We start from the raw sequence: 56,199 nt of genomic DNA on the forward strand, positions 1-56,199 counted from the left end.
GCCAACGCCGCCAATCTAGCGAATTTCATCAAATACCTCCGAAGTGGAGCCGGAACCGGCCCGATGCCTGCGCCTGCACTTGCAGGTGCCATGGGACCGTGAGGGGCCGGCGGATTCTACGGAATGCGCGGTGCCGCCGTCACCCTTGGCGATCGCGCAAAGCCTTGGCGAGTTCAGCGCAAGTTTAGTGGCTTGCGCCATGGGGTGGAGACGACGGCGTGAGCGCAGGTAAGCAGCCGGGACTCTTGATTCGGGACTCGGAGCTGGGGACGGCGGGCAAGGAACGGGCTGGCACCTCGGCGACAAGTCGGCCCGAAAGGCACGACGCCGGGAGGCCTTGCGCGCCGGGCTTGACACATGGTCGCGAAGCCCGAGCCTTCACCTGCCTCGCGCCCTCGCGCCCTCGCGCCCTCGCGCACCGACCCCTGGCACGTTCCTTGTTTCTCCCCTGCTGCCCGAACAGGGTCAGACCCACAGGAGCAGACCACCATGGGCGTTTTTTCCCGCCTTTCCGACATCATCAATGCCAACCTGAACTCCTTGCTGGACAAGGCCGAGGATCCCGAGAAGATCGTCCGCCTGATGATCCAGGAGATGGAGGACACGCTGGTCGAGGTGCGTTCCGCCGCCGCCAAGGTGATCGCCGAGCGCAAGGAGCGCGAGCGTCAGCTGGGCGTGCTCGAGCAGGAGCAACTCGATTGGGAGTACAAGGCCGAGCTGGCGCTGAGCAAGGACCGCGAGGACCTGGCCAAGGCGGCGTTGATCGAGCGGCAGAAGGCGTTCGACATGTGCGACCAGCTGAACGCCGAGATTTCGGTGCTGGACGATGCGCTCCGCGCCTCGGAAGAGGATATCGCGAAGTTGCAGACCAAGCTGCGCGACGCCCGCGCCCGCCAGAACGCGATCATGACCCGGCTGGAAAGCGCCAACAACCGCGTCAAGCTGCGCGAAATGACCCACGGGTCAAAGGTCAATGACGCGTTCAGCCGCTTCGACCTGCTCGAACGTCGCGTCGATTTCGCCGAGGGCCGCGCCGACGCGCTGAGCCTGGGCGCGCCGAAGAAGACACTGGAGGAAGAGATCGCCGAACTCCAGTCGGCCGAGAAGGTCGATGCCGAGCTGGCCGCGCTCAAGGCGCGCATGAACAAGGGGGAATGAGATGCTGGATTTCTTTCTGCCCGTCGTCATCGTCGGCATGCTCTTCATCGGCATGCCCTGGGTCATCCTGCACTATGTCACAAAGTGGAAGCAGGCGAAAACGCTGACCGGCGAGGACGAGAATTTGCTGGACGAGCTGCACTACACGGCCCGCCGGCTTGAGGATCGCCTCCACACGATCGAACGGATCATCGCCGCCGACAATCCCGAGTTCCGCCTGCGCAGCCATGAAGCGCCCGCGCCGCGCGAACTTCCCGACTATGACCTTTCACGGAGGAACTGAAATGTCCGTCAGCCGCACGCAACTCTATCGCGACAAGGTCAACGGCAAATGGCTCGGCGTCTGTGAGGGGCTGGGCGAATATACCGGGGTCGACCCGCTGTGGATCCGCCTGGGTTTTCTTGCGCTGTTCGTCGCCACCTTCCCGATCATGTTCTTCGTCTATATCGGCCTGGCGATGGTGACCTCGCAAAAGCCGATCGGGCTTTACGAAACGGCCGAGGACGCGAAATTCTGGCAGGGCGTGCGCGCCAATCCGCGCCGCTCGACCCAGGAAGTCCGCAGCAAGCTGCGCGACATCGACCGCCGCATGGCCGACATCGAAACCTTCTACACGAGCCGCAACACGCAGCTCGCCGACGAGATCGAGCGCCTCCGCTAAGCGCGGCGCTCAACGGGGAGAACGAGAATGAATTGGGGTGGACCGGGTTTCGTCATCGCGATCATCGCGATCTCGACCTTCGGCTGGCTCGCATCGACCTGGATCCGCGCGAAGCACGGCTATCCGATCGAGAATGAATGGAGCGGCACCAGCAGCAAAGGCGATCCCCAGGCGGACCGCAGGATCGAACTGCTGACCAATGAAAACGAGCGGCTGACCGGGCAGATCGGCCGGCTGGAAGAGCGGATCGCGGTGCTGGAGCGCATCGCCACCGACCCGGCCGAACGCACCGCCCGCGATATCGACGCGCTGCGCTGACGAACGAGGACAGAATGGAAAAGCTGCAATTCTTCACCGCGCTGGCCCCCACGATCGCGATCGTCGGCGTGGCCGGGATGATCGGATGGATGTTCACCACCTGGCTGCGGATCAAGAACGGATATCCGCTCGACGGCGCCTGGGGCCAGGCGGTCTATCCGCAGAAGAACGAGGAACTGGTCGAGCGGATCAAGCTGATCAGCCAGGAAAATGCCCAGCTCCGCGCGGAACTGGGTTCGGTCAAGGACCGGCTGGCGAATGTCGAGCGGATCGTGACCGACGGCGCCCATGCGCTCGATCGCGAGATCGAATCGCTGCGGCTGACAAAGAACTAAAAGGGGGCGACGATGGAAAGGACCAGCCTGGTTCTCGGTTTCTTCATGATCGTGGTGGGGATCCCGGTCATCCTGGGCATCGGCAGCGACATGTTTCGACGCTGGCTGAAGCACAAGGAAAAGATGGCAGACGCGCTGAGCGCCCAGACCGCTGAAAAGGCCGCGCAATATGCGGCGCATACCGAGCGGCTGGAACAGCGGGTGCGGGTGCTGGAACGGATCGCCACCGACAAGGGGGTCGAACTGTCCGACGAGATCGAACGGCTGCGCGACGACCGGCCGGTGAACTGAACGAATTTGCGTAAGGAGTGAGTTGAAATGTTGATCGGGTTTTTCGCGGTACTGGGTGTGATCGGCGCAATCGGCGTCACGCTCACCGAAATGCGCGACCGTCCCGTCCGCCGTGCCGAGCGCGCGGCCCGCGAACAGGCCGCGAACTGACCGGCGGCCAACGCCGGCAATCGACAAGAGGCAGGAGACTGGAATGAACCCCTTCGAATTTGTCCTTGGCATCATCCTGATCGTGAGCATCGCGAGCATCGTCCGCGCCAAGATGGGCATCGGCCGCGACCGCCACGGCAACGAATATCGCCTGAACAGCGAAGCCAGCGATGCCGAAGCGCGGCGATTGCAGGAAGAGGTCCGGACGCTGAAGGATCGGATCGCCGTGCTGGAGCGCGTGATCACCGACAATCACAGCAGCAGCGATCTCGACCGGGAAATCGAGAAGCTGCGCGACAACCGTAACTGACCGGAAGCAGGCGCCCCGCGCCGCCAAACCGGAACGTCTGATGGAGGACGTGATGACCGATCCCAATTTCTACATGATCATGGCGAGCGCCGGCCTGGCCGGCCTGGGCATGGTGACGGCGGCGGGCCTGGCCGGATGGCGCGGCTGGCTGTCGCTCAAGCAACAGGAAATGCACCTGTTCCAGCAGGGCGAGACGCCCCAGGCGGCGGTCCCAAACGCCGGCGCCCGGATCGAGATCGCCGATCTGAAGGAACGGATCCGCAAGCTGGAAGCCATCGCGGCGGGGGTCGACCTCTAAATCGCCCCGCCCGACCGGCATTCGCGGACAGCGTCCGGAACGGCCGGCATGCGAAGCGGGACGCGGAGCGCCGGCCGCCCCCGGAAACCAGCGAAGCGCCCGGCCGGAAACGGGCCGGCGGCAAGGGGCCGGGGTGACGGGCCAGACGAAACCCGGTATCGGCGCGGGCGATGACCGATCCAGCACCCACCCTGTCCGAACTTCGCGACGAATATGAATTTCTCGACGCCGACGATCGCTACCGCCTGCTGATCGATCTCGGCCGCGCGCTGGAGCCGATGCCCGACGCGCTCAAGACCGACGCGACGCTGGTGCGCGGATGTTCGGCGGCGGTGTGGGTCTATCCCGCGGGAAGCGATGGCGACACGCTCCATTTCCTGGCCGACAGCAACGCCGCGATCACCAAGGGGATCATCGCGCTGGTACTGCGGACGGTGCAGGACCGCACGCCCGCCGACATCCTGGCGACCGATATCGAGGGCGCGCTCGCCCCGTTCGACCTGCGCAACCAGCTCAGCTCCAACCGCACACAGGGCATTCCGAACATGATCGCCCTGATCCGCGCGACCGCGGAGCGATATGCCGCATGAAACGCGAGGAAGGGCGCATCTATCGCGCGATCTGGCGATGGCATTTCTATGCCGGGCTTGTCGTCCTGCCGTTCATCCTGTTGCTCGCGCTGACCGGCAGCATCTTTCTGTTCAAGCCCCAGCTTGACGCATGGCAGGAACGCGGCTGGCGGGACCTTCCGGTCGCCGGCGCGGTGTCTCCGGACAGGCAGCGCGATGCGGCGCTGGCCGCGGTTCCGGGGGCGACCTTTCACCATTATCGCATCCCGCAGGCGCCGGGCGACGCGGCGGTCGTTCACGTCGGGCTGCCCGATGGCGCGATGCGCGATATCGCGGTTTCGCCGCAGGGACGGGTGATCGCGATCGACGATCCCGAAGCCCGCATCGCCGCAACGGTTCAGCGGCTGCACGGATCGCTGCTGATCGGCCTTCCCGGCGATCTGCTGGTCGAAACCGCCGCCTGCTGGGCGATCCTGCTGATCGTTTCCGGCCTGTATCTATGGTGGCCGCGGGGGCGTGGTCTCGCGGGGACTTTCTGGCCCCGGCTATCGCGCGGTGGTCGCGTCTTCTGGCGTGACCTGCATGCGGTTACCGGTTTCTGGGTATCCGGCCTGGCGCTGGTGCTTCTGGTATCGGGCCTTCCCTGGACCGATGGCTGGGCCACCGCCTTTCGCGCGGTCCGCGCGGAACTCGGCTGGATCCAGGGACCCCAGCAGTGGAAGGGCGGCATCGACCTGCATTCAGAGCACGATCATGGCGCGATGATGCGGCGGCAGGCCGCGCGGGCAAGCGATGGCAAGAGCCTGACCCAGATGGTCGCGATCGCACGCGGCGAAAGCATGCCCGCCCCCGCGATCCTGGCGCCGCCCCATGCGCCGACACGGTTCGGACCGCCCAACGGAAACGTCTGGACGTTGACCAGCGAAACCCAGAATCGTCCGCTGGCGCGATCGGTGAGCTATGATCCGCTTACGGGCCGGGAAATCGCGCGCAGCGGTTTCGCCGACAAACATCCGATCGACCGGATCATCGGCTATGGCATCGCCTGGCACGAAGGGCAGCTGTTCGGATGGGTCAATCAGCTGGTCGGCGTATTGACGGCGCTCGCCCTGATGGCGCTGGCGATCAGCGGCGTGGTGATGTGGTGGCGGCGGCGACCGGGCGGCTCTCTCGGCGCCCCGCCACGCCCGGATGCCGTAAAGCTGCGGGTCGTGGCCGCGATCACGATCCTGCTCGCGGCACTGCTGCCGATGCTGGCGCTGTCGCTGGTCGCGCTGTTCGCGATCGACCGGCTGTTGCTGCCGCTATGGCCGTTTGCGCAGCACTGGCTCGATCGCGCGCACCGCTCCTGACCCTCGTCTCAATCGAGGCCCAGCGTCTTGGCGACCGCGTCCAGGTCCGTTCCAGCAGGGATCAGCAGCCATTCGCGGCTCGCGGCGCCGTCGATCACCGTCACCGCGCCGCGCGGGCAAATGCCCAGGCATTTGACATCGACGATGCCGACGCGCGCCTTGCGCCCCTTCTTCACGCCCAGATGCTTGCGCAGCGCCTTGCCCAGCGGCTGATTGCCCTTTGGCCCGAAGCCGCCGTCCAGCCGCCGGGAGCATTTCGCGCAGACGAGAATGGCGCTGCGCCAGTTGGCGGCGACGCGTGGCTTCAATCCGGTCGCCACTGCCGGCGCTCCTCGGCGGCGCGCAGCACCTCATAGGCCGCCTGGATCGCCTGAAAGCGCTTCGCGGCCTCTGCGTCGCCGGGCCGGATGTCGGGGTGATTTTCCTTGGCCAGCCGGCGCCAGGCGGCGCGCACCGCTTCGAACACCGCATCGGGATCGAGCTCCAGCACCTCCAGCGCGCGCATCTCGTCCCGCGAACGACTGCCGTCGCCCGGTCCGGCCCAGGCATTGTGCCTGCTTTCGGCATAGCCGTCGGCGGTGCGGCGTTCCTCTGCCTCGCGCTTGGCGGCCTCTTCGGCGGTCAGTCCTTCGAAGTAATTCCAGTTGCGGTTATATTCACCGGCGTGGGTTTCGCAGAAATACCAGCGCTCCGGGCTGTTCGGCGATTTGGGCGCGGGACGATCGCCGGGCGCGTCGCACCCCTCGCGATCGCACAGCCGCACCTTCACCGCCTCGCGCTCCGACCCATAGGGTCGCCAGCGGGGGAAGCCCCAGTCCATCGATCGGGTCGAACGCGCCATAGCCCCGCCAGATAGGGGCGCAAACGCGCGAGCGCCAGCCCGTACCGGCGTTTCCCCGCCCAGCTTGACGCCCCGCCCGCACACCGATAAAGGCCCGCTTCCCGCTCGCACGGCCCCTTCGTCTAGCGGTCTAGGACGTCGCCCTCTCACGGCGAAAACACGGGTTCGAGTCCCGTAGGGGTCACCAGCCGGTTAGAAGACGCGCAGGTTTGCGCCGATTTTCAGCACGGTTGGACAAGTCCGGGGTGCGCGGGTTAGACAAAATCAGGGTTCGTGGTCGGTCGAATAGCGCGCGTCGATGCGCGTCACGATGCCGTCGGCAGGATGCTCCTGCTCGACCGCCTCCGTTTAGGCGCGGGCCGCCCCGTCCTTCCTGCCGTCCAATGCCTTCATCTCGGCATCAATCGTCCAGTTCTGCGCCATCCGGCGCCCGATGGGCTTCGCCCCCGTGCGCGCGGTTTCGACGTTGGAGCGGCCCTGAAGGCGTCGCAGCGATCCGATCCGCTGTTCGATTTCGGCCGGATCGCGGCGTTCAGGCGCAAGCCCGCGGACCGCGATGCCGATCTCGCCACATCGCGCCATTGATCGACTCGGCGCGCCGCACAGGCGGCAAGTGCCGCTTCACGTCGGCGAGAATCCGCTTCGGACGATGCAGCGAAAGCCGATATGGCTGGTCGATGTATCGATCGCCTGGCCCTGACGCGCGGCAGGGCGATAACGCTGGCAATAATTTTCGGCACACAGGTGCGACCCGCCCTTGATGACGCGTCGGGCGACTTTCATGCCGGGCATGCAAGGATCGAAGCTCTCCGCCCTGCGGCCGCCGCGGGGATTGTCGATCACGCAGCAGGCGCCGGGCTTTTTCTTGTCCGCCGCCCTGGGCTGCGCATACCAATCGCACGTCCACTCCCAGACATTGCCGATCAGGTCGTGCAATCCATAATCGTTGGCCGCATAGCTGCGCACAGGCGATGTCCGCTCCCACCCGTCGGTCATCAGGTTGGCGAAGGGAAACATGCCCTGCCAGTAATTGGCCATCATCGCGCCGCCGGGCGCCAGGTCGTCGCCCCAGGCATATTCGCGCCCGTCATGCCCGCCGCGCGCGGCATATTCCCACTCCGCCTCGCTGGGCAGTGCCTTGCCGGCCCATTCGGCATAGGCGAGCGCGTCGGGGTGGCCGACATGCACCACCGGATGATCGTCCAGGCCGGTCAGGTCACTGCCCGGCCCCAGCGGGTGCCGCCAGTCGGCACCGAGGGTGAAAGACCACCATTGCGAGAAGTCGTCCAATGTGACCGGCCGGTCCGTCCGCCGGAACACCAGCGATCCCGGCTGGGCCAGCGCCGGATCCATCCCGGGGTAATCACGCGGGTCCGGCGCGATTTCGGCGACGGTCACATATCCCGTCGCCTCCACGAATTCGGCGAACTGCCGATTGGTGACGGGCGTTTCGTCCATCCAGAACCCATCGACCCGAACGCGGCGCAGCGGTCGTTCTTCGGGGTAGAATTTCTCCGACCCCATCGTGAAGCTGCCGCCAGGCACGAAGATCATTCCCGGACGCGGCGGCATATCGTCGGGCAGCATCACGGCATCCTCCAGAACATTCCCGGAACCGCCTGAACCTACCGAACCCGTCATCTCAGCGCCTCTTAATCTGCTGGTCGATCGCACCGAACAACGCCCGGCCGTCAAGTCCGCGCGCCAGCATAGCGATCCGGTCGCCGAACGCCATGAACGGCGTTTCCGGTTTACCGCCGGCGATCATCTCGATCGCCCGCACCTCGGAGATACAGCTTGACCCCACGCGGGCATAATCGGCGTTGGATACGGTTCCCGACCCAATGATCGTTCCCGCCACCAGATCGCGCGTCAACGCCGCGTGCGCCACCAACTCATGAAAGCCGAACGCCATCTCGCGCCCATTGGCGGCACCGAACCGCCTGCCGTTCCAGTCGATTTCCAGGTCCAGGCAGACCCGCCCGTCGCGCCACCCGTCGCCCAATTCCTCCGGCGTCACCGCGAACGGCGCCATCGAACAGGCGGGCTTGGCCTGCACCCATCCGAATCCGGTCTTCATCTCGACCGGGGCGATGGCGCGCAACGACCAGTCGTTGATCTGCACGATCAGCCTGATATGCGCCATCGCGCGCTCCGCGTCGGTCCCCATCGGCACGGCATCGACGATCACGCCGAATTCGCCCTCGAAATCGATGCCATGCTCGGTGGACGGGAACGGCACATCATCATTGGGTCCGTAAAAACGGTCGGAAAGCCCCTGATACATCAACGGCCGATCGGCATTGATGGGATCAAGGCCGAAGGCGATCTGCATCAAGTCGCCATGGGTGGAAAAGGCGGAACCGTCGAGCCATTGCCAGCTGCGCGGCAGCGGCGCCGCAATCCGGACCGGGTCGATCGCTTCGCCCTCGCCCGCCGCCAGCCGCGCATCGACCGCGCGCAGCAAGGGCTGGACCGCCTCCCATCGCCCGATCGCGTCGAGCAGGTCAGGAACCTCGGCACCCGCCGGCAAGGCCCGCGCGCCGTCGCTCGAAACCAGCATCAGCCGCCCGTCGGGCGAACCGTCCTTGAATGTCGCAAGTCGCAAATGCTCAGTCCTCGAAAATGGCGACGGCGCGGGTCCAGCCGGCGCTCGCCCCCTTGATCTTGTGGGGGAAGCAACTGACGGTGAACCCGTCGCCGGGCAGCGCTTCCAGATTGTGGAGCTTTTCCAGGTGGCAATAGCCGATATCCCGGCCCGCCTTGTGTCCTTCCCAGATCAGGGAGGTGTCGCCGCTTTCCTTCACCTTTTCCGCCGTATAGCTGAACGGCGCGTCCCAGCTCCAGGCGTCGGTCCCGGTCACGCGGATGCCCCGGCTGGTGAGGTACATGGTCGCCTCATAGCCCATGCCGCATCCGATATTGACGAAATTCGGATCGCCCAGCGCCTTGCCCGCCGCCGTATTGACCAACACGATCTCCAGCGGCTGAAGCGTATGCCCGATGCGATTCAGCTCATCCTCGACATCCTGCGCCGTCACGACATAGCCGTCCGGGAAATGGCGGAAATCGAGCTTTACGCCCGGCTGGAAACACCATTCCAGCGGCACCTCGTCGATCGTAATCGCCCGCGCACCGCCATCCATGGTGGGGTGATAGTGGTAGGGCGCATCGAGGTGCGTTCCATTGTGGGTGGTCAGCGTCACCCACTCGGCGGCGGCAAAGCCGGCACCGTCCGGCGTGTCCTCCGCCGTCACGCCGGGGAAGAAATGCTGAAGCTCCGCCACCGTCTCGCCATGAGTTTGATAGGTGATCTTGGGCCGCAGGAACGGCGGGTCGGTAACGACTTCATTTTCGAGCAGGATCGACAGATCGACGAAGTGACGGGCCATGATCAGCCTCCGGTTTCAGGACAGCGGCACGGCCAGACCGCGCCCGGAAAGTTCGGCAAAGGCGGCGTCTTCCCGCACCAGCGCGCGCCGGACCGACGGCCGGTCGGACATGCGCTCATAATGCGCGGCAATGGCCGGGTACTCGGCGGCCGCAAAACCCGCGCCGGTGATGCGGAACCACACCCAGAACAGATAGGCGTCGAGCACCGACCAGCGATCGCCCAGCAGCCAGGGTGCCTCGGCCAGCGCCTGTTCGAGCGGTGCCAGGTGAAAGCGGATCGCCTCACCCGCCATCGCCCGGACACGTTCCGGCGCGCCCGGCAGATCGCACATGAACTGCGGCATGCGGATACGAGTGACCAGCGGGTGAACATCGGCGGAGAACCAGCTCAACCGCCCCAGCAACTGGGCATCGGCAATCGCATCGCCGCCAAGGGGCAACAGACCCGCCTGCGGAAAGCGACGTGCCAGCCAGGCCAGGATGACGGGGTTTTGGGTCAGCGGCTGCCCATCGACCATCAGGGTCGGCACCTTGCCCGCCGGATTGCGCGCCAGAAATTCGGGTCGCCGGTGCTCGCCTGCCATGAAGGCGACCAGTCGGGCCTCAAAGGGGACGCCGATCTCCTCCAGAGCGATCATCGTCACGCCCGAACAGGCCCCCGGCGCGAAGTACAGGACCAGATCGGGTGTCGGCCGATCGCCGCTCATCCGATGTTCCACAGGCCGCATTTGTTGACATTATCGACCACCGGATAGGGCGGACTGCCGCGCCCGGGCTTGTCGGCCTGCGGGTTCCTGTACAGCAGCGGCTGGCTCTGCTTTTCGAGCAGCTCGGGCAAGCGTGCGGAAAGCGCCGTCATGACCTTGGCATAGCGGGGATCGTCCGCCAGGTTGCGCCGTTCACCGGGATCGGCGTCCAGATCGTAGAGTTCACGTCCCCGCGTCCCCTTCAACCATTCGGAATAGCGCCATTTGCCCAGCCGGATGCTGCGCGCGCCGTAAATCTGGGAAAAGGCCGGGTGGTCCCAGGACGCCGCATCCGGGTCCTTCAAAAGCGGCATCAGGCTGTTTCCCTGGTTGCGGGCATAGTGCGGCAGACCGGCCAGCTGGGTCAGCGTCGGATAGAGGTCAACCATCTCGACCGTCTTGGTCGATGCGCGCCCGGCATCGCGCATGCCGGGAACGCGAATGATCAGTGGCACGCGCGTCGCCTGGTCCCACAACAGATTCTTCGCCCACATGCCGTGTTCGCCCAGCAGAAAGCCGTGATCCCCGGTAAACACGATGATGGTGCTGTCGGCCTTGCCCGACTTTTCCAGCGCATCCAGTACGCGCCCGACCTGCGCATCCATGAAGGTGACCGACGCCTTGTAGGCCGCGATCATCTGGCGTTGCTGCGCGCCCGTCATGCCCAGATTGGCGACATCGCTGTTGCGCGATACCGGCAGCGTCGCGTCAAAGGCGGCGGGGCTGTCTTCGGCCGTCTCTCCGTCAGGCGGATAGAGGTCGAAATAGGCCTTCGGCGCCACCTCCGGCACATGCGGGCGATAGAAGCCCGCGACCATGAAGAAGGGCGTATCGTCCTGGCGCTGAAGCGCCTCCACCACCGCATCGGCAACCTTGCCGTCGGTCTGGTCCCGGTCACCGGCCTCGCTGGGCAGATACGCCATGGCCCGGCCCAGCCCGACGCCCGGGGTCAGCCGGATGATCCGCTTTTCGGTATCGGGCAGGTGATCGTGGCCGGACGGATTGACGGTTTCGGTCCATGATGCCGGATCGTCCGGCCCGGCAGTGCCGATATCGCTGGGAACGCCCTGATGATAGGCCTTGCCCACCCGGATCGAACGATAACCGGCATTTTTGAAATATTGCGGCAAGGTCACGATATCCGGCGCCGCGCAACGGAACTTCTCGAAATTCGCGTCCGGGCCGATCGTGTTGGGGCGAAGCCCGGTCAGGAAAGACGCCCGGCTGGCGCCGCAAATCGGGAATTGCGCATAGGCATTGGTAAAGCGCACCCCCATCGCCGCCAGCCGGTCCAGGTTGGGCGTCTTAACCTGGGCGCCATAGGCCCCGATCAGCGGGCGGAAATCGTCCGCGATGATGAACAGGACATTGGCGCGCGGCTTGACCAGCGAACCAGCATGCGGCGGCGGCGCAGCACCCGCCGAAACGGCATCGCCAGCTTGGCCGCTGCCACACCCGCTCAGCGCCGTCAGCGCGATAACGGGCAATGCCAACGCCGCCATTCCGAGCCTGTGCCTCATTCGATATCCTCTCATCGCCGGCGGGGCATGCCGGAGGTATTTCAGGCGAGCTGCCCGCCCAGTGTTTCCGCGAACCAGTCGGAAATCAGGTCGCGACCATAGGCCATATTGTCCGCGCCGACATGCTCGACCCCGCCCTCGCGGTCGGTGAAGATCACCTTTTCCCGGCGCGGCGAATTGACCAGCTGATCGTAAAGATCGTCGGCATAGGCCGGGCTGATCTGGCGATCGTTCGCGCCATGGGTGACGAGAAACGGCACCTTGATCCGGTCCATATGGCCGTTGAGGTTCATGTCCGTCGATTTGGCCAGGAAATCCTCCTGATCCTTGGCGCCGAACGCCCAATGGACATGCGCCCAGTAATGCGGAACCGGATTCTCGCCCTCGCGCGCCATCCGCTTGTCCTGCACCTCGCGCCAATTGTGGTTCGCGCCCCATACCGCGCCGCTGCCGAAGCGCGGTTCATAGGCGACGGCACGCGGGGCGAAATGCCCGCCCAGCGAAATGCCGGTCATGCCGATCCGCGCAGGGTCCACCTCGGGTTGCTGTTCCAGCCAGTCCACCGCCTTGCTTGCCCAGCTTTCGCTGTGCGGATCGACGGGCAGCCCCTGAAGCCGAAGCGCCTCGCCCGATCCCGGCTGATCGACGCACAGGGTGGAAATTCCCCGCCGCGCCAGCTCATGCGGAAGGCGCGTCCAGTAAAGCAGCTCCTTGCAGCTATCCAGGCCGTTGCAGAACACCACCACCGGCCTCCGCCCCTCGCCCGGCGCGCGGGTGAACAGGGCGGGCATGGTGCCGGTGTCGAGCGGAATCTCGACCCGCTCGCGATTGAGCTTGCCCAGCACGGTCGAACGATCGAAGGCCTCACGCGCCTTCGCAAAGGTTTCCTTGCGCCCCGGCGCGCCATGCCCCTGCATCCGTTCGGCCGTGAACAGATAGAGCGCGGCACGCTCCAGCTTGTTGGAGGCGGAAAAGGCGCGCCCCTTTCCCTCATCCTCGGCGGCGAGTTCGAGCAGCTTGGCGCCCATCGCCGCCCAGGCCTTCATGAACTGGGGCGTGCCGGCATCGGCGCCGCTGGCGGCGGCATCCTTGATCGGCTGGCACATATCGACGATTTCGCCGATCTGCCCGCCGCTCTCCATCGCAATCGCGACGGAGAGGTTCCAGATATAATTGGGAAAGGGTTCGTACAACGCCACCGGTCACAGCTCCGCGGGCTGAAACAGACAGGGGTCCGCCGCAGGGTGCGGCATGGTCTGCGGCCCGCCGACGCCAATCCCCCACTGATCCATCACCTGCGGCCCGGGTACATGTACCTTGTCGACATGGCCCTCGAAATCCACCTCTTCCAGCTCGGACGTATATTCGACGGTGAAGCCGCCGGGTGTCACGAAATAGCTGAAGGTGTTGTTGCCGGCCGTGTGTCGCCCCGGCCCCCATTGGATGTCGGTGCCGCGTTTGCGCAGCCGGCTGGCGCCGCGCATCATGTCATCGACGGTCAGCATGTCATAGGCGACATGGTTGAGGCAGGGCGGCCCGGGCAGGATGGCGATGCGATGATGCGCCGAATTGCAGCGCAGGAAGCACATGAAGTCGCCCAGCCAGTCGCTGACCCTGAAGCCCAGCACATCGGTAAAGAACTTCACGAGCGCCCGATGGTCCGGCGAATGCAGCACGATATGGCTGATCTTGACCGGCATACCTTCCCACCGCTCCATGGCCCGCATGTCGAGCCGCTGGACATCGCTCGAAATCTCGAACGGCAGTCCGTCGGGCGAGAAGAAGCGAAAACCATAGCCGCCGCCCGGCGCGGTCAGTTCGCGCGCCGCGTGAATGATGCGGCATCCGGCCTCCGTAACCTGCCGTTGCAGCGCATCGACATCGGCACGGCTGTCCGCGGCGAGCGCAATCACTTCAACGTGGTTGGTATCGGATTTGTGCAGGCGGACGACATGATGTTCGTCATGGCCATGGGTTTTCAGCCATGCGGTGGAATCGTCGGCGGCAACTTCCACCAGGCCCCAGTCGTCGGTGTAGAATTTGCGTTCGGCATCAAAGTCCCGGACGCCATAACCAACATAGCGAATTTCGACGATACGGCTCATCTTGATCCTCTCAAATCGGCTCTGCGACCACCGCGAACATCGCGGCGGTGGCCTTGTGGTTATCGACCGCCGGCCCCTTGCCGAGCTGGCCGTGGCAAATGGCCAGGCTGGATTCGACGATGTAGCGGCAACGCTCGAACCGGCGCGCGCGATAGGCGGTCAGCGCTTCTTCGATCCCGCCATGGGCGCTCAACTCGTCGGCCAGAACGATGCTGTCCTCGACCGCCATGCCCGCGCCCTGCCCCAGATGGGGGGTCGTGGCGTGAACCGCATCGCCCAGCAGCACCACCCGGCCCTTGTGCCAGTCGCCATAGACCATCAGGCCTTCCAGCGGGCGATAGACCACCGCGTCATCATCCGTGATCTGTTCCGCCAGCGCGCGGATTGGCGGCGCGGTATTGGCGAGCTTTGCGCGCATCGTCGCCGCGATGCCCTGTTTCTCGTAAAAGGGATTGTCCGGCTCCGGCGTGGTCGCGAACATGTACATCAGCGCATCGCTGATCGGCACCAGGCCGACCCCGATCGGGCCGTTATACACCTGCAACGCATCCATGCCTTCGGGACGCGGAAAATTATAGCGCCACACCGACTGGCCGGTGAATTCCGGCCTGGGCGCATCGGGCAGGATCATCCGGCGGATCTGCGAATAGACCCCGTCGGCACCGACCACCAGGTCGAACCGGCCGTCGGAACCGTCCGAAAAGCCGACGGACACGCCCGCGCCGTCATCGTCGAGCGTCTCGACCGTCACGCCCAGGCGGATTTCCGCGCCCAGCGCCTTCGCGCTGTCACCCAGCACCCGTTGCAGCGCGCGACGCGAAATGCCGACATTGGCCGGCTTTCCCTCGACCAGGCTGGGCGCCGGCACGCGCGCCACCCTGGTGCCGTCGGGAATGAAGATTTCCACCGCATCGAAACCGCTGGCGGCGTCAAGAAAGGCGTCCAGCACACCCAGCTGATCCATCGCCCGCACGACATTCGCCTGCTGAATGATGCCGACGCCATAGACGGACCATTGCGGGTCCTTCTCGATCACCGTGACATGGTGGCCCTTGCGGCACAGTGCGATGGCCGCCGTCAGGCCGCCGATCCCGGCGCCCACCACCAGCACGCTCAGCCCGTTCATGCCGTCACCTCATTGTCATCGCGTTCGAGAATGCGGTTACACATCGCCTGATGCCGTGCGACCTGATCGAAGGCGTCGGCCACGCAATAGGCATGTCCTTCCCACTCGCTGGCCATCGATCCGTTGAAGCCGCCGTCGCGGAAAAGGGGCAGGATCGTTTCATAGTCGATCGCCTCTTCACGGCCGTCGTCGCCGACGCCGTAGAATTTCCCGTGGATATGGATGGTGCGATCGACCAGCGCGGCCCAGCTTTTCGGGTCTTCGTTCGACAGGATGAAGAAGGGCAGCGAAACGATCTGGATGTGCGCCGGATCATAACCGCCGCGCAGCGCATATTCCCGCAACCGCCCGACCCGCTCCGGCGGCGGCCCCTTTTCCGGCCAGATCGCCAGCAACAGATCGATCAGCCCTTCGGGAACGCCCCGCTCCCGCGCCGCATTCAACAGGCTGGCCGGCAACCGCTCCGCAGTGCCGCCAAAGTCGGGAATCCAGCCCAGCGCAGGCGAATCCAGCTCGTCGTAAACCTCGCGATAGGCGATCACCATCGGATGGTCGGCATAGGCCGGGGCATGCACCTCCAGCCCCATCTTCAGCCCCAGATCCTCCGCAAATGGCGCGAGTTCGCGGACAATGTGCGGCGGGGTGGAGAATTGGTAGCGTACCAGGGGAAAGCCCAGCTTCACCGCCGCGCGCATCTGGCGCTTGTGATAGTCGATCAGCGCCGCGTCACTGATCGGCTGGCCGGGCTTGAGGAACCGGTCGGAATTAATCGCCAGCGAGGTGGGCTGCAACGCCAGCTCGCCGACCAGCGCCTTGAAACGCTCGACAAAAGCGTCATCGACATCGGGAAAGCTGCGGATGCTCTGGAACCCCACCACTTCGACGCCTGGGCCAAGCCCGCGCTTCGCGATTTCACGCAACAGCCCCTCAAAGGAGAAGCGCCCGGTCAGATATTCGTTGGTGAACGCGTAGAGCGTCGCGCCCGTCTTTGGCCCGGTGGTCATGCCGCCATCCTTTCATGCACGACCAGCGCCTCCGACTGCGGGTTGGCGCGCTTCATGCCCGGAATATAGGGCGGGAAGATGCTGATGGTCAGCGCGACGACATGGCTCTCGCCAACATCAAGCTGAGGATGGGAAATGGCCAGGAAAGCCTCGTCGAGGACGAACCAGAACCGATTGGTCTGATCCGCGAGTTCCGCCAGCGTCCAGCGGTCTCCTCCGTATAGAAACGTGATGGCTTCAGGATCCACCGGATCGCCGTCGATCGACAGCGCTTCGACGAACACGGTGGAGAGCGGCAGCGAGCGATACCAGGGCAGACGAACACCGAGTCGGATTTCGCCATCGACACGGACAAGGCCGCTCTGCCCGATCACCGTTTCCGCAGGCAGAATCGCGATCGGCCGCCCATTTTCCGGTTTCTCGGTCAAACCTCTCTCCATGCAGCTTTTCGGTCGTTCGCCGAAACTGAATTAAAACCGTCGTTCTAATTAATGGCGCAGGCATGGCGGGTCAAGACCGTCCATCCGTATTTGTTGCCGGCGATGGCGCCATGGCCAGCCAGCACGCCCGCTACGCCTGGCCGTGAAGCACGGCCTTGACACCGGACCTCAGCGCGACGATAGCTAATCAGAATAACTGTTCTAATTAATGCCCGTTTGGGAGGGGAAATGGAAAGCAACGGCGAAGAGACCGGACGGCGCGCAGGATTCGCGCAGGGAATGACTGTGGTCATTGCCGCCTTCCTGCCCATTCTCGCGATCATCTCCCTGTTCCCGGCCGTACCGGCGATGATCGACCATTTTTCCAGCGATCCGGCGGCGCAGTGGAAGGTGCCGTCCATGGTCACCGCGCCTGGCCTGACCATCGCCATCATTTCCCTGTTCGCCGGTATGCTGGTTGACCGGTTCGGGCGGCGCAAGTTGCTGTTGGTGGCCACTTTCTTCTACGGCATTTTCGGCGTGGCGCCGTTCTTTCTGGAATCGCTCAACGCCGTTTACGGCTCGCGCCTGCTGCTCGGCCTGTCGGAAGCGGCGATCCTGACCACGCTGAACACGCTGATCGCAGACTATTGGGACGAGCGCGGCCGGCGCACCTGGTTGACGGTGCAGGGCATGGCCGGCCCGGCCCTGTCCTCGGTCGTGCTGTTCTTCGCCGGAACGCTGGTGGAATGGCGCTGGAACGCCATCTTCCTCATCTATCTGGTCGCATTCCCGATTTTCGTGGCGATGTGGCGATGGATGTTCGAACCGAAGAGCGACGCCACCGCGCGCCGGATGCTCGGCATCGGTGAGGAAGGGATTACGGCGTCAGGCTTTCCCTGGCCGGTCATGTTCGGCATCGGCGCCGTGACGCTGTTTTCGTCCTTCCTCTACTATGTCTTCATCATCAATGGCGGCCTGGTCTGGAAGGAACTGGGCGTCAGCAATCCGGAACAGATCGGCCAGATCACCGCCCTGCCCAGCCTGTTCATTCTCGCCGGAGCGATCCTGTTCTGGCTTCTCGGCAGATGGGGTGTCGGTTCACGCGGGATGATCGTGACCTTCCTTGCCATTCTGGGCGCCGGGCTGACGATCATCGGACTGGCGCAGGACTGGCGCGGCATGATCCTGGGCATGACCATTCAACAGACCGGCGCCGGCATGGCGATCCCGGTGCTGATCGCCTGGGCGTCAAAGCTGCTACCGTTCGATCATCGCGGAAAGGGAATGGGCGTATGGACCGCCTGTTTCTTCTTCGGTCAGTTTTCCTCGCCCCTGCTGGTCGGTCTGATCCGCGGCATGGTCGGCTCCATGCAGGGGGCCTTCGTGGTCGCAGGCATCATCGCGGTCGCCGGTGCCGGCATCGCCTGGCTCGTGTTGAGCCTGGTTCGTGAAACGAAGAGCGAGGCTGCCTGACATGACCTCCAAAATCCGCCGCGGCGTCAGCCTCTACAGTTTTCAGGAGGAAATGTTTCTCGGCCAGATGAACGTCGAGGATTGCATCGCCTTCGCAGCGTCAATCGGCGCGAACGGCATCGAAATTCTGCCCGAACAGAATATGCCGGACTTTCCGAATATCGGCGATGCCGAAATCGATCGCTGGCATGCCATGCTGAACCGGCACGGCGCGCATTTCACCTGCTACGACATGTTCCTGGACACCAAGCTGCGCAAGGACCGGCTGATGTCCGACGCGGAACAGATCGCCAGCATCCGCCGCGATCTTGCGCTGTGCAACCGGCTGGGCATTCGCAACATGCGCATCCTGATCTTCGTGCGGCCGGACATCCTGGAAGCCTGCGTCCCCTTCGCCGAAGAGCTGGACGTGCATATGGGCGTGGAGGTCCATGCCCCCTGGTATCTGGACCATGCCTGGATCCTGCGCACCATCGAGGTCGCGGACCGGCTAGGCACGAAACATCTGGGTATCCTGCCCGATATGGGCATCTTCATGAAACACTATCCCCCCGAATTCCGGGCGCGTTTCGAACGGGAGGGCGCGCGGCCGGAAATCGCCCAGTTCATCGTCGATCAGCACGAACAGAAGATCATGTGCGAATACACGATCTACGAAGTCGCGGTGGCGATGAAGGGCAACCCGGCCGAGGTGCGCATGGCCGAAACGCTGCGCCACGCACCCTATGCCAATCCCAGGCGGATCGCGGACTTCGCCCCCTATTTCCGGCACATTCAGGCCAAGTTCTACGGCATGACAGAGGATTGTCGCGACCCCTCGCTCGCCTATGACGAAGTGATCCCCCAGCTCGTGAAGGCGGGCTGGGAAGGCACCTTGTCGAGCGAATATGAAGGCAATCGCTGGATTCAGGATGTCGAGGAAGTGGACAGCCGCGAACAGGTGCGCCGTCAGCATGTGATGTTCGAGCGCCTGATCGCCCAGGCGGAAGCACAGGGAGAAGGTGCGTGAAGAGGATGGTGTCAGCCTTCTTCGCGCCGCTCGCCCTGCTGACAGCCATCCCGGCCCTGGCTCAAGGCCCGCGACCGTCGCTTGAAACCATTTCACCGCCGGTCCGGACCGGTGTCATCGCCCTGCCGGTGGCAGCGGGCGTGCCGGACCGGGAGGTCTGGTACAAAAACCACGATCGCATCGACGTTCGGAATGTGACCCGCCCGACGCTGGAGCCGTTTCTGCCGGAAAAGCCGGTCACGACATCGGCCGTGATCGTGGCGCCGGGCGGCGGCTTTCTGGGCCTCTCCATGGAAAATGAAGGCTGGAACGTCGCGAAATGGCTACAGGCCAACGGCATTCCCGCCTTCGTCCTGAAATACCGCGTCGTTCCGACCCCCGCGCCCCAGGCGGAATTCGCCGACAAGATGGCGCGCGCCATGCGCGGGGAAGCGGTGGACATGGCGCCGCCTGCGGACACACCGGCGCAGGCGCTGGCCGACGCCCAGGCCGCCATGCGTTATCTTCAGGCGAACGCCGCCAGATACCGGATCGACGCGCAGCATATCGGCTTCATGGGGTTTTCGGCGGGCGGCTTTCTCGCCCGTTCGCTGGTCGAGGCCGGCGGCGAGACGATGCCGGCCTTTGTGGCGCCCATCTATCCCAAGATGGGGCCGATGAAGGTGCCTGCCGACGCACCGCCGATGTTCGTCGCGGTCGCGGCCGACGACATGCTGCTCAATCGGGAAAGGGGCTTCCCGCTGATCGAGGATTATCGCACGGCCGGACGATCGGTCGAATTCCACCTGTTCGCCAGCGGTCGGCACGGCTTCGGCGCCGGCCGGCCAGGCACGCCGACCGAAAACTGGCTCGACCTGTTCATGCGCTGGCTTCGGACGCAAAATCTGCTTGGGACCGTGAACTGATGTTCGACCAATATACCATCGACCCCGCAACGCTGCGGAATATCGGCCCGGATGACGCGCCGACCGGCTTCGCCTTTGAAAGCAAGCTCGGCTATTATCGCGGGCTGACGCTTTCCATGCTCGAAGAGCTGACGGTGGCGATCGACGGCACCGAGCTTCCGCGCGAAGCCGTGACCTTTGACGAGGGCAAGGGGCCGATCACCCTGGACCAGATGGAAACCGCCTATGACCGGCGCTGGCCGTTCGGACAGCCCGCGACGATTGCCGTCGCCTATCCCGGCGGCTTTCCGAAGGGCGAGCATCGGCTCAGCCTGCGCCAGCGGCTGCGCGTCAGCTACATGCCCTTCCCGTCGATCCGCTTCACCGAAAAGCATGTGAGCCTGTGATGAAACACCTGATCCTGCCGTTCGCGCTGCTGGGCGCGCTGCTTTCGCCGCCCGTATCGGCCCAGGACAAGCCCGCCGCGCCGCTCGACGCGCATTGGGTGACGCTCGGCACCAGCGGCGGTCCGTCGGTCCAGATCGAACGCGCACAGATTTCCAATGCATTGGTGGTCGGCGACGCCATTTACGTCTTCGATGCCGGCAACGATGTGCAGCGCCAGATGGCCAAGGCCGGACTGGCCGAGCGCAACGTGAAGGCGGTGTTCCTGTCGCACCACCATCTCGATCACAATGCCGATCTGGGACCGATCATCGTCACCCACTGGCTGTTCGGGCGCGGCGTACTGCCCGTTTACGGACCTGACGGCACGAAAACGCTGGTCCAGGGGCTGGTGGCGGCCAATGCGCCGACCGTGCTGGCCTCGTTCCCGACCATCGGCCCGGCCAAACCGGCGCTGGGCGACACGGTGTCGGCGACCGATCTGGCGCGCGACATGACCGATCCGGTGCCGATCTATCAGGACGAGCGCATCAAGGTGACGGCGATCACCGTCAATCACTACGAATTGCCCCCCTCGGTTCCGATGGCCGCGCTGCCGCAGGCGGTCGCCTATCGGGTCGAAGCGGGCGGCAAGTCCTGGGTCTTTTCCGGCGACACCGGCCCTTCCGCGGGCCTGGAAAAGCTTGCCAAGGGCGCCGACACGCTGATCGTTGAGGTCGTCGATCTCGATGCGATCGGCCAGACATTGTCGCGTGTCCCGGGCATGCCGGATGCGGTGCGCCAGAATCTGGTCACCGGCATGGCGGTCAATCACCTGCCGGCGATCGAGATCGGCAAGCTGGCCAAGCGCGCAGGCGTCGGCCGGGTCGTGCTGACGCATTTCGTGCCGTCGCCCGAGGCGATCGACAATCCCATGCGGATCGTCGAGGCTATCCACCGCAACTATAACGGCCCGGTAACGATGGCGAGCGACCTGGAGCGTTTCTGAACGTAATCCGGCGTCGCCTGCCGGCGGGCGCGAGTCAGAGCGCGCCCTGCCGCATCAACCCCACCGCATGCTCGCAGGCGCGGATCGTCAGCGCCATATAGGTCAGCGACGGGTTCTGGCACGCGGACGAGCTCATCTGCGCGCCATCCGTGACGAACAGGTTGGACACGTCGTGCGCGCGGCTCCAGCGGTCCAGCACGGACGTCTTCGGGTCCCACCCCATGCGCGCGCCGCCCATTTCATGGATGGCGGTGCCGCCCGGCCCCGGCTGGTCAAAGCCGAACAGCACCTGCCCGCCCGCCGCTTCCATCATCTTCGCGGCTTCCGCCTTGGCATCGGCCAGCGCGGCCCGCTCTTCGGCGCCGTGCGCGAACGCGACCTCCAGCTGGGGGATACCGTGCGGATCGGTCTTGGTCCGGCTGAGCGTGAGGCGATTGCGGGCGCGCGGCATGCTTTCGGCGAAGCAGACCAGCACCATCTCCCACATGCCCGGCTGACGCAGCGTTTTCTTGTAGTCCGCGCCGACGCCCGCCATGCGCTTGCCGCGCGTCCATGTACCCTGCAACGCGCCGCCCTGAAACGAATAGCCGCGGGTGAAGCCCGCCCCGTCCATCGTGTCGAGATTGCGAAACCGCGGAATGACGATGCCGGTCGGCCGGTTGCCGAAGCTGGTCCGGTCCTGAAAGCCCGGAACGATCGCCGCCGCCGACAGGGTATTGGCGTGATCCATGATATGCGTACCCAGCACGCCGCTGGAATTGGCCAGGCCGTTCGGCATCGCCTCGTTCGCGGAATTGAGCAGCAGCTGCACCGAATTGAACGCCCCGGCATTCAGGAACACCATCCGCGCCGTGGCCCGCGTGCGCGTGCCGCGCAGCCGGTCGATCCAGCGCACGCCGGTCACGCGCCCGGTGACCGGATCATGCTCGACCTTTTCGACCACCGCGTCGGTGACGAGGGTGAGCCGTCCCGTCTTTCGCGCGGCGGGCAAGGTGCTCGACTGGGTGGAGAAATAGGCGCCGTAGGAACAGCCACGCCCACAGATGTTGCGATTTTGGCAGGGGCTGCGCCCCTCCTTCGCCTGGGTCAGGTTGGCGGTGCGTCCGATGGTGATGATCCGGTCCGGCCAGCGCGCGGCGATCCGCTCCCGGCACGCGGCCTCGACGACATTCAGCGCCATTGCCGGCTGGAAACGGCCGTCGGGCAGTTGCGCCAACCCCTCGGCCGCGCCGGACACGCCGACAAACTCCTCGGCCATGTCGTAATAGGGCGCCAGGTCGGCATAACGGACCGGCCAGTCGGTCCCGAAACCGTCCCGCTTGTTCGCGCCGAAATCATAGTCCGACCAGCGATAGCATTGCCGACCCCAGGTCAGCGAACGCCCGCCGAGCTGATAGCTGCGAAACCAGGTGAACTGGGTATCCGGCGTGGTGGCATAGGGGTTTTCCAGGTCGTTGACGAAATGATCCTGGGTAAATTCGGTGAAATGCCGGTTCAGCCGCTGAACCGCATATTCCCGCGCATACAACTCGGCATCGCCCACACCGCGAAACGGCATGTCCCATGGCGCCTTGGTCTCGTTCTCATAATCGGTTTGATGCTCGATGGAGCGCCCGCGCTCCAGCATCAGCACCTTCAGCCCGGCCTCGGTCAGCTGCTTCGCCGCCCAGCCGCCGGTGATGCCGGAACCGACCACGATGGCATCGAACATGGGTGTTTCCGCCATCAACCGAACTCCACCGCAGTCCAGTCGCTCGACCAGGCGCGGTCGCCGGGCGCCAGCGGCAGGTCGGGATCGAAGCGTCCCGGCACCAGTTCGTAACGCAACTCGGTCGCCCCCCCTGTTTCCGAAGTATAATAGCCGGTCAGGATCAGCCCCTTGAGCGCGACCCAGGGCGAAGGCACCGGCGGGGGCGGTCCTTGCGGAAACGCCTCTGCATCCAGCGCGGCCAGGATCTCTGCCCGCCGGGCCGGCGACTTTGAAAGCCAGTCGCCATTGGCGCGGCGATCCAGCACCGCCTCCAGCCAGGCGAGATAGCGCAGCGTGCCGTCCCGGCGCAGGACCTGCGAACCGCCGGAAGTGACGATCCCGCCGGCTGCCGGTTCGCGTGTACCGTTCAGCCCGTGCGCCAGCGCCAGAACGATAAAATCGCCCACACCGACCTCGCCCGCGCCGGGCGTATCGGTTCGCGGAATCACATGTTGCGCTGCCGCCGCGATCATCTGGCGCTGGCGCTCGCTCGGCCGGTCCTCGGCCGCCAGTTCGGTCAGTCGAACGGTCGCCAGCGGCACCCCGACGACCAGCGCGAACAGCGCCGCTCCGGCCAGGACATCACGGCGCTGTGCGGATACCTCACTCACCGCCCTCTCCCCTTGCCGGCCCTCGCTCGCATGTTGGTCAGTCAATCCCCATCAACCGGGCATTGAGCGCGCGGTCCGAGCCGCTGTCGGCAAAGTCGTCGAACGCCTTGTCGGTCACGCGGATGATGTGGCGATCGATGAAGGGCGCCCCCTCGGCCGCGCCGTCTTCAGGATGCTTGAGCGCGCATTCCCATTCCAGCACCGCCCAGCCGGCAAAGTCATATTGCGCCATCTTGGAGAAAATCCGGCTGAAATCGACCTGACCGTCGCCCAGGCTGCGGAAACGGCCCGGCCGGTCCACCCAGGACTGATACCCGCCATAGACGCCCATCCGGCCGCTCGGCCGAAACTCGGCGTCCTTGACGTGAAAGCACTTCACCCGCTCGTGATAAATGTCCAGAAACGCCAGATAATCAAGCTGTTGCAGCACGAAGTGGCTGGGATCGTACAGGATGTTGGCGCGCGGATGATTGCCCACGCGCTCCAGGAACATCTCGAACGTCACGCCGTCGTGCAGGTCTTCGCCCGGATGAATCTCGAAGCCGATATCGACGCCGTTTTCATCGAACACATCCAGGATCGGTCGCCAGCGCCGGGCCAGCTCGTCAAACGCATCCTCGACCAGCCCGGCCGGTCGTTGCGGCCAGGGATAGAAATAGGGCCAGGCCAGCGCGCCGGAAAAGCTGGCATGGGCAGACAGGCCCAGGCGACGGCTGGCCACCGCCGCCATCTTCACCTGCTCCACCGCCCATCGCTGGCGCGCCGCCGGATTGCCGCGCACATGCTCCGCGGCGAAACCGTCGAACTGCGCGTCATAGGCCGGATGCACCGCCACCAGCTGGCCCTGAAGGTGCGTTGAAAGCTCGGTGATCGCCAGCCCCTTTTCGGCCAGCATGCCGCTGATCTCATCGCAATAGGCCTGGCTCTCGGCCGCCTTGGCAAGATCGAACAGGCGGTCGTCCCAGCTGGGTATCTGAATGCCCTTGTAGCCCAGTCCGGCAACCCAGTCGGCAATCGCTTCCAGCGAGTTGAACGGCGCCACATCCCCTGCAAACTGGGCGAGGAAGATCGCCGGTCCCTTGATCGTCCGCATATTCCCGCTCCCTTAGACCTTCAGATCGACCCAGCCCGCCTCTGCACGGCTGGCCTCGACCGCGGTGCCGACCAGCGTCATGCTGCGCAAACCGGCCGCAACCCCGGGCAACAGCGGCGCAGCCTCTCCGCGCAGCAGGGCTGCGAAATCCCGATACAGGTTGGCGAACGCTTCCAGATATCCCTCCGGATGCCCGCCCGGCGTGCGCATGCGCGCCGCCGCATCGCGGCCCAGCCCCGGGTCCCCCGCCCGCACGATTTCGGTGCGCCCGTCACCATGATGCAGCATCAGGTCGTTCGGCTGCTCCTGCCGCCAGACAAGGCCGCCGCTTTCACCGTAAACGCGGATGCGCAGGCCGTTCAGCTCACCCACTTCGATCTGCGATGCCAGCAACACGCCGCGCGCACCGTTTTCGAACCGCAGCAGCAGCGCGCAATCGTCATCCAGCGCCCGACCCGGCACCACGCTGCCCAGATCCGCCAGCAGCCGCGTCACCTTCAGCCCGGTGACGAACTCGGCCAGGTGAAAGCCATGCACGCCGATGTCGCCGATGCACCCGCCTTCGCCGGCCCGCGCCGGGTCCAGCCGCCATTCCGCCTGCTTGCCTTCACCCGCGCCGGCCAGCCACCCCTGCGGATATTCGACCACCACCTTGCGGATCGCGCCCAATGCCCCCGCCGCAATCCGCGCCCGCGCCTCGCGCACCAGGGGATAGCCGGAATAGGTATAGGTCAGCGCATAGGGCTTGCCGGTGCGGGCGACCACATCCGCCAGCTCGCGCGCCTCGGCCAGGGTGGCGGTCATCGGCTTGTCGCTCATGACCGGGAAACCGGCCCTCAACGCAGCGCGCGCGGCAGGCAGGTGATTGTAATTCGGCGTGACGATCGTGACGAAATCGATCGGGTCGCCCCGCCCCCGCTCGCCCGCCAGCATGGCGTCGATATCGGCATAGCTGCGCGCTGGATCGATGCCGTAGCCGCGCCCCGCCTCAGCCGACCGATCGGCATCGCGGCTGAAGGCACCCGCCACCAGTTCGATCTCGCGATCCAGCTCCGCTGCAATCCGGTGAATCGGACCGATAAAGGACCCAGGCCCGCCGCCGATCATCCCCATCCGCAAACGCGGCATTGCCAACCTCTCCGCGCCGCCTTTGCCGGCGACATCAATATCAGAACAATGGTTCTAATATCTTTCGAACAAAGGCGGTGTCAATCATTTCCCGGAAGCGTTCAGAAATGCGGCTTGGTCGTCAGGAACAGCGCGATCATTCGCGCCAGATCTTCCTTCAAGACCTGCCAGTCCCCTTCCCACGCCGCAGTCGGCGAGCCAAAGCCAAGGTGACGGGCGATCGCTGCATAAAGAACCCGATAGACCGTATCCACCGCGCGGTCGGGATCCGGCTCGCGGATATCTGCCCGAAATTCCAACAGCGCGCTCTTCACCTCGTCGGCCGCGCGCATATAGGAAGCCTTGCCCCGCGCCGCGACGATCGTATCGGTGGTTGCGCGCAGCATCAGCGGACGCATCAGATCGGCAAATTCGCGAAGCGTTTCCGAAACCGCATCGACAAGGCGCACCACCAGCGAATCCAGATTGTCGCTCTGTTTACGCGCCGCCTCCAGCCGCGTGTGCATCTTGTCTTCGACGCGGGTCAGGATGCGCAACTGCACCGCATGCAGCAGCGCCTCCTTGCTCTCGAATCGATTATAGATCGATCCGATCGACACCTTGCCCATCTTGCTGACTTCGTTGAGCGTGAAATCATCCGATCCGCGGCTGGCCAGCATTTTCTCCGCCGCGACCAGCATCCGCTCATAGGATGCGCGACTTCGCCCCTGCACCGGCGCACGCAACGCGGTGGCCATGCCTGCGTCGTCGTAGGTCATAGCCTCCCCCCATTTCGCAAGCCGCAGCGAGCCTTCATTTCTTGTTCAAGCTTCCTTCTGGACATAACAGAATAATGGTTCTAATTCAAATCCAAGTGGGGATATTGCGGCGCCTTTTTCAAGGCGGCCATCTTTGGCCCAATGACAAACGGATAGGGGCAGGGCGAGGATGACACAATATGATTACGTGATTGTCGGGGCCGGCTCTTCGGGCTGCGTTCTCGCTCGCCAGTTGAGCGACGACCCCCGAAATCGCGTACTTCTTGTCGAGGCCGGCGGCGACAACCAGAATCCGTTCATCAAGATGGCGGGCGGGTTCATGAAAATCCTGGGCCGGCCGGATTATTTCTGGTCCTTCCCGGTCGAACCCCTGCCCGGCCGCCGAAAAGAGGTACACACCTATGGCAAGGGCCTTGGCGGATCGTCGGCCGTCAACGGCACCTGGTATCTGCGCGGACAGCCGCGCGACTATGATCAGTGGCGCGACCAGGGGCTGGCCGGCTGGGGTTGGGACGAGCTTGAGCGCTGCTATCGCTGGCTCGAAAACTATCGCGCACCCGGTGCCGATCCGTCGCGCGGGCATGACGGCCCGCTACAGATCACCCAGTCGGACCACGACTCCACGGTTTACCGTGCTCTGATCAAAGCCTGCACGGGCATGGGCGTTCCCTGGCTCGACGATATCTGCACACCGGCGACGCAGGGCGTGGGGCGCACGCAATATACGGTGGACCGCAAGGGCAAGCGCTCCTCGAGCTATGAATCGTTTCTCGCGCCGATCCGCAATCGGCCCAACCTGACGATCGTCACCGATTGCCTGGTCCGCCGCGTCCTGATCAATGGACGGCGTGCGACGGGCATTGTGTGCGATCGCGACGGCACGGAAATCGAATATCAGGCCGCGCGGGACGTCATCGTCTCGTCCGGCGTGTATCGGTCGCCGCAACTGTTGCAACTGTCGGGGATCGGCGCCGGATCGCTGCTCGGCAGCCTGGGAATTGCTGTCGTCCAGGATCTGCCTGCGGTCGGCCGGAATCTGTGCGATCATCAAAAGTTCGGCATCTCGTACGATCTGCATAACCACCCCGGCACCAACCGCGAATTTCTGGGCTGGCGGCTATACCGCAACGCGTTGCGGTATTTCCTGACCGGCACCGGGCCGCTTGCTCGTGTGGGGATGCCCTTGACCATGCTCAGGTCGAGCGAAGGCGAACCGGATTGGCCGGATTTTCAGCTGGCCGCCGCGCCCTTTGCGATGCGCACCGTCAAGGAAATGGCGGCGGCACCGGGCAGCCCGATCTCGACCAAGCCGGGCATCACCTTTTCCGGTTATCACCTGCGCCCCAGAAGCCGCGGCTCGGTCGCCATCACATCGGCCGATGCATCCGCCTCCCCCAGGGTCGAATCCGGGATGTGGAGCGATTCCTACGACATCGGCAAAGCGCTCGAATTGCTGAAGATGCTTCGATCGATGGCCGCATCACCGGCCATGTCGCCCTTTGTCGGTAAGGAACGCATGCCGGGCGACGAGGTTCGCAGTGACGAAGCACTGATCGAGGAACTGCGCCAGATGGTCGATCCTGGCCTTCACGGCACCGGCACTTGCTCGATGGGGACCAATCCGGCCACGTCGGTGGTCGATGCGCGGTGCCGGGTACACGGGATCGACGGCCTGCGCGTGGTCGATTGCTCGATCATGCCGACGCCGGTTTCGGGAAACACCAATGGACCGGCGATGGCCGTCGGCGCCCGCGCTGCTGAACTGATCCTGGAAGACAACGCGGGCTGAGCGCCGCGCGCCGTCGCCTGTACGCGCACGCGCCATCGCCCTCCGCCCGAAGGCGCCGGAGCCGCAAGCGGTTCCGGCACCCGGACGCTCTATTGCTTGTTCGATTCCTTGAAGAGCGTGAAGAAATCGAAATCCTTGCCCGCCGGCGGCGTCAGTTCCCATTCCGGCGGGAATTGCGCGGGCGGCGTGCCGTTGGTGCTACGGAACACGAAACCGCGGTTGGACCGTTCGGTGAACGGAATGTTATGCGCGCCCGCGCTCGACCTCAGCTGCTCGAACAGGCGGTGGCGCAGATCGACGCGCACATCGACATAGGCGGGATCGAAGATCAGATTGCGCATCTCCTTCGGGTCGCTCTTGAGGTCGTACAGCTCCTCAATGTCCCAGACGCCGAAATACTGAATATATTTCATGTCGTTGCGCACAATCGAAAAGCTGGCGGGGGTCATCGGATACTGCCAGTCCCAATAATATTCGTAGACAAAATCATCCTGCGGCCAGTCCTTCCACGCCACCTTGCCTTTCAGCAGCGGCGCGACGCTGTGTCCCTCGAACTGCGGCGGCGCCTTTACCCCGGCGAAATCGAGAAAGGTCGGCGCCAGATCGAGATTGCGGATACGCGCCGGGCTGCGCACGCCCGCCGGGATCAGGCCGGGCGCATAGGCGATCATCGGCACGCGCACCGATTCCTCATAGGCGTTTCGCTTGTCGACCAGGCCGTGCGCGCCCCACATCGACCCATTGTCGCTGAAGAAGACGATGATGGTATTCTTGTCCAGGCCCGATTTCTTCAGATAGGCCATCATGCGCCCGATACTGTCATCGACGGCCGATAACACCTGATCGCAATCGCGCCGGTTGGCGAGCAGCGAATCCGGCCCCGTGGCATGTCGAATGTCGATGCCGTGCCAGCTGTTGCGCTGGTTGCGCACCCACATGGGCTTGTCCTTGTAATTCTCCGGCGTGTCGGCAAAACTGGCCGGCAATTGATAGGTCCAGCCCTTATACTGGTTTGCATAGCGGGGCGGCGGGATGCACGGACCATGCACCGCCTTGTGCGACATATAGAGGAAGAACGGCTTGCTCGGATCGCGCTCCTGCTCCAGCCAGTTCATCTCATATCCGCTCAGTTCGTCGGTGATATAGTCCTTGCGCGGCACCGCCTTCCCATCGACATTCAGCATCTGCTGCTGTTTCTGGCCGAAATCGCCCATCGGCAGATAGCTACCCTGCCCCTTGAAGCTGACCCATTTATCGAAGCCGGGGCGCGGCGCATCGCTGTCCGCACCCATGTGCCACTTGCCGATGAACGCCGTCTGATATCCGGCCTTTTGCAGGTAGCTCGGGAAGAAGGTCAGCCCCTCCTCGCTGGAATCGGTATTGTCGACCACATGATGATTGCGCGTCGTCATGCCGGTCAGGATCGTCGCACGGCTGGGACTGCACAGTGACGTGGTGACGGCGGCACGCGGGATATACGTCCCCCCCTTCACCAGCTTGTCGATATTGGGGGTCTTCAGCGTCGGATTGTCGGCGCCGATATCGTCGATCGGCAGATCGTCGAGCAGGATGAAGATCATATTCGGCTGTTTCGACCAGGCGGAGGAATCCGCGCCGGCGGGTACGGTCTTTGCGATACCGGCGCCCGTCAGTGCAGGCCCGCCCGCAACCATGGCCAGGCCCAGCGACGCCGTGGCGAACAGGGACGGCAACACCTTGCGGCGGGAAGTTTTGGCACTCTGCGTCATGCGGCTACTCCGGTAGAATCTGGAAGGGATTGATCAGGGGGCTGCCGACCTGAACTCAGTCATAGGGGCGCGGCGCCCCCTCGGGCTGGTTCTTGCGCGGATCGGTATCGACAAAGCCGCCGGGCGACCGATCGACCTTGTAGGGGTCGTAGGTGCCTTCAAGCTTCTGGATGATATATTTGGCGACCTTGCGAACCGAACGGTGATCCTCCTTCGCCGAACGCCGGATCGCCGGAAGCACCGGCCGCGCCCGCTCGCCCACGAAATCGAGCGCGTTGATCGCCTGCATGCGGAACGGCCCGTCATCCTCGGTATCGATGATGAAACCGAGCATATTGAGCGCGAAATCATCGTTGGTCAGATTCACCAGCGCCTCCGACAACACGATACGGGTCGCCGGCGAAGGCTCGTCCAGCAATTGACGTTTCAGCCTGCCGGCATGCGGCAAGGCGCGTTCCCCAGCGATCAGGAAGCCCATCGCCGCCCAGTAGCGCATCACCTCATTGTCGTGATCGAACGCGTCCAGAAACGGTTTCATGTCCGCCGGGCGCGAGGCCGCCAGCGCCGCCAGCTTCATCACGTCGCGAATGGGATAGGCCAGCGGGTTGCGGCTGTTTACATACCCCTCGGCCGCACACCCTTCCGGGATCAGGCCGTTATCGACGATATCGATCATGTGGGCATCGAGCGCCCTGCTCAGCTCGGCCAGCTTCCCGGCATGATCGGCCCGGGCGGCCAGATTGTCGACCATGTGGAAATCGGCTTCCACGTCGTAGAGTTCTTCATAGGGCTTGGGCTGCCAGAAGCGCTCCTGCTGCGGGGTGAGCTTCCCCGCCAGGTGCAGCGCGTGCCAGTCCTGATAGGAACCCGCCTGGAACATGAATTCGACATGCTGGCCCCATGGGCGGTGCGGCGTGTAATTGCGGATATAGCGAAAGCGCCCGTCGGTGATGCTGCGCGACAGGTCATAGCGCTCGTCCATCCGGTCGCGCCCGCCGACGGCATATTTCATCGGCTTGCCCTGACGCGGGCCGATCAGGGCGCGGCCCTGAACATGTTTCGGCGCCTCGATATCGACCAGCGACAGCACGGTCGGCATCAGGTCATTGAACGTCACCGGCTCCTTGACGCGGGAACCGGGCGCATATTGCGACAGGTGGCGCCATTTCGGCGGCACATAGATGATCAGCGGATTGCGCAGGCCCAGATCGTAACAGAAGCGCTTGCCGCGCGGCGTGATGCCGCCATTGTCACCATAATAGAAGATGATGGTGTCGTCCGCGACACCGGCATCCTCCAGCTCCTTCAGCCGGAAGGCCAGTTCGCGGTCCATATGCTCCATCGCATTGTAGAAGGTCGCGAAATCGGTCCGCACCTTCTCGGTATCCGGCAGGAAGGGGGGAATTTTGCCGCCCATCATCTCCGGCTTGAACCGCCCCTCGCGAACCGGCTGGCCGAACAGATCCTTGCGGCCGTTGAACAGGCTGCTTTCGTGGGTGGTGAAGGTATTGAAGACGGCGAAGAAAGGCTGCCCCGCCGCCCGCTTGTTCCAGTGCGCCTCCTCACTGGATTCGTCCCACAGGTCCATCACATAGTCGAACTGGGAGTTATAATTCTTCTTCTGGTTGTTCGACCGGTAATAGCCCAGATCGCGGAAATATTCGGGATAGCCGCGGATATAGCGCGGCAGCACCTCGTCCAGCGAACCGAAATCCTCGGAGGAACCGCAAGACGCCGGATGCATGCCCAACAGGATGGAAAAGCGCGAAGGACCGCATACCGGCGACACGCAATAGGCGCGCTCGAACAGGATTCCCTGTCGCGCCAGCCGGTCGATCGTGGGCGTATAGGCCAGCTTGTCGCCATATGCCCCGATGACCGGAAAATTGTCTTCGCTGGTGAACCACAGGATGTTGGGCCGCTCACCCGGCGCCGGCACCTTGTCCTTCGCGGAAACCGGGTTTGCCAGGGCTGTAGCGGCACCCAGGGCGCCGCCGTGCAAGACCTGGCGCCTGTTGATTTCCATTGACCCTCTCCCAGCTTACGACATCTCTATTAGAATATGTATTCTATTTCAGGGCAATTCTGTCAAGTGGGTCCCGCGCTATTCCGTCAATCGATCCAGATGCTCGCAACCAACCGGCTCCGGATAGCGTCCGAGTGGCGGCTTGGGCGTCTGCGGATCGACCAGCGTCTGCTTGCCGCGTTTCTCGACCGGCCCCGGCGGCAACCGCCCGCTCAACTCCTTGACGATAGCGGCATAACGCGGATCGTCCGCCAGATTGCGATGCTCGAACGGATCGGCGTCATGGTCATAAAGTTGACGGCCCAGCTTGCCGCCTTCCCACTCCGTATAGCGCCAGCGGTCGGTACGGATGCTGCGGCCACCCAGAATTTGAGAATAGGCGGTATTATCCCAATCCCGGCGCGCGGTATCGAGCAACAGCGGCTTCAGACTCGTACCTTCGATATCCGTCTTGGGCGGCAGGCCGGCGAGCTGGACCAGGGTGGGATAAAGATCGAGCATCTCGACAATCTGCCGCGCCGACCGATCGCGCAACAGCCCCGGCGCGCGGATGATCATCGGCACCCGCACCGCCTCTTCCCACAGCAGCGACTTTTCCCACTGGCCATGTTCGCCCAGCATGAAACCGTGATCGCCGATGAAAACGACCACGGTATTCTTGTCGAGCCCCTGGTCACGCAGCTGCTTCAGCACACGGCCGACCTGTGCATCGATGAAGCTGCTCGAGGCCGAATAGGCAGCGATCATCTGACGCTGCTGCGATTCGGTCATGCCGAGGTTCATCAGGTCGGAATTGGCGGCGACGGGCATCACCTTTGACAGCGATTCCGGCGTTTCGTTCGCCAGCTTCACGGAAGCGAACGGATAATCCGCGAAATATTTTTTCGGCGTGATCTCGGGTACGTGCGGGCGATAAAACCCGACCGCCAGGAAGAAGGGTTTGTCGCCATGCTGTTTCAGCTGGTCGATCGCGGCGTCGGCCACCTTGCCATCGGTGAAATCGCCATCGGGCGCATCATGGTCCAGCCAGGCGAGCGCCCGGCCAAGCCCCGGAATCCCCGGGGTCAGGTTATGGACCTTGTCTTCGACATCCTTGTCCACGCCGCGCGGGTTGACCACCTGATCCCAGCTTTGCGGATCATCCGGTCCCGACGTGCCGATATCCTTGGGTACACCCTGGTGAAACACCTTGCCGACGCGCGCGACATAATAGCCGTTCTGGCGGAAATATTGCGGCATCGTCACCGCGTCAGGCAGGGTACAGCGAAACCGCTCGAACACCGCCCCGATACCGATCGTATTGGGTCGCAACCCGGTCAGGAACGAGGCACGGCTCGGCCCGCAGATCGGAAACTGGGTATAGGCCCGGTCGAACCGCACCCCCTGACTCGCCAATCGGTCGATATTCGGCGTGCGCACCGGCGCACCATAGGTACCCAGGCGCGAATTCTGGTCATCCGCGATGATGAACAGCACATTGAGCTTTTGCGCGGTCGCCGCCGGGGGGCTGGCGCCCGGTCCTGCCGATCGGGGCGCGCACCCGTTCGTCGCGCCGGCCAGCGCAAGCGCGGCACCGGCGGCCAGCATCAGGCGAAGCGAACGCCCCCCCTGACGCCCCCTCGCATTCGCTTTCACCTCATTCCGCATTGTCACCTCCTGCCGATACCGGTGCGCGATAGCGGTCGATATAGATGTTGAACGCGCCCTCGCTGGGGCTGCGGTCGGGATAGGGAAGCTGGGTCGCATTCCATGCTTCCCATCGCTGTTTCAGGTCCGCCATGATCGCCGGTTGCAAGGTTTGCTGTTCGGCCCGTTCGCGGGGGTCCTTGCGGACATTGAACAGCCGCTCCTTGTTGCCGATGCGCAGATACTTCCAGTCGCCATCACGCACCGCGGCCTGCCCGCTGGCCTTCATGCGCCAGAACAGGGTTCGTTTGACCGGCGGTGCCCCATCGACCAGCTGCGGCAGCAGATTGATCCCTTCCAGATTGTCCGGCACCGGCGCGCCGGCGGCGGCCAGGAAGGTCGGCACCGTGTCCATGGAGATCATTACCTGGTCCGACCGGGTTCCCGGCGCGATCCGGCCGGGCCAGCGCATGATGAGCGGCACACGGATGCCGCCTTCCATCAACTCGCCCTTGTATCCGACGCAGGGCCATGTGTTGGAATAGCGTTCGCCGCCATTGTCGCTGGTGAAGACCACGATCGTGTCCTCCGCCATGCCCATTTCATCGAGCGCCGCCAGGACGCGCCCGATATTGGCGTCCATGCTCATCATCATCTTCGCATAGGTTTCGAGCGATCCGCCGGTCGGGTCATTCATCTTAGAGACCGAACGGTGATGGTCCACGTCCTCCGGCCCTTCCCACGGCCAGTGCGGAGAATTGAAATGGAGGCTCAAAAACAGGGGCTTGTCGCTCTTGGCGCGAATCTGCCGGATCGCCTCATCTGCCAAAATGTCGGTCAGATAGCCGTCACGACTGACCGGCTTGTCGCCGTCATGCAGCCCCGCATCCGGCGAATTGAAACCGGGACCGAGATTATGCGTGAAATAATCCGCCGCGCCCGCCGCAATGCCGAAGAAATGATCGTAGCCATAATGTGTAGGCCCGAATTCCGGAATCTTGCACACATGCCACTTGCCGACCAGCGCGGTGCGATATCCGGCGTCACGCAACATCGACGCGACGGTCGGCGTATCGAGCGGCACCTCCTGTCCGGGAGCGAAGCGGATGTTCGGCTCGGCTAGCCCGGCTTTGAAATGACCCTGATAGCGCCCCGTCAGCAGCGCGGTTCGGGTGGGTGAACAGATCGCGGCATTGGCATAGGCCTGATCAAGCCGGGCGCCCTGCTGCGCCAGTTCGTCAAGCACGGGCGTGCGATACCCCTGCGCGCCGTAGCAGGAAAGGTCCGCATATCCCATGTCGTCCGCGAGGATGAACAGGATATGGGGTTGCTTCGCCTTGCCCGCTGCTGGGCCAGCCTTCGCCCGTGCGCGGCCATGCAACGTCATGGCGACTCCGGCGACACCCGCCACGCCGGCGGATTCCAGAAATCGGCGGCGGCTCGGCTCGAACTTACTCACGAAATCCCCTCATGTGTCGAATGGCTGAACACGGAAACAGCTGTTGTCTGGTTCATGACGATGTCGCTGCGTGAATTTTGAATACGCGCTCGGCATTGGCGTGAAAAAACAGAGCGGAATCCGCCCGGTTCATCCCGATGGCGTCGGCCCGCCGTACTGCCTCCGGTCCATCCTCGAACGGATAGTCGATCGCGAACAACACGCGGTCGGCACCCAGTACTTCCTGACACAGGCGCACTGCGGGCGCCCAGTTGGTGCCGCTGGTCGTGACGTAGAAATTCTCGCGGAAATACGCGCTCGGACGCCGCTTCAGCTTGCCGGTGCCGCCACGATTCATCGCCATGTAGCGATTGTCGATCCGGTCCAGGTAAAAGGGAATGCCCTCCCCATTATGCCCCAGAACAATCTTGAGCTTCGGGAAGTGGTCAAACACGCCCGCCATGATCATGCTCATCGCATGCAGGCCCGCCTCGGCGGCGTAGCCCCACACCGCACCCTGTAAATTCTGTTCGAGATAGGGTTTCAGCATATCCGCGCGCGGTTCGCGCGGGTGCAGGTAGATCGGCACATCGAGCGCTTCGGCCGCCTCCAATATCGGCCAGTAGCGCGTGTCCGACAGATATCGGTCGTTGGTACTGGAATTGACGATCCCCCCCTTGAACCCAAGCGAGCGCACCGCGCGCTCCAATTCCTGGGCAGCGCCGTCCGGATCCTGCGGCGCAAAGGCAGCGAGCGGCGCAAAGCGATCCGGCCATTGCCGCATCCATCCCGCCGCCCGGTCGTTGGCCAGCCGGGCCAGTTCGGCCCCCTGCCCCGCCTCAAAGATCTGCACGCCCGGCGAATTGAGCAACAGCACCTGCATCGACACGCCGGCGCGATCCATATCCGCGATGCGCAATTCGGGGTCGAGCAATTGCGGCATCCGCGGAAACCTGCCGCCAGGTCCGATCAGGCTGGCCAGCCCGGGCTCCCGGTCGGCGTGCTTCGCCATGAAGGCATCGACCGCGTCGATCAGTTCGGGAAGCGAGAACCCTTCCTCGCAAGCGATCCTGCGCGTCGGCGTGGCGGCGCTGACCCGGCCCAAGCCCGCGGAAGACAGCACACCAGCGCTCGCCGTCGTACCAATGAAATGACGACGGGTCAGCGCATGCATATGAATCGATACTCCACTGGCGGCGTCAGGCCACCGGCAGGAAATGGGCCGGGGCATCGCCCCGACCCATTCCGTTTCAGAAGTTGAGCGACGCCTGCAAACCCACCTGACGCAAGCCGCGGCTGGTGTTGTAAACGCCCCAGGCGATATTTGGAGCGCGCGTCGTATCCTGATTGGCCAGCGAGGCGAACTGCTGCGGCGAGTTCTGATTGAACAGGTTGTTGACGAACAGCGCGAGACGCCAGCTATCGCCCATCTTCGCACCGACACGGGCGCCGACAATCGCGTGGCCCTTGTAGATGAAATACCGGCTGTTGCTCAGATCGGACAGCCGTTCCTCGCTCTTGTAGCTGATATCGAAACCGAGGAAGCCATCGACCTTGCTGGTCAATGCGAAATCATAGTCCCCATAGAAGCTGGCGGTGAAGCGGGCGGCATCAGCCAGCTGGGTTCCGCCCATATTCGTACCGTCCTGTGCCAGGAAATTGTCAGGATACAGCACGGGGTTAAAGGTGAAGCTGGCATTCAGCTTCAGATGGTCGCCCACGCGCCCAAAGATGTCCCCTTCGATACCCTTGGTGATGATCTTCGGAATATTGAACGGGTTACACGTCGTCGATTGCGTGGCAATATCCACGTCGCAACGCGACCCCTGGTAATTCTTCACGCTGGTATAGAAGGCGCTGAGGTTCACCAACAGGCGACCATTCAACCAGCTTGATTTGATCCCGGCCTCAAACGAGGTCGGAATCTCAGGCGAAACCGCCTGGGCCGGCGTCGTGTTCTGAAGCGGAGAAATCTGAGCGTTCTTATACCCGCGCGACACGGTGCTAAAGAGCATCAGGTTGCGGTCGATCTCATATTCCGCACCGATACGCCAGGAAAAGTCATTATCGGAAAGCCGCATGCTGGCCGTCGTCGTCGCATTATTGGCGGTATTGACGGTCGTCCCGTCGAAACCGACCTTCGCGATATTGTAGCGACCGCCCGCAAACACCGTGAACTGGCCCGGATGATAGCGAAGCTCGCCGAAGACCGATGTGTTACGCGTGTACCAGGACTGGAAGTTGTCGTACGCGCCAGGGACGATGAACGTGTTGCAAAGCGCATTGGTCGAAACGGGGAAACAGGTCGCGATCGGCAACGAGCCCTTGCGGGTATAAATGCGCGTATAGGCCCCGGCCGACGGCCCGGCGACGCTGTCGACATGAGAGATGAAATAGAAGCCGCCCAGCGTGAAGGACAACGGCTTCGACATATCCGATGCCAACCGGATTTCCTGGGTGAACTGATCGTAATCGCTGGTCAGGCCGGAATGAACGCTGGTCAGGTCGAGCGCCTCGGGCAGATTGTCGATGTCATTCTGAGTCGATGTGGCGAGCTTACGATATGCAGTAATCGAAGTGAGCGACAGTCCCCCGCCCAGATCAAGGTCGAATTCACCCGAATAACCCTGCGTCCGATAGGTCTGGGCCGATGGCGCGTCACTACAGATTTCGAAGTTGTTGATATTCGGATTGACCCCGCAATAGCGGACACGGTCATAGTTGCTCGCAACGACGCCGGCCGGGGGCGCAGGCTGCGTCAACGTACCCGTGGCCGCATTAAGAAGCCCGGTATCGCGCAGCGCCAGGAAATAGCCGTTACCACGATCTTCCGAGTTATATTCAGCGGCAAGATTGAGCGTGAATCCCGGCGCAAGTTCAGCCTTGAACCGCCCGCGAACACCCCATTCCCGGCGATAGTCCTTGTTGCCAAGGTAAATGTTCTCAAGAACGCCCTGCGTCCGGACGCCGTAACCACTGACGCGCAGACCCGCAAACCCGGCGATCGGAACATTGACGGCGGCGCGAATTTGCTGCTTGCCGTAGTTCGATCCCGCAAAGTCGTCGAAGCTCAGTTCAGTCGATATGGTCCCGCTGAACTTGTCGTAATCCGGCGCGATGGTCGTGATGTTGATGACGCCCGCGGACACGCTCTGACCGAACAATGTTCCTTGCGGGCCACGCAGCACTTCAACCCGGGCGACATCGGAAAGATTACGGATATTGGTCAGGCCCTGCACCACGCCATCGACGACGATACCGACGGACGGTTCGGCAGCGCGGGAGCGCGAAAACGTACCCACGCCGCGAATATAGCCGCCACCGCCGGAACCGCCGGGATTTTCCGCCAGCTTCAACGACGAAACCGTCCGGCCCAGATCGTTGATTTCCTGAACGCCCTGCGCGCGCAGCTGATCGGCCCCGACCACCGTGATCGGAATCGGCACGTCCTGCACACTTTGCGCTGTACGCTGCGCAGTCACGATAATTTCCGAATCGCCCAGATCGTCCTTGGCCTGCGTCTTCGCGGCATCTCCGGCGTCTTGCGCGAAGGCCGGCGTCACAAGCGCCATGGACGCTACGCCAGTGAAAAGAATTGCGCTGATTCGCATTAGCTTCCTCCCCAAAATTATGCCCGGATGCATGTGACTCCGCATCCCTAACGAATCCTCGTTATCAAAATCAGTGTTCTAATTCTAGCAAAAAGATGCTCCCGCCTTGCCGACGGGTTGCGACGGGACCCGACCTCCATGTCGCGGTGTTCGGCGACAGCGTCTTTAGAGACCGAATATCGGGTGGCGGCGAACCCCGGCTACAACAATTCCGGGTTCACCAACTCCATTTATGCGAGCCGGCGCCCCGGGGTGCGCAGGTGCGCCATCGGTTCTGATCCCCCAGGTGCATGACATGGCGGGCCGACCGATCGATCGCCGGGATATGATGGAAATGCTGGCGGGCGCGGCGGGTAGCTTCGCGCTCGGCCCGCGCGGCGCCTGCCAGCCCGATAGCGGGTTCCGCACCCGGCTTCCCGTGGGGTGCGGCGACCGCCGGGGTCCGGTCAAAGGGAACAACATCGCCGCCCGGCGCGGGATCCTGGCAGTCGGAAGGATCGCGACGCCCCTCGCCGGCATCGGTGACGTCATCCGTGCGGCGACATACTCAACGCAACGGCACCGACGGTGACCGCTTCGCGTGACGCCGGGCATGGACCACCGTCGGCGCGCCTCAGCGTGCTGCGCCCGGGACGCATCGGCGATCGGGCGCGCGATGCATCGTCAGAGCGGCAGACCGACGTAATTTTCCGCGATCGCCGTCTGCATCGCCTCGGAACCGGCGACATAGTCGAGTTCGGCCACCTGCATGCGATGTTCGAACGTGCCGTCCTCGGGAAAGCGGTGCATCAGCTTGGTCAGATACCAGCTGAACCGTTCCGCCTTCCAGATCCGGGCGAGCGCGCGATCCTGATAGCCGTCCAGGCCCGCGACATCGTTCCGATCTAGCGCGCCGACCAGCGCGTCGCACAGATAGGCGACGTCGGACGCGGCAAGGTTGAGGCCCTTTGCCCCGGTCGGCGGGACGATATGCGCGCTGTCGCCGGCGAGAAACAGGCGGCCATGGCGCATCGTTTCGAAGACATAGCTGCGCAGTGGCGCGACCGACATCTCAAGCGCCGGGCCGCGCGTCACGCCATGGCTGCTGATCGGATCGAACCGCGCGGCCAGCGCGTCCCACAGCCGCGCCTCGCTCCAGTCATCGACCCGGTCGGTCGATGGCACCTGGATATAATAGCGGCTGCGCGTTTTCGATCGCATCGATGCAAGCGCGAACCCGGCATCCGCATTCGCATAGATCAGTTCGTCATGACAGGGCGGCACGTCGGCGAGGATGCCCAGCCAGCCGAACGGATAGACCCGCTCGAACTCGCGCCCCGCGCCGACTGGAATCGCCTTGCGCGAGGGGCCGTGATAGCCGTCGCACCCGGCGATATAGGCACAGTCGATCCGGTGGGTTTCGCCGCCCTTGCGATAGGTGACGAAGGGGGCGTCGCCGGTGATCTCGTGCAGCGCGACGTCGGCGGCATCATAGACGATGTCCAGCCCGCGCCCGGGCGCCGCGTCCATCAGGTCACGGGTCAGTTCGGTCTGGCCATAGACCATGACATGGCGACCGGTCAGCGCCTTGATATCGATGCGGATCAGCCGGTCGTCGGTGGCAAGGTTGAAGCCGTCCTCCACCAGCCCCTCGGCCTGCATCCGCGCATCGATGCCGAGCCGGGTCATCAGGTCGGTCGTCACGGTTTCGAGCACGCCGGCGCGGATCCGGCCGAGCACATAGTTCGCCGACGCCCGCTCGACGACGATACAGTCGATCCCCGTCTGGCGCAGCAGGTGACCGAGCAGCAGGCCCGACGGCCCTGCCCCGATGATCGCGACCTGTGTCCTCATATCGTCAGCCCGTACCCTTTAACTGTCGCTCCAGCATGTCGAGTACGCGGTAACAGGGCAACACCTGCGCCACGCTGGAATTGGGTTCGCGCCCCTCCCGGATCGCGGCCACGAACTCGCGGTCCTGCAATTCGATGCCGTTGTTCGACACCGCGACCCCGGACAGGTCGACCGGCTCCTCGCGTCCGGTCACCAGATCGTCATACCGCGCGATCCAGGTGCCGGTGTCGCAGATATAGCGAAAGAAGGTGCCGAGCGGTCCGTCATTGTTGAACGACAGGCTGAGCGTGCAGATCGCACCACTCTCCGCCTTCAATTGTATAGACATATCCATGGCGATGCCGAGTTCGGGATGCAGAGGCCCCTCCAGCGCATGGGCGGCGACGATCGGGCCTGCCTGATAGGCGAACAGATCGACGGTGTGCGCCGCGTGGTGCCACAACAGGTGATCGGTCCAGCTGCGCGGTTCGCCCTTCGCATTCATGTTCTGGCGGCGGAAGAAATAGGTCTGGACATCCATCTGCTGCACCCGCGCCTCGCCGCTGGCGAATTTGCGGTGCAGATATTGGTGACTGGGGTTGAAGCGCCTGGTGTGGCCGACCATCGCGGTCAGGCCGGTCTCCTGCGCCTTCGCCAGCACCGCCTCGCCCTCTGCCAGGCTGTCGCACAGCGGGATCTCGACCTGGACGTGCTTTCCCGCCTCCATGCACTGGATCGCCTGGGCGGCGTGCATCTGGGTGGGGGTACAGAGGATCACCGCGTCCAGGCCCGGCTGTTCCAGCGCCTCGGCCAGGTCGGTACACGCATGCGCGATGCCATATCTGTCGGCCACCGCCCGCGTCGGTTCCAGCCGCCGTCCGACGACCGACACGACCTCGACCCCGTCGATGTTCCTGAGGCCGTCCAGATGCTTTTCGCCGAATGCGCCGGCGCCTGCGAGTGCGATCTTCATCCTAGTCTCCGGTTATTCCGCCGCCTGTGCGAACCCGCTGCCGGTCATGTCCAGTCCCTCGCCATTGTCGGGGCGGAGCACGAGATGGCCGATCGCGGTGTTCGAACAGGGAACGTGATAGTGACGGTGCAGCGCGGCGGCGCGGCGGCCAAGCGCGCCGCGCATGATGAGCCACATCACCATCTCGATGCCCTCGCTGCCGGTTTCGCGCAGATATTCGATGTGCGGGATCTGGCGCAGATGGTCGCTGTCACCGATCAGCCCGTCGAGGAACATATTGTCCCACACGCGATTGATCAGGCCCGCGCGCGGCCCCTGAAGCTGGTGGCTCATCCCGCCGGTTCCCCAGATCTGAACGTTCAGGTCTTCCGGAAAACTCGCGACGGCGCGGGCGATCGCCTCCCCCAACGCCCAGCAGCGGTTGCCCGATGGCGGCGGATAGGTGACGACGTTCACCGCCAGCGGGATCACCTTGCACGGCCATTCCGGCACGTCGCCGAACATCATGCTGAGCGGGACGGTCAGGCCGTGATCGACGTCCATTTCGTTGATGATCGTCATGTCGAATTCGTCGAGGATCAGGCTTTGCGCGACGTGCCAGGCGAGGTCGGGATGGCCATGCACGTCCGGCACCGGGCGCGGACCCCAGCCTTCGTCCGCCGGCTTGTACCGCTCGCCACAGCCGATCGCAAAAGTCGGCACGATCTTCATATCGAACGCCGATGCGTGATCGTTATAGACCAGGATCACCACATCGGGCCGTTCCGCCTTTTCCCATTCGCGGGTCCAGTCATATCCGGCAAAGATCGGGCCGAAATACGCGTCGCGATCCTTGCCCATGTCGTGGGCCACGCCCAGCAGCGGCACATGGCTGGACGCCACACCGGCGGTAATGCGGGCCATCAGCGCTTCTCCCTGATCGAACGAACGCCTTCGGGCGACCGACCCCCGGCCATCATCATCGCCTGATACGCCTCGACCGACATGCCGGTCATCGTGCTCACCGCCTGGACAAAGCTGAGGCCATCGGTCGAAAAGACCTTCGCCATGAAATAGATGTTGCCGCCCAGATCGAGCAGGCGGTTGTAGTCGCGGTCGAGAACCGCCTGTTTCTGCTCGTCCGACATCGGCCAGTCGGCCAGGTACGCGCGCTCGTCCGCCTTCCAGCGTTCGCGGTTCTCCGCCTTCATCAGGCTCATCGCGAACTGGTTGAGGTGATAGCCGCGCCGCGCGCGTGCGGCCGTGTAGACGCGGGTGCCGGGAATATCCTCGAATTCGGCGAGATATTCGTGAATGTCCTGCCGGTCCGGATTTTCGGTAATCACAGCCCCCGCTCCTTCAGCTTCGCGTCGAGGCGCGGAAACACGCGGCGGGCATTGCCCTCGAAAATCGCGTGCCGCTCCGCATCGCTGATGTCCAGCGCATCGACATAGCGTTTGGTGTCGTCGAAATAATGGCCCGTCATCGGATCGATCCCGCGCACCGCGCCCACCATCTCGCTGCCGAACAGGATGTTCCTGTTTTCGATCACATCGGCCAGCAGATCGATGCCCGGCTGGTGATAGACACAGGTATCGAAGAAGATGTTGTTCATCAGATGCGTGTCGAGCGCCGGCTTCTTCAGCATGTCGGCCAGTCCCCGATACCGGCCCCAATGATATGGCACCGCGCCGCCGCCGTGCGGAATGATGAAACGCAGCGTCGGGAAATCGGCGAACAGGTCGCCCTCCAGCAATTGCATGAACGCGACCGTGTCGGCGGCGAGATAATAGCCGCCGGTCGCGTGCATCGCCGGGTTGCAGCTGCCCGAGACATGGATCATCGCCGGGACGTCCAGCTCGACCATCTTCTCGTAGAACGGATACCAGTAGCGATCGGTGAGCGGCGGGTGGGTAAAGTGTCCGCCGCCCGGATCGGGGTTCAGGTTGCATCCGATGAAGCCCAGCTGGCTGACGCACCGTTCCAGCTCGGCAATGCTGTTGGCCATGTCCGCCTTGGGGCTTTGCGGAAGCATGCAGACGCCGACGAACGTTTCGGGGAACAGCCCGACGACCCGCGCGATCAGGTCGTTGCAACGCATCGCCCATTCCCGCGCCACCGCCTCGTCCCCGACATGCGGGGCCATCGCCGAGGCGCGGGGCGAAAAGATCGTCAGGTCCGCGCCGCGCTCCCTGATCAGGCGCAGCTGGTTCGCCTCGATCGTCGCGCGGATCTCGTCGTCCGAAATCTCCGGATAGGGCGGGCATGGCGTACCGGACTTGAACGCGGCCTTTTGCGCCTCGCGCCACGCATCGTGTCCCTGGGGCAGCACCGTATAATGGCCATGGCAGTCGATGATCACGCGGCGGCTTCCTCTTCCCTGTGTTCGATCGCGGCGAGCTTGGCGGCAAGGCCATCGGGCGGCGCGATGCCGAGCGCGCCGAGCGCGCGTTGCCGGGCAATGGTCGCGCGCGTCATCGCCGGCGCGATGCCCAGATCCTCCAGCGTCTTCGCCACTTCCTCCATCTCGGCCGCGCGGCGGGTGCCGTGTGCCAGCATCCGATCGAGATTATAGTCGGTGCGCGCCGCCCAATCCTGCGCCTTCCAGCTGGCGTCGAGCGAGGCGAACACCGCATCGGCCACGCCGGCGCGATGCGCGGCAAGGACGCATTCGGCGCTCAGCGCCTCCAGCCCCTTCACCATCACCGATCGGATCATCTTGATCGCCGACGCGTCGCCCACCGTCGCGCCCGCGACCGAGACATGCGTGAAGCCATAGCCGCGCAAGGCGGCGGCCGCGGCATCGGCATGCGGCCCGGCGACCAGCAGCGGCACCGCGAGCCGCGCGGGGAGCACCGGCGCCATGACCGCGACATCGACATATCGCGCGCCCGCCGCCTCGACCGCCGCAGCCGCCGCACGCTTCGTCGCCGGTGCCACGCTGTTCATATCGATCCACATCGCGTTCGGGCGCAGCATCGGCGCACAGGCTCGCGCCGCCGCCAGCGCCTGATCCGCGGTGACGAGGCACAGGGCCAGGTCCGCCCGTTTCAGCGCATCCGCGGCGCTGGAAGCTCCGCGCGCTCCGGCGGCGTCGAACGCGGCGATCATGGCGGGACCATTGGCGGGGTCCGCAACCTTGACGTCGAACGCCGCGACACCGGGGCAGGCAAAGGCCCGTCCGGCCTCGCCAAATCCGATCAGGGCGACGGCGTCATGCATGGCCGCCATCAAGCGGACCGGGCGCCCGACTTCCAATCGGATTGTACCAAATGCTATCCGATTTCCTGAACTCTGGTTTCATCTGACGCGCGTTGCAGCAGCGCGATCATGCGCGACTGCGCGCGGGTGGGGCGCCATCCGGCACGGGTGCTGATACCGATCGTGCGCACCGCATCGGGCAGATCCGGCCCGATCGCCTCCAGCATACCCGCCCGCACCTCCAGCGCCACCTGGTCCGGAGACAGCAGCGTCAGCAGGTCGCTCTGCGCCAGCAGACCCCGGATCACCATGACCGATCCGCATTCGACCGGCACCGGCGGCGGCGCGCGCCCCGCGAACAGCGCCTCCCAATGCGCACGCAGCGGGGTGCCGACCGGACCGACCACCCAGGATTGGGCGGCGAGGGTGTCGAGATCGACGGAAGTTCCCGCAAGCGGGTGTCCGCGCCGGCCGAATATGGCAAGCCGGTCGGTAAACAGCGGCAGCTGATCGATCCCGGGCGGGCAATCCTCACGCAGCGCGCCCACCATGATGTCGATGACGCCGTCGAGCAGCGGATCGACAAGTTCGCGCCACGATCCCTCGACCACATCGACGATCGTGCGCGGTTCATCGCGAAGAAACTCCGCGAGGCTGTGCGGCAGCAGCAGCGCGCGGCTGAGCGGCATCGCGCCGATCGCAATCCGCCCGCCATCGCCGTCCGCACCGCGCGCCTCGGCGATACCTGCCGCGATCTCGCTCGCGGCGAGGCGGACACCACGGGCGAGCGCCCGCCCCGCCGGGGTCAGCGCCATCCCCCGCCCCCGTCGCTCGGCGAGCGGCGTCGCACAGACCTGTTCGAGTTCGCGGACCGCGCGATGCACGGCGGGCTGCGACATGCCGCTCGACGCCGATGCGCCGGCAAAACCCTGGGCATTGGCGAAATGGAGATAGGCGTCGAGCTGGGTCGCGGTCATCAGCATCTCCGGGCGCGCAAAGCCGCGCGTGCCGCGCCGGGCCGAACGGCGGGACGCGGCGGCGAGCTGATCGAACGCGCGCCCGACCCGGTCGGCCAGCGCCGTCCCCGCAACGCTGGGCGTCACGCCATCCGGGTGACGATCGAACAGCGTCACGCCGAGCTGTCGCTCCAGCTTCGCCAGCCCCTGGGTCAGCGCCGGCTGCGACAGCCCCACCGCCTCCGCCGCGCGATTGAGACTCCCCTGCGCGATCACCTGGCCCAGGGCGCGCAAATGCCGGAGATTGAGATCGAAGGGACGAATCATTTGGAAGACATATCACAAAATCTTATGACATCTCGGCTTTTCAGATACCGGGTCGCGGCGGCGCCTTCGCTACATCTCCATTCCATCCGGCCGCTTCGCTCACGGGAGACCTCCAAATGACCGCACGCGTCGTGCAGAAGATCGATCGCACGCCGATGGACATCGTCGATGGCCTGGCCGGGGCCGGCGTCGCGACGGTGCATGAGGCGCAAGGGCGGATCGGGCTGCTCGCGCACCCCCTTCGTCCCATCTATGCCGGCGCGCGGATCGCCGGAAACGCCGTGACGATCTCGTCACCGCCGGGCGACAACTGGATGGTGCATGTCGCGATCGAACAGCTTCGGCCCGGCGACATCCTGGTCCTGGCACCGACCAGCCCCTGTGTGGACGGCTATTTCGGCGACCTGCTGGCGACCAGCGCGATGGCGCGCGGGTGCCGGGGCCTGGTGATCGACGCCGGCGTGCGCGACGTGCGCGACCTGACCCAGATGGGCTTTCCGGTCTGGTCAAAGGCGGTGTTCGCACAGGGGACGGTCAAGAACACCCTGGGATCGGTCAACGTGCCGGTGGTGTGCGCGGGTGCGGCGATCGAACCGGGCGACGTGGTCGTGGCGGATGACGACGGCGTATGCGTGGTGAAGCGCGCCGATGCCGCCATGGTGCTGGAGGCGGCGCGCAAGCGCGAGGCGGCGGAGGAGGCAAAGCGCAAGCGGCTGGCCGCTGGTGAACTGGGCCTCGACATCTACGACATGCGGCCGCGGCTGGAGGCGATGGGGCTGCGCTATGAGTGACGGCATCCGCTGTATGTGGATGCGGGGCGGAACGTCGAAGGGCGGCTATTTCCTCGCCGACGACCTGCCCGCCGATCCCGCCGCGCGCGACGTGCTGTTGCTGCGCGTCATGGGATCCCCCGACCCGCGTCAGATCGACGGCATGGGCGGGGCCGATCCGCTGACCAGCAAGGTCGCGGTGGTGCGCCGTTCCGCGCGCGATGGCGTCGATGTCGACTACCTGTTCCTTCAGGTCTTCGTCGATCAGGCGATCGTCACCGATGCGCAGAATTGCGGCAACATCCTGGCGGGCGTCGGCCCGTTCGCGATCGAGCGCGGCCTGGTCGCGGCACAGGATGGCGCGACGCAGGTCGCGATCTTCATGGAGAATACCGGGCAGGTCGCGGTGGCGCGCGTCCGGACGCCGGGCGGCAAGGTCCGCTATGACGGCGACGCCGCGATCAGCGGCGTGCCGGGAACGGCGGCGGCGATCCCCCTCGCCTTTCGCGATACCGCCGGATCGAGCTGCGGCGCGCTGCTGCCCACCGGACATGGCGTCGATCACATCGACGGCGTCGCGGTGACGATGATCGACAATGGCATGCCATGCGTCGTGATCGCGGCGAGCGACATGGGCATCACCGGCTATGAGGATCGCGACACGCTGGACGCCGACGCGGCGATGAAGGCAAAGGTCGAGGCGATCCGGCTGAAGGCGGGGCCGCTGATGAATCTGGGCGACGTGACCGAAAAGTCGGTGCCAAAGATGATGCTGGTCGCGCGCCCTCGCGATGGCGGCGCGATCGCCGTCCGGTCGCTGATCCCGCACCGCGTGCATGCATCGATCGGGGTGCTCGGCGCGGTCAGCGTGGCGACGGCATGCCTGGTCGAGGGGTCACCCGCCGCCGCGCTGGCGCAGCTGCCAGAGGGGCGATCGCTGACGCTGGGGGTCGAACATCCGACCGGGGTGACCGAATGCGTGGTGACGCTGGACGCGCGCGGCGCGCCGGTGGAGGCCGGGATGCTGCGCACCGCACGCAAGCTGATGGACGGAGAGGTTTTCGCATGAGCACCACCGACGCGGACGGGCGCATCCGCAGCTGGACGCTGACCCCGTCGCGCCCGCATTTCGTGCCGCCGCCGGGTGCGATCGACGCGCATTGCCACGTCTTTGGCCCACAGGCGCAATTCCCGTTCAGCCCAAAGGCGAAATATCTGCCGCAGGATGCCGGGCCGGACGCGCTGTTCGCGCTGCGCGAGCGGCTGGGCTTCGCGCGCAACGTCATCGTCCAGGCGAGTTGCCACGGGACCGACAATCGCGCGACGCTCGACGCGATCGCCCGGTCGAACGGAACCTGCCGGGGCGTGGCGGTGGTCGATCCGGCGATATCTGACGCGGATCTGGACCTGCTCCACGCCGGTGGCATCCGCGGCGTGCGGTTCAACTTCCTCAAGCGGCTGGTGGACGACGCGCCCAAGGACCGGTTCCTCGACGTCGCGCATCGCGTCGCGCGGCTCGGCTGGCACGTTGTCGTCTATTTCGAAGCCGATATCCTGGACGAGATGAAGCCGTTTCTCGCCGCGATCCCGGTGCCGATCGTCATCGATCACATGGGCCGCCCCGACGTGCGACAGGGACCCGACGGCCCCGACATGACGGCGTTTCGCGCGTTGCTGGACAGCCGCGACGACATCTGGACAAAGGTGACCTGCCCCGACCGGCTCGACCCCGCCGGACCGCCCTATGCCGATTTCGTGCGCGCCGTGCGCCCGCTGGTCGAAACCTATTCCGACCGCGTCCTGTGGGGGTCAGACTGGCCGCACCCCAACATGGAAACGGTGCTGCCCGACGACGGCGCGCTGGTCGATGTCATCCCGCAGATCGCGCCCGGTGCCGAATTGCAGCGCAAGCTGCTGGTCGACAATCCGATGCGGCTTTACTGGCCCGAGCACGCCTGACCCGGGCGAGCGGGCGCGGCGCCATGGCAGCGCCGCGCCCGCGCCGGATCAGCCCCACACCTCGTTGGCCACATCGATCACCAGGCGCATCTTCGCCGCCTGCTGTTCCACCTCGATATCATTGCCGTGGACGGTCGAGGAAAAGCCGCATTGCGGCGACAGCGCGAGCTGATCGATCGGCGCGTAACCGGCGGCCTCTTCGATCCGGCGCTTCACGTCATCCTTAGACTCCAATTGGCCCAGCTTCGTGGTGACGAGGCCCAGCACGACCGTCTTTCCCTTTGGAAGGTGGCGCAGCGGCGCGAAATCGCCCGAGCGCGGATCGTCATATTCGAGGAAATAGCCGTCGATATCGAGTTCGTTGAACAGCACCTCGGCAACCGGCTCGTACCCGCCCTCGGCCGCCCAGCTTGAGCGGAAATTGCCGCGACACAGATGGACACAGACGACCATGTCGTCCGGCCGGTCCCGAATCGATTCGTTGATGATGCGCGCGTACAGGCGCGGCAACTGGTCCGGGTCCATCCCGCGACGCCGCGCATTCTCCCGCTGGGTATCGTCGCACAGATAGGCAAGGTTGGTATCGTCGAGCTGAAGATAGCGGCAGCCGGCGTCCGCCAGGCTCTTGATCTCGGCCCGGTACGCCGCAGCGAGATCGCTGTAGAAATCGTCGAGATCGGGATAGGCGGCGTCATCGATCGCCTCGCGGCCGCCGCGAAAATGCAGCATCGTCGGCGACGGGATCGTCACCTTGGGCGTGCGCGAGGTGCAGCTGGCCAGGAATTCATAATCGGCGCGCTGAATGTCCTTCGCATGGCCGATCCGGCCGGTGATCTTCATCACCGGCGGGGCATATTCCAGTTCCTTTCCACCATGCTGATGGAACTTCACCTGGGTTCCCCCCGCCTCTTCGACGCCGTCAAGCTGCAACAGGAAATCGGTGTGAAAATAGGTGCGGCGAAACTCGCCGTCGGTAATCCCCTGAAGCCCCAGATCCTCCTGGAACTTCACGACACCGCGAATGGCTTCGTCCTCCACATCGCGCAGCGCCGCCGCATCCATCTCGCCCTGACGATAGGCGGTCCGCGCGTCGATCAGCGCCTTGGGACGGAGGAAGCTGCCGACATGATCGGCGCGGAACGGCGGCTTGGACATGTTGATCTCTCCTTGTGATATTTGTACGTACTACATACAAAATATTGCGCGGAGCGATACCGCAGCATGATGGAGAGGGCAATGACCTGGATTTACAATCGCTGGTATGTCGCCGCATGGGATTCCGAGGTCGATCGGACCCCGATCGCGCGGACGATCTGTGGCGAACCGGTCATGCTCTACCGCAAGCTGGATCGCAGTGTCGTCGCGATGCGCGACGCCTGTCCCCACCGGCTGCTGCCGCTGTCGATGGGGTTCAAGGAAGGCGACTCGGTCCGCTGTCGCTATCACGGCCTGCTGATCGGACCCGATGGCGACGCAAGCGAAATGCCGATCAAGTCCGAAGCGGTGCCGAAGGGGCTGTGCGCGACGCTGTACCCGGTGGTCGAGCGGCATCGGTTCGTCTGGGTGTGGATCGGCGATCCGGCACGGGCCGATCCCGACCTGATCCCCGATTTCTGGCCATGCAGCGCGCCGGGATGGACGTTCGACGGCGGGTATAATCACATCGCCTGCGACTATCGGCTGGTGATCGACAATCTGATGGACCTCAGCCACGAAACCTGGGTGCATCAAGGGTCGATCGGCCAGCACGAGATCACCCAGGCGCCGATCGAAACCATCGTCGCGGGCGACGAGGTGCGGGTGCGCCGGTGGATGCCCGGCATCCAGCCCCCGCCCTTCTGGCGCGACGCGCTCCGCGCCGCCGGGCCGGTCGATCGCTGGCAGATCTGCCATTTCCTGCCGCCGTCATCGGTGCTGATCGATGTCGGCGTCTCCCCGGTCGAGGCCGGCGACACGATCGAAACCCATGATTCGGGGGTTCGCGGATTCGTGGTCGATGCGATGACCCCGGAAACTGAGGGGACGACCCATTATTTCTGGGGAATGGCGCGCAATTTCGATATCGAGGATGCCGGGTTCACCGCCCGCTTCAAGGCGCAGCAGGGTCAGGTGTTCGAGGAGGATGTCGAAGTGCTGGAGGCGCAACAACGCAGCGTGAATGCCAATCCCGACATGAAGCTGCGCGGCTATTCGATCGATCAGGGCAGCGTTCGCGCGCGCGCGATCATCCGGCGGCTTGCCGGGGCGGAAGGCGCGTGATCGATCGCGGCGAACTCGACCGCAATCTCGGCCTGCGGGTGCGCCGCGCGCATGGCGCCGTCCAGCGGCACTTCACCGAGCATTTCGCCGAACTTGGCCTGACCCAGAAACAGGTATCGGTATTGTGGCTGACGGGCGATCACCCCGACGTGGCGCAGACCGACCTCGCCACCGCGCTCGACATGGACCGGGCGACGACGATGGCGCTGGTCCACGCGCTCGAAAAGCGCGGGCTGCTGTCCCGCAAGCCGTCGCCGACCGACAAGCGGCGGATCGCGTTCCGGTTGACGCAAGCGGGCGAGCGCCTGCTGGCCGACGCGAAACAGGCGATCCAGAGCCATGAAGCATGGCTGAAGGCCCGGTTCTCGGCACGGGAACTGGCAGCACTTGAGGAAATGCTGGCCCGCATCTATCAGGGATAGCTAGCAGCTATAACAATCAAGCTGGAGGGGTGGAATGGCGACCGATCCGCGCACAGTCATCGACGGCGCTCCGATGTCCCGGTTTCAATGGGGCGTGGTGGCGACGATGATCGGCCTCAACGCCCTGGACGGGTTCGACGTGCTGTCGATCAGCTTTGCCGCCCCGGGCATCGCCGCAGACTGGGGCATCGATCGCGCCGCGCTGGGCATCGTGCTTTCGATGGAACTGGTGGGCATGGCGATCGGATCGCTGTTCCTGGGCGGCATCGCCGACCGGATCGGGCGACGCGCGACGATCCTGTCCTGCCTGTCGATCATGACCGTCGGCATGCTGGGCGCGGCCACCGCGAACGGCGTGACGGTGCTGATGCTGTGGCGCGTCCTGACCGGGCTGGGAATCGGCGGGATGCTCGCCGCGACCAATGCCGCCGTCGCCGAAGCGGCCAATGCGCGGCATCGTTCGCTCGCCGTGGTGCTGATGGCGGCCGGCTATCCGGTCGGCACCATCGTCGGCGGTTCGGTATCGGCGGTGCTGTTGTCGATATACGACTGGCGCGCGATCTTTGTGTTCGGGGCGGCATGCTCGCTGCTGTTCGTGCCGCTGGTGCTGTGGCGCGCGCCCGAATCGGTTTCGTTCCTGATGCACAAGCGCCCGCCCGACGCACTGAAGCGGATCAATGCCGCGCTGGCGCGGATGGGGCATCCCCCCGTCGATGCGCTGCCGGAGGTCGAGGTTGGCGACGGTGACAAGGTGCCGATGATCGAACTGTTCTCGCCCGCGCTGCTGCGGCCGACGATCCTGCTGACGCTGGCGTATCTGGCGCACATCATGACCTTTTACTTCATCCTGAAATGGATTCCGAAGATCGTGGTCGATATGGGGTTTCCTCCTCCAGAGGCCGCCGGCGTGCTTGTCTGGGCGAGCATCGGCGGCGCGACCGGCTCGGTGCTTCTGGGACTGTTGAGCGGAAAGATCCGCCTGCTCGCGCTGACGATCGTGGCGATGCTGCTCTCCACCGCGCTGGTGATCGTGTTCGGGCGCGCGCAGACCGATCTCTCCTCGCTCTCGATGGTGGCGGCATTGGCGGGTTTTGCGACCAATGCCGGCGTGGTCGGCCTGTATGCGCTGATCGCCCAGTCATTCCCGACCGGGGTCCGCGCCACCGCGACCGGGTTCGTGATCGGCGTCGGCCGGGGCGGATCCGCGCTGGCGCCGGCGCTGGCCGGATTCCTGTTCGCCGCGGGATATGGATTGCAGAGCGTCGCGGTGCTGATGGGCCTTGGCTCGATCATCGGCGCGGTGGCGCTGGCCGGGATGCTGCGCTGGCGTGCGCAAGGCGCGACGGCCTGAGCATAGCCCGCCGTTCGAGCCAGGCCGGCGGCGGATCGCTCAAAGACGCGGGCGCGGTGCCGCACCGTGGCGCGGACAAGAGCGCTTGCGTCGATCGATATTAGGTTATATTGCATAACAATAATTGGAGAGGCCCATGGCTACGATCGCACCGCCGGCAACCGGCAAATCCTTCACCCGCATGAACCCGGTAACCGGTGAGGTGGCGACGACCGCCGCGGCGGCCACGCCGGCGGATGCCGATGCGGCGGTCGATGCGGCGGCGGCGGCGTTTCCCGCCTGGTCGTCGCTGGGTCCCAATGCGCGGCGTGCGTTGCTGAACAGGGCGGCCGACGCGCTGGCGGGCAAGGCCGATCAGTTCGTCGATGCGATGATGGGCGAGATCGGCGCGACCGAGGGCTGGGCGCGGTTCAACCTGATGCTGGCGGTTGGCATGGTGCGCGAGGCGGCGGCGCTGACCACCCAGATCGGCGGCGAGGTGATCCCCTCCGACAAACCGGGCTGCATCGCCATGGCGCTGCGCGAGCCGGTGGGCGTGATGCTGGGCATCGCGCCGTGGAACGCGCCGATCATCCTGGGCGTCCGTGCCGTCGCGGTGCCGCTGGCATGCGGCAATACCGTCGTGCTGAAGGCCAGCGAGCAATGCCCGCGGACACACAGCCTGATCGCCGAGGCGTTCGCCGAAGCCGGGCTGCCCGAAGGCGCGGTCAGCATCGTGACCAACGCGCCGGAGGACGCGGCGGACATCGTCGGGACGCTGATCGACCACCCCCAGGTGCGCCGCATCAACTTCACCGGATCGACCGCCGTCGGCAAGATCATCGCGACCCGCGCGGCCGCACAGCTCAAGCCGGTGCTGCTCGAACTGGGGGGCAAGGCGCCGCTGATCGTGCTGGAGGATGCGGACCTGGACGAGGCGGTGAAGGCGGCGGCATTCGGCGCGTTCATGAACCAGGGCCAGATCTGCATGTCGACCGAGCGGATCATCGTCGTGGACGCGGTCGCCGACGCCTTTGTCGAGAAATTCGCCGCCAAGGTCGGCAGCATGGCGGTAGGCGACCCGCGCGAGGGGAAGACGCCGCTGGGTGCGGTGGTCGATCAGAAGACCGTCGATCATGTGAAATCGCTGATCGCCGACGCGGTGTCGAGCGGCGCGGTGCAGGTCAATGGCGGCGAGGCGCAGGGGGTGCTGATGCCGGCGCATGTCATCGACAGGGTGACGCCACAGATGAAGCTGTTTCGCGACGAGAGCTTCGGCCCCGTCGTCGGCATCATCCGCGCGCGCGATGAAGCCCATGCGATCGAGCTGGCGAACGATACCGAATATGGCCTCTCCGCCTCGGTCTTCACCCGCGACACCGCGCGCGGCCTGAACGTCGCGCGGCAGATCAGGTCGGGCATCTGTCACGTCAACGGTCCCACCGTGCATGACGAGGCGCAGATGCCGTTCGGTGGGGTCAAGGCATCCGGCTATGGCCGCTTCGGCGGCAAGGCGGGCATCGACGCCTTCACCGAACTGCGCTGGATCACCATCGAAACCCAGCCCGGCCACTATCCGATCTGATATGTCGCGGCACGCGAATGCCCGACCATGTCACCATCGATTTCATATCGTGAACCAGGCGCGCAGGCGCCGAACAGGAACGAGAGAGCATGACCGAACTGAGCACCAACGGCGTCGTGGCGTATGATGTCGAAAACGGCATCGCCTGGGTGCGCTTCAACCGGCCCGAAAAACGCAATGCGATGAGCCCGACGCTCAACCGCGACATGATGGAAGTGCTCGACCTGCTCGAATTTCGCGCAGACGTCGGCGTGCTGGTCCTTTCCGGCGAGGGGCCGGCATGGACGGCCGGCATGGACCTAAAGGAATATTTCCGCGAGACCGAGGCCCAGGGGCTGGGCGGCACCCGCAAGGCGCAGCGGGAAAGCTATGGCTGGTGGCGCCGCCTGCGCTGGTATCAGAAACCGACGATCGCGATGGTCAATGGCTGGTGCTTCGGCGGCGGCTATGGACCGCTGTTCGCGTGCGACCTCGCCTTTGCCGCCGAAGAAGCCAAGTTCGGGCTTTCCGAAATCAACTGGGGCATCCTGCCCGGTGGCGGCGCGACCAAGGTGGCGCAGGAACTGATGCCCTTCCGCAAGGCGATGTACCACGCGATGATGGGTGAGAATATCGACGGCGCGACGGCCGCCGAATGGGGCCTGGTCAACGAGGCGCTGCCGCTCGCCGATCTGAAGGATCGCGTGACCCGGGTCGCCAACGAACTGCTCAAGAAGAACCCGGTGGCGCTGAAGGCGACGAAGGACGCGATGAAGCGGGTCGGCGTCATGAGCTATGACGATGCCGAGGATTATCTGGTCCGCGCGCAAGAGGCGGCAAACAGCTTCGACAATGATGGACGCAAGGAGGGGATCCGCCAGTTCATCGACGAGAAGAGCTACAAGCCGGGCCTGGGCGCCTATGACAAGGATCGCGTGAAGGCGTGATCCGAACCCGGCGCCGCCGCCCGACATGGCGATCGCTCGCTCCCCATCGGGGCCAGAGCGCCGCGCCGGTCAGGCGGCGGTAGCGCGCGCCGCCATCTCGACCCGTTCAACGTCAGGGACCGCCATGCCAGCCCCCGATCTCTCCCGCCTCCTCTCGCCCAAATCGGTGGCGATCGTCGGCGCCTCCCCCACCCCCGGCGCGCTGGGTAATTCGGTATTGCGCAATCTTGAGCGGCACGGCTTTTCCGGCGAGATCCATCTGATCAATCCCAAGCGTGACGCGATCGACGGCCGCCCCTGCCTGCACTCGATCGACCTGCTGCCCGATGGCGTTGATGCCGCCGTGCTTGCGATTCCCGGCCCGGGCGTGCTCGCGGCGGTCAGAGCGCTGGCGCAGCGGGGTGTCGGCGCCGCGATCATCTTTTCGGCCGGCTTCGCGGAGGGCGGTGACGAGGGGCTGGCGGCCCAGGCCGAAGTCGCGCGGATCGCGGCGGAAAGCGGCATGGTGGTGGAAGGCCCGAACTGCCTGGGCATGGTCAATTACGCCGCCGGCGTCCCGTTGACCTTTGTCGAGGCGCCGGTGCTCGATCTGGCCGGCAAGCCGGCGGTCGGCATCGTCAGCCAGTCCGGCGCGATGGCGGTCGTGCTGGGAACGACGTTGATGGCCAGGGGGCTGGGCATCACCCTTTCGGTTTCGACCGGGAACGAGGCCGCGAGCGGCGTCGAGGAGTATGTCGCGCATCTGATCGCCGATCCGGCAACC

Annotated in this window: 58 protein-coding genes and 1 tRNA gene (1 of these 59 only partly in view); 28 read left to right on the forward strand and 31 right to left on the reverse strand. The window is 64.7% G+C overall.

The window, feature by feature from the left end:
- Positions 1-489 precede the first annotated feature (489 nt).
- From pspA to KF783_RS00055, 11 genes are all read left to right on the forward strand, one after another.
- Positions 490-1,158, forward strand: coding sequence for a phage shock protein PspA (pspA, locus tag KF783_RS00005; protein ID WP_294075839.1), 669 nt, complete (start codon positions 490-492; stop codon positions 1,156-1,158).
- Between the two features lies 1 nt (position 1,159).
- Positions 1,160-1,441, forward strand: coding sequence for an envelope stress response membrane protein PspB (pspB, locus tag KF783_RS00010; RefSeq protein ID WP_294075840.1), 282 nt, complete (start codon positions 1,160-1,162; stop codon positions 1,439-1,441).
- A 1-nt stretch (position 1,442) separates the two neighbouring features.
- Entirely contained in the window at positions 1,443-1,820 is a 378-nt protein-coding gene (gene pspC / locus KF783_RS00015) for an envelope stress response membrane protein PspC (protein WP_294075841.1), read from the forward strand.
- A gap of 27 nt (positions 1,821-1,847) precedes the next feature.
- Positions 1,848-2,138 (forward strand): hypothetical protein, encoded by a 291-nt coding sequence (locus KF783_RS00020; protein ID WP_294075842.1) that lies wholly within the window; start codon positions 1,848-1,850, stop codon positions 2,136-2,138.
- Between the two features lie 77 nt (positions 2,139-2,215).
- Positions 2,216-2,473, forward strand: coding sequence for a hypothetical protein (locus KF783_RS00025; RefSeq protein ID WP_294076331.1), 258 nt, complete (start codon positions 2,216-2,218; stop codon positions 2,471-2,473).
- Between the two features lie 12 nt (positions 2,474-2,485).
- Positions 2,486-2,764 (forward strand): hypothetical protein, encoded by a 279-nt coding sequence (locus KF783_RS00030; RefSeq protein WP_294075843.1) that lies wholly within the window; start codon positions 2,486-2,488, stop codon positions 2,762-2,764.
- 27 nt (positions 2,765-2,791) lie between these two features.
- A complete protein-coding gene (locus KF783_RS00035) occupies positions 2,792-2,914 on the forward strand; it encodes a hypothetical protein (protein ID WP_294075844.1) in 123 nt (40 codons plus the stop codon).
- Positions 2,915-2,957: 43 nt separating this feature from the next.
- A complete protein-coding gene (locus KF783_RS00040) occupies positions 2,958-3,224 on the forward strand; it encodes a hypothetical protein (RefSeq protein ID WP_294075845.1) in 267 nt (88 codons plus the stop codon).
- Between the two features lie 52 nt (positions 3,225-3,276).
- Positions 3,277-3,522 (forward strand): hypothetical protein, encoded by a 246-nt coding sequence (locus KF783_RS00045; protein ID WP_294075846.1) that lies wholly within the window; start codon positions 3,277-3,279, stop codon positions 3,520-3,522.
- A gap of 170 nt (positions 3,523-3,692) precedes the next feature.
- Positions 3,693-4,112: a SufE family protein gene (locus KF783_RS00050; RefSeq protein WP_294075847.1), complete on the forward strand. Its 420-nt coding sequence runs from the start codon at positions 3,693-3,695 to the stop codon at positions 4,110-4,112.
- Positions 4,109-5,443, forward strand: coding sequence for a PepSY domain-containing protein (locus KF783_RS00055; RefSeq protein ID WP_294075848.1), 1,335 nt, complete (start codon positions 4,109-4,111; stop codon positions 5,441-5,443). Before KF783_RS00050 ends, KF783_RS00055 begins: the two co-directional genes overlap by 4 nt.
- An 8-nt stretch (positions 5,444-5,451) precedes the next feature.
- Here KF783_RS00055 and KF783_RS00060 read toward each other — a convergent pair whose 3' ends face one another.
- Both KF783_RS00060 and KF783_RS00065 read right to left on the reverse strand, forming a co-directional pair.
- Positions 5,452-5,763, reverse strand: coding sequence for a (2Fe-2S) ferredoxin domain-containing protein (locus tag KF783_RS00060; protein ID WP_294075849.1), 312 nt, complete (start codon positions 5,761-5,763; stop codon positions 5,452-5,454).
- On the reverse strand, positions 5,748-6,284 hold the full coding sequence (locus KF783_RS00065; RefSeq protein ID WP_294075850.1) for a J domain-containing protein: 537 nt from the start codon (positions 6,282-6,284) through the stop codon (positions 5,748-5,750). The genes KF783_RS00060 and KF783_RS00065 overlap by 16 nt, the downstream gene beginning before the upstream one ends.
- A gap of 111 nt (positions 6,285-6,395) precedes the next feature.
- Here KF783_RS00065 and KF783_RS00070 point away from each other — a divergent pair.
- Positions 6,396-6,471 (forward strand) — tRNA-Glu (locus tag KF783_RS00070).
- A 137-nt stretch (positions 6,472-6,608) separates the two neighbouring features.
- A complete protein-coding gene (locus KF783_RS00075; protein ID WP_294075851.1) occupies positions 6,609-6,869 on the forward strand; it encodes a hypothetical protein in 261 nt (86 codons plus the stop codon).
- 36 nt (positions 6,870-6,905) lie between these two features.
- Here KF783_RS00075 and KF783_RS00080 read toward each other — a convergent pair whose 3' ends face one another.
- The 10 genes from KF783_RS00080 to KF783_RS00125 form a co-directional block, all read right to left on the reverse strand.
- Entirely contained in the window at positions 6,906-7,838 is a 933-nt protein-coding gene (locus KF783_RS00080; RefSeq protein WP_294076332.1) for a formylglycine-generating enzyme family protein, read from the reverse strand.
- An 88-nt stretch (positions 7,839-7,926) separates the two neighbouring features.
- Positions 7,927-8,892, reverse strand: coding sequence for a fumarylacetoacetate hydrolase family protein (locus tag KF783_RS00085; protein WP_294075852.1), 966 nt, complete (start codon positions 8,890-8,892; stop codon positions 7,927-7,929).
- A gap of 4 nt (positions 8,893-8,896) precedes the next feature.
- On the reverse strand, positions 8,897-9,676 hold the full coding sequence (locus tag KF783_RS00090; RefSeq protein WP_294075853.1) for a cyclase family protein: 780 nt from the start codon (positions 9,674-9,676) through the stop codon (positions 8,897-8,899).
- Between the two features lie 15 nt (positions 9,677-9,691).
- Positions 9,692-10,384, reverse strand: coding sequence for a glutathione S-transferase family protein (locus KF783_RS00095; RefSeq protein ID WP_294075854.1), 693 nt, complete (start codon positions 10,382-10,384; stop codon positions 9,692-9,694).
- A complete protein-coding gene (locus KF783_RS00100; RefSeq protein ID WP_294075855.1) occupies positions 10,381-11,943 on the reverse strand; it encodes a sulfatase in 1,563 nt (520 codons plus the stop codon). Before KF783_RS00100 ends, KF783_RS00095 begins: the two co-directional genes overlap by 4 nt.
- Before the next feature lie 41 nt (positions 11,944-11,984).
- Positions 11,985-13,142 carry an alpha/beta fold hydrolase gene (locus KF783_RS00105; protein ID WP_294075856.1) on the reverse strand — a complete coding sequence of 386 codons (1,158 nt, stop codon included), beginning with the start codon at positions 13,140-13,142 and terminating at the stop codon, positions 11,985-11,987.
- 3 nt (positions 13,143-13,145) lie between these two features.
- Entirely contained in the window at positions 13,146-14,048 is a 903-nt protein-coding gene (locus KF783_RS00110) for a VOC family protein (RefSeq protein WP_294075857.1), read from the reverse strand.
- Positions 14,049-14,058: 10 nt separating this feature from the next.
- Entirely contained in the window at positions 14,059-15,174 is a 1,116-nt protein-coding gene (locus KF783_RS00115) for an FAD-dependent oxidoreductase (protein WP_294075858.1), read from the reverse strand.
- A complete protein-coding gene (locus KF783_RS00120) occupies positions 15,171-16,178 on the reverse strand; it encodes a sugar phosphate isomerase/epimerase (protein ID WP_294075859.1) in 1,008 nt (335 codons plus the stop codon). Before KF783_RS00120 ends, KF783_RS00115 begins: the two co-directional genes overlap by 4 nt.
- The gene (locus KF783_RS00125; RefSeq protein WP_294075860.1) at positions 16,175-16,606 is read right to left on the reverse strand and encodes a DUF6379 domain-containing protein; all 432 of its coding nucleotides are present in this window, start codon (positions 16,604-16,606) and stop codon (positions 16,175-16,177) included. Before KF783_RS00125 ends, KF783_RS00120 begins: the two co-directional genes overlap by 4 nt.
- Before the next feature lie 291 nt (positions 16,607-16,897).
- On the opposite strand from KF783_RS00125, the gene KF783_RS00130 reads away from it, so the two are divergent.
- From KF783_RS00130 to KF783_RS00150, 5 genes are read left to right on the forward strand one after another with little or no spacing between them, the layout of a single operon-like run.
- Positions 16,898-18,073 carry an MFS transporter gene (locus tag KF783_RS00130; RefSeq protein ID WP_294075861.1) on the forward strand — a complete coding sequence of 392 codons (1,176 nt, stop codon included), beginning with the start codon at positions 16,898-16,900 and terminating at the stop codon, positions 18,071-18,073.
- Position 18,074: 1 nt separating this feature from the next.
- Positions 18,075-19,082 (forward strand): TIM barrel protein, encoded by a 1,008-nt coding sequence (locus tag KF783_RS00135; protein WP_294075862.1) that lies wholly within the window; start codon positions 18,075-18,077, stop codon positions 19,080-19,082.
- A gap of 5 nt (positions 19,083-19,087) precedes the next feature.
- Complete coding sequence (locus KF783_RS00140) at positions 19,088-19,987, forward strand: alpha/beta hydrolase (protein WP_294076333.1); 900 nt, start codon at positions 19,088-19,090, stop codon at positions 19,985-19,987.
- Entirely contained in the window at positions 19,987-20,373 is a 387-nt protein-coding gene (locus tag KF783_RS00145; protein WP_294075863.1) for a DUF6379 domain-containing protein, read from the forward strand. The genes KF783_RS00140 and KF783_RS00145 overlap by 1 nt, the downstream gene beginning before the upstream one ends.
- Positions 20,373-21,359, forward strand: coding sequence for an MBL fold metallo-hydrolase (locus KF783_RS00150; RefSeq protein WP_294075864.1), 987 nt, complete (start codon positions 20,373-20,375; stop codon positions 21,357-21,359). Before KF783_RS00145 ends, KF783_RS00150 begins: the two co-directional genes overlap by 1 nt.
- A 34-nt stretch (positions 21,360-21,393) precedes the next feature.
- On the opposite strand, the gene KF783_RS00155 is transcribed toward KF783_RS00150, so the two are convergent.
- The 5 genes from KF783_RS00155 to KF783_RS00175 all read right to left on the reverse strand — a co-directional run bounded on the left by KF783_RS00155 (position 21,394) and on the right by KF783_RS00175 (position 26,699).
- On the reverse strand, positions 21,394-23,085 hold the full coding sequence (locus KF783_RS00155) for a GMC family oxidoreductase (RefSeq protein ID WP_294075865.1): 1,692 nt from the start codon (positions 23,083-23,085) through the stop codon (positions 21,394-21,396).
- Positions 23,085-23,720, reverse strand: a complete 636-nt coding sequence (locus tag KF783_RS00160; protein WP_294075866.1) for a gluconate 2-dehydrogenase subunit 3 family protein — start codon at positions 23,718-23,720, stop codon at positions 23,085-23,087. The genes KF783_RS00155 and KF783_RS00160 overlap by 1 nt, the downstream gene beginning before the upstream one ends.
- A gap of 37 nt (positions 23,721-23,757) precedes the next feature.
- Entirely contained in the window at positions 23,758-24,813 is a 1,056-nt protein-coding gene (locus KF783_RS00165) for a sugar phosphate isomerase/epimerase (protein ID WP_294075867.1), read from the reverse strand.
- 12 nt (positions 24,814-24,825) lie between these two features.
- Complete coding sequence (locus KF783_RS00170) at positions 24,826-25,941, reverse strand: Gfo/Idh/MocA family oxidoreductase (protein ID WP_294075868.1); 1,116 nt, start codon at positions 25,939-25,941, stop codon at positions 24,826-24,828.
- A gap of 101 nt (positions 25,942-26,042) precedes the next feature.
- On the reverse strand, positions 26,043-26,699 hold the full coding sequence (locus KF783_RS00175) for a TetR/AcrR family transcriptional regulator (RefSeq protein WP_294075869.1): 657 nt from the start codon (positions 26,697-26,699) through the stop codon (positions 26,043-26,045).
- A 169-nt stretch (positions 26,700-26,868) separates the two neighbouring features.
- On the opposite strand from KF783_RS00175, the gene KF783_RS00180 reads away from it, so the two are divergent.
- Positions 26,869-28,488 (forward strand): GMC family oxidoreductase N-terminal domain-containing protein, encoded by a 1,620-nt coding sequence (locus KF783_RS00180; protein ID WP_294075870.1) that lies wholly within the window; start codon positions 26,869-26,871, stop codon positions 28,486-28,488.
- Between the two features lie 89 nt (positions 28,489-28,577).
- On the opposite strand, the gene KF783_RS00185 is transcribed toward KF783_RS00180, so the two are convergent.
- The 13 genes from KF783_RS00185 to KF783_RS00245 form a co-directional block, all read right to left on the reverse strand.
- A complete protein-coding gene (locus KF783_RS00185; RefSeq protein WP_294075871.1) occupies positions 28,578-30,236 on the reverse strand; it encodes a sulfatase in 1,659 nt (552 codons plus the stop codon).
- A 55-nt stretch (positions 30,237-30,291) separates the two neighbouring features.
- A complete protein-coding gene (locus tag KF783_RS00190) occupies positions 30,292-32,238 on the reverse strand; it encodes a sulfatase (RefSeq protein WP_294075872.1) in 1,947 nt (648 codons plus the stop codon).
- A 102-nt stretch (positions 32,239-32,340) separates the two neighbouring features.
- Complete coding sequence (locus KF783_RS00195; RefSeq protein ID WP_294075873.1) at positions 32,341-33,849, reverse strand: sulfatase; 1,509 nt, start codon at positions 33,847-33,849, stop codon at positions 32,341-32,343.
- Positions 33,850-33,898: 49 nt separating this feature from the next.
- Entirely contained in the window at positions 33,899-35,347 is a 1,449-nt protein-coding gene (locus tag KF783_RS00200) for a sulfatase-like hydrolase/transferase (RefSeq protein WP_294075874.1), read from the reverse strand.
- 52 nt (positions 35,348-35,399) lie between these two features.
- Complete coding sequence (locus tag KF783_RS00205) at positions 35,400-36,431, reverse strand: amidohydrolase family protein (protein WP_294075875.1); 1,032 nt, start codon at positions 36,429-36,431, stop codon at positions 35,400-35,402.
- Positions 36,432-36,576: 145 nt separating this feature from the next.
- Positions 36,577-38,898, reverse strand: a complete 2,322-nt coding sequence (locus KF783_RS00210; RefSeq protein WP_294075876.1) for a TonB-dependent receptor — start codon at positions 38,896-38,898, stop codon at positions 36,577-36,579.
- 702 nt (positions 38,899-39,600) lie between these two features.
- Positions 39,601-40,770: a 4-hydroxybenzoate 3-monooxygenase gene (gene pobA / locus KF783_RS00215; RefSeq protein WP_294075877.1), complete on the reverse strand. Its 1,170-nt coding sequence runs from the start codon at positions 40,768-40,770 to the stop codon at positions 39,601-39,603.
- 4 nt (positions 40,771-40,774) lie between these two features.
- Positions 40,775-41,722 (reverse strand): Gfo/Idh/MocA family oxidoreductase, encoded by a 948-nt coding sequence (locus KF783_RS00220; RefSeq protein ID WP_294075878.1) that lies wholly within the window; start codon positions 41,720-41,722, stop codon positions 40,775-40,777.
- 12 nt (positions 41,723-41,734) lie between these two features.
- Positions 41,735-42,625, reverse strand: a complete 891-nt coding sequence (locus KF783_RS00225; protein WP_294075879.1) for a class III extradiol dioxygenase subunit beta — start codon at positions 42,623-42,625, stop codon at positions 41,735-41,737.
- On the reverse strand, positions 42,625-43,047 hold the full coding sequence (gene ligA / locus KF783_RS00230; RefSeq protein WP_294075880.1) for a protocatechuate 4,5-dioxygenase subunit alpha: 423 nt from the start codon (positions 43,045-43,047) through the stop codon (positions 42,625-42,627). Before ligA ends, KF783_RS00225 begins: the two co-directional genes overlap by 1 nt.
- A complete protein-coding gene (locus tag KF783_RS00235) occupies positions 43,044-44,063 on the reverse strand; it encodes an amidohydrolase family protein (RefSeq protein ID WP_294075881.1) in 1,020 nt (339 codons plus the stop codon). Before KF783_RS00235 ends, ligA begins: the two co-directional genes overlap by 4 nt.
- Complete coding sequence (locus KF783_RS00240; protein ID WP_294075882.1) at positions 44,060-44,923, reverse strand: NAD(P)-dependent oxidoreductase; 864 nt, start codon at positions 44,921-44,923, stop codon at positions 44,060-44,062. The genes KF783_RS00235 and KF783_RS00240 overlap by 4 nt, the downstream gene beginning before the upstream one ends.
- Before the next feature lie 53 nt (positions 44,924-44,976).
- On the reverse strand, positions 44,977-46,185 hold the full coding sequence (locus tag KF783_RS00245; protein ID WP_294075883.1) for a LysR family transcriptional regulator: 1,209 nt from the start codon (positions 46,183-46,185) through the stop codon (positions 44,977-44,979).
- Between the two features lie 116 nt (positions 46,186-46,301).
- Here KF783_RS00245 and KF783_RS00250 point away from each other — a divergent pair, with 116 nt between their 5' ends.
- The 3 genes from KF783_RS00250 to KF783_RS00260 are packed head-to-tail and all read left to right on the forward strand — an operon-like array spanning position 46,302 to position 48,914.
- The gene (locus tag KF783_RS00250; RefSeq protein WP_294075884.1) at positions 46,302-46,976 is read left to right on the forward strand and encodes a 4-carboxy-4-hydroxy-2-oxoadipate aldolase/oxaloacetate decarboxylase; all 675 of its coding nucleotides are present in this window, start codon (positions 46,302-46,304) and stop codon (positions 46,974-46,976) included.
- A complete protein-coding gene (locus tag KF783_RS00255; RefSeq protein WP_294075885.1) occupies positions 46,969-48,024 on the forward strand; it encodes a 4-oxalomesaconate tautomerase in 1,056 nt (351 codons plus the stop codon). The genes KF783_RS00250 and KF783_RS00255 overlap by 8 nt, the downstream gene beginning before the upstream one ends.
- A complete protein-coding gene (locus KF783_RS00260) occupies positions 48,021-48,914 on the forward strand; it encodes an amidohydrolase family protein (RefSeq protein WP_294075886.1) in 894 nt (297 codons plus the stop codon). Before KF783_RS00255 ends, KF783_RS00260 begins: the two co-directional genes overlap by 4 nt.
- A gap of 48 nt (positions 48,915-48,962) precedes the next feature.
- Here KF783_RS00260 and KF783_RS00265 read toward each other — a convergent pair whose 3' ends face one another.
- The gene (locus tag KF783_RS00265; RefSeq protein WP_294075887.1) at positions 48,963-50,069 is read right to left on the reverse strand and encodes a 5-methyltetrahydropteroyltriglutamate--homocysteine S-methyltransferase; all 1,107 of its coding nucleotides are present in this window, start codon (positions 50,067-50,069) and stop codon (positions 48,963-48,965) included.
- Positions 50,070-50,150: 81 nt separating this feature from the next.
- Between KF783_RS00265 and KF783_RS00270 the strand changes: the two genes are divergently transcribed.
- The 6 genes from KF783_RS00270 to KF783_RS00295 all read left to right on the forward strand — a co-directional run.
- A complete protein-coding gene (locus tag KF783_RS00270) occupies positions 50,151-51,173 on the forward strand; it encodes an aromatic ring-hydroxylating dioxygenase subunit alpha (protein ID WP_294075888.1) in 1,023 nt (340 codons plus the stop codon).
- Positions 51,170-51,595 (forward strand): MarR family transcriptional regulator, encoded by a 426-nt coding sequence (locus KF783_RS00275; protein ID WP_294075889.1) that lies wholly within the window; start codon positions 51,170-51,172, stop codon positions 51,593-51,595. The genes KF783_RS00270 and KF783_RS00275 overlap by 4 nt, the downstream gene beginning before the upstream one ends.
- A gap of 73 nt (positions 51,596-51,668) precedes the next feature.
- Positions 51,669-52,946, forward strand: coding sequence for an MFS transporter (locus KF783_RS00280; protein WP_294075890.1), 1,278 nt, complete (start codon positions 51,669-51,671; stop codon positions 52,944-52,946).
- A 136-nt stretch (positions 52,947-53,082) separates the two neighbouring features.
- On the forward strand, positions 53,083-54,510 hold the full coding sequence (locus KF783_RS00285) for an aldehyde dehydrogenase (RefSeq protein ID WP_294075891.1): 1,428 nt from the start codon (positions 53,083-53,085) through the stop codon (positions 54,508-54,510).
- 89 nt (positions 54,511-54,599) lie between these two features.
- Positions 54,600-55,436 carry a p-hydroxycinnamoyl CoA hydratase/lyase gene (locus tag KF783_RS00290; RefSeq protein WP_294075892.1) on the forward strand — a complete coding sequence of 279 codons (837 nt, stop codon included), beginning with the start codon at positions 54,600-54,602 and terminating at the stop codon, positions 55,434-55,436.
- Between the two features lie 124 nt (positions 55,437-55,560).
- Positions 55,561-56,199 carry the beginning of an acetate--CoA ligase family protein gene (locus KF783_RS00295; protein WP_294075893.1) on the forward strand. Its footprint extends 1,455 nt past the window's final position, so 639 of the gene's 2,094 nt are visible here — the first part of the coding sequence; it begins with the start codon at positions 55,561-55,563; the stop codon falls past the right edge of the window.

It is taken from the genome of Sphingomonas sp. (assembly GCF_019635455.1).
In the GTDB taxonomy this organism is placed as follows: Bacteria; Pseudomonadota; Alphaproteobacteria; order Sphingomonadales; family Sphingomonadaceae; genus Sphingomonas.

Excerpts from the sequence above, each read along its gene's own strand:
- pspA (WP_294075839.1), top strand. The coding sequence starts at position 490 with ATGGGCGTTTTTTCCCGCCTTTCCGACATCATCAATGCCAACCTGAAC.
- pspB (WP_294075840.1), top strand. The coding sequence starts at position 1,160 with ATGCTGGATTTCTTTCTGCCCGTCGTCATCGTCGGCATGCTCTTCATC.
- pspC (WP_294075841.1), top strand. The coding sequence starts at position 1,443 with ATGTCCGTCAGCCGCACGCAACTCTATCGCGACAAGGTCAACGGCAAA.
- KF783_RS00020 (WP_294075842.1), top strand. The coding sequence starts at position 1,848 with ATGAATTGGGGTGGACCGGGTTTCGTCATCGCGATCATCGCGATCTCG.
- KF783_RS00025 (WP_294076331.1), top strand. The coding sequence starts at position 2,216 with ATGATCGGATGGATGTTCACCACCTGGCTGCGGATCAAGAACGGATAT.
- KF783_RS00030 (WP_294075843.1), top strand. The coding sequence starts at position 2,486 with ATGGAAAGGACCAGCCTGGTTCTCGGTTTCTTCATGATCGTGGTGGGG.
- KF783_RS00035 (WP_294075844.1), top strand. The coding sequence starts at position 2,792 with ATGTTGATCGGGTTTTTCGCGGTACTGGGTGTGATCGGCGCAATCGGC.
- KF783_RS00040 (WP_294075845.1), top strand. The coding sequence starts at position 2,958 with ATGAACCCCTTCGAATTTGTCCTTGGCATCATCCTGATCGTGAGCATC.
- KF783_RS00045 (WP_294075846.1), top strand. The coding sequence starts at position 3,277 with ATGACCGATCCCAATTTCTACATGATCATGGCGAGCGCCGGCCTGGCC.
- KF783_RS00050 (WP_294075847.1), top strand. The coding sequence starts at position 3,693 with ATGACCGATCCAGCACCCACCCTGTCCGAACTTCGCGACGAATATGAA.
- KF783_RS00055 (WP_294075848.1), top strand. The coding sequence starts at position 4,109 with ATGAAACGCGAGGAAGGGCGCATCTATCGCGCGATCTGGCGATGGCAT.
- KF783_RS00065 (WP_294075850.1), bottom strand. The coding sequence starts at position 6,284 with ATGGCGCGTTCGACCCGATCGATGGACTGGGGCTTCCCCCGCTGGCGA.
- KF783_RS00075 (WP_294075851.1), top strand. The coding sequence starts at position 6,609 with ATGCTCCTGCTCGACCGCCTCCGTTTAGGCGCGGGCCGCCCCGTCCTT.
- KF783_RS00080 (WP_294076332.1), bottom strand. The coding sequence starts at position 7,838 with ATGATCTTCGTGCCTGGCGGCAGCTTCACGATGGGGTCGGAGAAATTC.
- KF783_RS00090 (WP_294075853.1), bottom strand. The coding sequence starts at position 9,676 with ATGGCCCGTCACTTCGTCGATCTGTCGATCCTGCTCGAAAATGAAGTC.
- KF783_RS00095 (WP_294075854.1), bottom strand. The coding sequence starts at position 10,384 with ATGAGCGGCGATCGGCCGACACCCGATCTGGTCCTGTACTTCGCGCCG.
- KF783_RS00100 (WP_294075855.1), bottom strand. The coding sequence starts at position 11,943 with ATGAGGCACAGGCTCGGAATGGCGGCGTTGGCATTGCCCGTTATCGCG.
- KF783_RS00110 (WP_294075857.1), bottom strand. The coding sequence starts at position 14,048 with ATGAGCCGTATCGTCGAAATTCGCTATGTTGGTTATGGCGTCCGGGAC.
- KF783_RS00115 (WP_294075858.1), bottom strand. The coding sequence starts at position 15,174 with ATGAACGGGCTGAGCGTGCTGGTGGTGGGCGCCGGGATCGGCGGCCTG.
- KF783_RS00120 (WP_294075859.1), bottom strand. The coding sequence starts at position 16,178 with ATGACCACCGGGCCAAAGACGGGCGCGACGCTCTACGCGTTCACCAAC.
- KF783_RS00130 (WP_294075861.1), top strand. The coding sequence starts at position 16,898 with ATGACTGTGGTCATTGCCGCCTTCCTGCCCATTCTCGCGATCATCTCC.
- KF783_RS00135 (WP_294075862.1), top strand. The coding sequence starts at position 18,075 with ATGACCTCCAAAATCCGCCGCGGCGTCAGCCTCTACAGTTTTCAGGAG.
- KF783_RS00140 (WP_294076333.1), top strand. The coding sequence starts at position 19,088 with ATGGTGTCAGCCTTCTTCGCGCCGCTCGCCCTGCTGACAGCCATCCCG.
- KF783_RS00145 (WP_294075863.1), top strand. The coding sequence starts at position 19,987 with ATGTTCGACCAATATACCATCGACCCCGCAACGCTGCGGAATATCGGC.
- KF783_RS00150 (WP_294075864.1), top strand. The coding sequence starts at position 20,373 with ATGAAACACCTGATCCTGCCGTTCGCGCTGCTGGGCGCGCTGCTTTCG.
- KF783_RS00155 (WP_294075865.1), bottom strand. The coding sequence starts at position 23,085 with ATGGCGGAAACACCCATGTTCGATGCCATCGTGGTCGGTTCCGGCATC.
- KF783_RS00165 (WP_294075867.1), bottom strand. The coding sequence starts at position 24,813 with ATGCGGACGATCAAGGGACCGGCGATCTTCCTCGCCCAGTTTGCAGGG.
- KF783_RS00170 (WP_294075868.1), bottom strand. The coding sequence starts at position 25,941 with ATGCCGCGTTTGCGGATGGGGATGATCGGCGGCGGGCCTGGGTCCTTT.
- KF783_RS00175 (WP_294075869.1), bottom strand. The coding sequence starts at position 26,699 with ATGACCTACGACGACGCAGGCATGGCCACCGCGTTGCGTGCGCCGGTG.
- KF783_RS00180 (WP_294075870.1), top strand. The coding sequence starts at position 26,869 with ATGACACAATATGATTACGTGATTGTCGGGGCCGGCTCTTCGGGCTGC.
- KF783_RS00185 (WP_294075871.1), bottom strand. The coding sequence starts at position 30,236 with ATGACGCAGAGTGCCAAAACTTCCCGCCGCAAGGTGTTGCCGTCCCTG.
- KF783_RS00195 (WP_294075873.1), bottom strand. The coding sequence starts at position 33,849 with ATGCTGGCCGCCGGTGCCGCGCTTGCGCTGGCCGGCGCGACGAACGGG.
- KF783_RS00210 (WP_294075876.1), bottom strand. The coding sequence starts at position 38,898 with ATGGCGCTTGTGACGCCGGCCTTCGCGCAAGACGCCGGAGATGCCGCG.
- pobA (WP_294075877.1), bottom strand. The coding sequence starts at position 40,770 with ATGAGGACACAGGTCGCGATCATCGGGGCAGGGCCGTCGGGCCTGCTG.
- KF783_RS00220 (WP_294075878.1), bottom strand. The coding sequence starts at position 41,722 with ATGAAGATCGCACTCGCAGGCGCCGGCGCATTCGGCGAAAAGCATCTG.
- KF783_RS00225 (WP_294075879.1), bottom strand. The coding sequence starts at position 42,625 with ATGGCCCGCATTACCGCCGGTGTGGCGTCCAGCCATGTGCCGCTGCTG.
- KF783_RS00240 (WP_294075882.1), bottom strand. The coding sequence starts at position 44,923 with ATGCATGACGCCGTCGCCCTGATCGGATTTGGCGAGGCCGGACGGGCC.
- KF783_RS00245 (WP_294075883.1), bottom strand. The coding sequence starts at position 46,185 with ATGATTCGTCCCTTCGATCTCAATCTCCGGCATTTGCGCGCCCTGGGC.
- KF783_RS00250 (WP_294075884.1), top strand. The coding sequence starts at position 46,302 with ATGACCGCACGCGTCGTGCAGAAGATCGATCGCACGCCGATGGACATC.
- KF783_RS00255 (WP_294075885.1), top strand. The coding sequence starts at position 46,969 with ATGAGTGACGGCATCCGCTGTATGTGGATGCGGGGCGGAACGTCGAAG.
- KF783_RS00260 (WP_294075886.1), top strand. The coding sequence starts at position 48,021 with ATGAGCACCACCGACGCGGACGGGCGCATCCGCAGCTGGACGCTGACC.
- KF783_RS00265 (WP_294075887.1), bottom strand. The coding sequence starts at position 50,069 with ATGTCCAAGCCGCCGTTCCGCGCCGATCATGTCGGCAGCTTCCTCCGT.
- KF783_RS00270 (WP_294075888.1), top strand. The coding sequence starts at position 50,151 with ATGACCTGGATTTACAATCGCTGGTATGTCGCCGCATGGGATTCCGAG.
- KF783_RS00280 (WP_294075890.1), top strand. The coding sequence starts at position 51,669 with ATGTCCCGGTTTCAATGGGGCGTGGTGGCGACGATGATCGGCCTCAAC.
- KF783_RS00285 (WP_294075891.1), top strand. The coding sequence starts at position 53,083 with ATGGCTACGATCGCACCGCCGGCAACCGGCAAATCCTTCACCCGCATG.
- KF783_RS00290 (WP_294075892.1), top strand. The coding sequence starts at position 54,600 with ATGACCGAACTGAGCACCAACGGCGTCGTGGCGTATGATGTCGAAAAC.